The sequence below is a fragment of the Kitasatospora sp. NPDC057904 genome, assembly GCF_042887925.1.
Taxonomy (GTDB): Bacteria; Actinomycetota; Actinomycetes; order Streptomycetales; family Streptomycetaceae; genus Kitasatospora.
This window is the reverse complement of the sequence record NZ_JBHVOL010000003.1, coordinates 172574-229456: the sequence shown is the minus strand read 5'-3', so window position 1 is coordinate 229456 and position 56883 is coordinate 172574. Positions and strand designations below refer to the sequence as shown.

Below are 56883 nucleotides of genomic sequence, written 5' to 3'. Positions count from 1 at the left end.
CGAGGTTCGCGCGGATCGTGCGGTCGAGGTCCAGCCCGCCGCCCGGGCGACGGCTCGGGCGCGGCAGGCTGATGCCGGTCAGCGCCGGGCGCAGCCGGGTCGCCAGCTCGCGGGTGAGCTCCTCCACCAGGCGCCGCACCAGCGGGCGCAGCCCGGCCACCCGCGCCTCCGGCAGACCGCCCGCGTGCTCCAGGACGGTGCGCAGCAGCTCGACGGACGGGCGGGCGGCGCCCGGGTCGATCGCCTCCAGGGCGTCCGTACGGCCCTGGGCGACGGCCGCCGCCAGGACCTCCTCGCGGATCCCGGGCCCGAACAGCGCCGACAGCTCCTCGGCCCACTCGCGGACCCCCGGGTAGGGGGCCTCGCGGCCGCCCCGGCGGCCCTGGCCGTCCAGGCCGGGGCCGGAGCCCTCGCCCCGGCCGGTCCCGTACAACTCGTCGAGGGCGGTGGCGAGTCGGGCGGCGCGGGCGCCCCGGCCGGAGCCGCCGGGGCGGCCGAGGAGCAGACGCCAGCGTTCGGCGGGGGCGAGGCTGTGGCCGGTTTCGGGGAGGGTGGGCAGGGGCTCCGGGGTGCGGTCGGGTGCGGTGGGTGGTGCCGGGAGCAGTCCGAGTTCGCCGAGCACGCCGCGGGCGGCGAGGTCGGCCCTGGCCCACGTCGCCAGGACGGCGGGCGGCACGGCGTCGGGCAGGTCGACGAGCCGCGTGCCGAGGCGCTCCTCGACCAGCGCCAGCAGCCGGTCGCGGGCGGCCGGGCTGAGCGTGTCGAAGCCTCCGCGCAGGGCGGGCAGGCGGTCGAGGAAGGCCTCGTCGGGCAGGGAGACGACTCGTTCCAGGACGGGTTCGAGTGCCTCGGGCGCGGCTGCGAACAGCCCCTCGGCGGCCGTCAACAGCCCGACCAGTGACCGGGCGAGGGCATGGCGCGCCTCCGGCACGGTCGCGCCGTCGACCCACGACGCGGCCCGGCCACCGAGCTCGGCGGCCGGGTCCTGCCCGAGCAGGACGCGGACGGCCCCGGAGGCACCACGCACCAACGGGCTTCCACTGGCAGCGAGTTCGCGCAGCACGTACCCGAGCCGGACCCCGCCGTCGAGATCCGCCCGCCGTGCCAGCTCCACCAGTGCCCGCGCGTCCGCAGGATCGTCGGACCCGCTCAGGCCCTCCAACTGCCGCACGGCAGCGGCGATCAGGAGGTCGCTGACGGCGGCCGGCGAGGCATGGAGGTGGGAGGGGGTGGCCGCCTCCGGGGCGGCGCCGTGCGGCAGCGGGGCGGCGCTTCCGGGGGACGGCGTGAAGGGGTGACGGTCCGACAGCGCAGAACCGCCCTGCGGCAGAAGGACGTCGGGGGCGCCGGTGGGATCGGTGGCGGGGCCGGTGGCGGGGGCGTCGGGAAGCGCCGCTCGGGGGTGGGCCTGGGTGGGGGCGGCCAGGGACGTGGTGTCCGGTGCAGGCCCGGAGCCGACGTGGGCGCCACCCGGCACGGGCACGCCGCACACGACGCCCGGGGCCGACTCCCCCGCCGGCTCCGACTGCGCGCCCGGCGCCGTGACGGTGACCGGGGGCGCAGTGCCCTGCGCGGCGCCGTCTGCCGGCTCCTGTTCGGGCGCGGGTGGGGTCAGGGTCACGGGGAAGTGGCCGGCGGACAGGCGGTCCAGGGTGGTGAGGGCGTCGAGGAGGTCGGGGAGGGTGCCGGCGGCGGGGAGGGTGGTGGCGAGTTGGGTGAGGCGGGTGCGGGTGAGGGCCGGGAGGTCGCAGGCCGCGGCGTCGGCGAGGCCCTGGATGACGTCGCGCGGGGTGGGGCCGTCGGCCTGCTGCTCGCGGCGGAGGCGGTCGCGCAGGGTGCCTTCGGCGGCCTGGGCGGGGGTGACGCCGCGGGTGCCGGCGACGGTGAGCATCGCGGCGGTGGCCGGGGTCCAGTGCAGGCGCCAGCGGGTGCCGAGGGTTTCGGTGCCGCCCGGGCCCGTCGAGTCGACCCGGTCGCCGTAGGGGACGCCGCAGGCGGAGAGGCGGTTCAGCAGGGTCTCGCGGCGGCGGTCGAGGGCGCTGCGCAGCGGGTCGAGGCGCAGTTCGCGCGGGCCCGGTTCGGCGGGGCCGGGCAGGCCGAGCGTCTCGGTGAGGGCTTCGACGGCGGGGCCGAGGCCGCTGCGGGGTGCTGCGGGGGTGGCGCGGCCGGTGCGGCTGCCGACGAGGACGCGTTCGAGGGCGCGGGCGACGGCCCGGCCGCGGCCGAGGGGTTCCCCCTGGGCGAGGACGGTCTGGACGGCTTCGACGAGTTCGCCGCGGCCGGGGGCGGCGAGGCCGCGCAGGCGGGCGAGGTCGCCGGTGAGGCGGACGATCTCGCGGGCGTCGGCGGGGCCCGAGGGGTGGTCCTGGGTGCGCAGGGCCTCGGTGATGCGGACGGCGGTGATGGTGAGGGCGGCGGCGAGGCGGTCCGGGTCGCCGGCCGCGTCGAGGACGGTGTGCTGCCACTCGGGGTCGCGGATGCCGGCCGGGTAGCCGGAGCGGGCGTCCAGGAGCGGGTAGGTGTAGGGGATGAGGGAGACGACGTGGGCGGGCGCCTCCGCGCCCGGCGGTTCGTCGTCGGCGTGGGGCCCGTGGGCGTGCGGCCAGGCGGCGTACGACTGGTCGGCGTGCGTTTCGTCGGTGTGCGGCCCTTCGAGCAGCGCCGGTGCGTGGAAGGCGCCGATCACGGCGGCGACGCGCCGCCCGCCGGCCGAGGCGGCCGCGATCCGGGCGCGCATCCAGGCCTCGCGCCGGAGGTCGTACGGGTCGACGCCGGGACCGGTCTCGGCGTCGCGGCGCATGGCCCAGCCGACCAGCAGCGCGGCCCGGCGGACCGCCTCCGGGGCGGAGCCGGGGGCGGCGGTCTCGACGAGGCGGTCCCAGAGGTCCTCGTCGCCCTCGCGGCCGGTGAGCCGCCGGCGCAGGGCGTCGGTGACGGACGGGCCGGCGGCCGGGCCGCCCGCGGACCGCTGCCCGGCGCCCCGGTGGGCGAGCGGCAGGTCGCAGGCGAGGGCCTCGACGCCGTTGCGCCGGGCCCAGCGCAGGGCGGCGAGCTCCGGGGAGAAGTCGGCGAACGGGTAGAAGGCCGGCCCGTCAGCGCTCTCGGTGGAAAGGTCGGCGGGGGCCGCCACGAGGGCGACCGGGGCCTCGGTGGCCTCGTCCGCCAGGTGGCCGAGCCAGGGCTGGAACTCGGCGGGGAGTTCGACCAGCACCGCCTCGGGCCGGGCGGCGTCGAGCAGCGCGGGGACGACCGCGCTGAGGGACGGCGCGTGGTGGCGCACGCCGATCAGGTACGGCCCGGGCCGTTCGGTGCCGGCGGCGGCCAGGCGGGCCGCCGCCTCCTCGACGGCCTGCCGGGAGCCGTCGAACCCGGCGGCACCGGTCGGGATTTCGGGCATCACCGCGCTGCTCATGACCTCACGCCTCCAGGGCCGGGCGCAGGTCCCACAGGGTGCGCCAGGTGGCGGCGCCCTGTTCGGCGCGGCGCCGGACCGGGCCGTCCCAGTAGCCGAGCAGCCGGCCGGCGTCGGCCGGGTCGTCCTTGCGCACGACGCCGATCAGCTGGCCGGGCAGGCGGCCGAGCAGGTCGCCGCCGTCGGGCAGGTAGGCGGCGGTGACGCCGAGGGCGGTGGCGACCGAGACGGCCTCGGCGGTGCTCATCACCGTGGACGGGCGCTCGACGTCCCAGCCCTCGGTGGAGCGGCCGGTGCGCAGGTCCCGGAAGGCGGTGACCAGCGCTTCGAGGACGGTGTCGTCCACCGCGAACGGCGCGCCCGCGCGGGCGACGGCGGCGGTGGACTGGCGGCGGACCAGGTCGACCTCGGCGGCGAGGCTCGCGATCGGGCCCACCGTCTCGAAGTTGAACCGCCGCTTGAGGGCCGCGGACATCTCGCTGACGCCCTTGTCCCGCAGGTTGGCGGTGGCGATCAGGGTGAAGCCGGGGGCGGCGTGCAGCTGGGCGTCCGGGGTGCCCGCCAGCTCGGGGACGGCGACGCGGCGTTCGGAGAGCAGCGAGACCAGGGCGTCCTGCACCTCCGGCAGGCAGCGGGTGACCTCCTCGACCCGGGCGACGGCGCCGGCCGTCATCGCGGTGAGGACCGGGGACGGCACGAGGGCCTCCCGGCTGGGGCCCTTGGCGAGCAGGAGGGCGTAGTTCCAGCCGTACTTGAGCTGGTCCTCGGTGGTGCCGGCGGTGCCCTGGACGGTGAGCGCGCTGGTGCCGCACACGGCGGCGGCGAGCAGTTCGGAGAGCATCGACTTGGCGGTGCCGGGCTCGCCGACGAGCAGCAGGCCGCGCTCGCCGGCGAGGGTGACGACGCAGCGCTCGACCAGTGCCCGCTCGCCGACGAACTTCCGCTCGATGACGAGGCCCTTGCGGCCCGCCTTGAGCTTCTCGCCGTCGCTGCCGAGGACGAAGGTGACGACGGCGCGCGGGGTCAGCCGCCAGCCGGGCGGGCGCGGACCGGAATCGTGCGCGGCGAGGAACTCGAGTTCGGCGGCGTACTTCTCCTCGGGCGGCGTGATCTGCCGGGCGGGCGCGTCGGCCGGGGTCGTGCCGGGAGGGGTCGTGGTGGGGGCGGTCATCGGCGGACCTTCCTGCGCTTCGCGGTCTGGAGCTGTTCGTATCCGGGGGCGTCGCCGTCGACGGTCCGCTGCCAGGCGCGGGCGAACAGCTCCGGGACGGGCTGGTGCGGCAGCGCGGGACGGTGGGTGGCCAGCTCGTAGAAGTCGGCCTTCCAGGTCTCGGCGGGCAGGGCGGGCGCCTTGGCCTCCTGCCAGCCGCAGGGCAGGAAGAGCGTGCGGCCGGCGCGGGCCCGCTTGGCCTCCATGACGAGGCCGGTGGCGGCGAGTTCGGCGCGGGCGCGCTTGAGCCGGGCGGGCTTCCAGCCCGTCCAGCGGGCGGCGTTGCGGTCGGTGGGGTCGGGCAGGGCGAGGAGCTGGAGGTAGAGCGCGGCGGCGTCCTCGCCGAGGCCGTGGGTGCGGGCCGCCTCGGTGACGAGGGCGGGGACGGAGAACTGCGGGTTGTGCAGCCACCGCGCGTCGCCCTCGGCGGAGCCGGCCGGCTCCGTGGGGGCGGCCAGGTTCTCCGGTTCGCCGCCGAGGACGGCCGCGATGGCGGCGAGCTCGCTCGCGAGCCCGTAGCCCGCGCCCAGTCCCTCCAGCAGTTCGAGCACCTGGTCGTCGGCGCCGGTGAGCCCGGCGGGGCGCAGCAGGACCCGCTCCATGGTGCCGCCGCTGGGGGCGAGGACGAGGGCCCGGCCGCAGCGGACCAGCCCGTCGGGGTCGGCGCCGCCCTCGGGGGGCAGGCCGAAGTGGGAGCGCAGGATCACGGCCAGCGACTGGCCCTTGGCGGTCTGGAAGAGGTTGAAGTCGAACAGGAGCTCCGGGTCCGCGAGGCGTTCACGCAGGGCGGTGGCGGTGCGCGGCAGCAGCGGGCGCAGCGGGCTGTCGGCGGGCAGGTGGTAGACGAGCCAGCGGAGGGCGTCGATGGCCCCGCGCAGCATTCCGAAGCCGGGGACGGCGGAGGCGTCGGCCGCGACCATCTGCTTCGACGACCCGTCGGGGGTGGTGGTGAGGCGGAAGGTGGTGGTGCGGCTCAGCCAGGGCGTCCGGTCGGGGTTGAGGACGGCCTCGACGTGGTCGACGTCGACGCCGGTGACGGTGGCCTGGGCGTCGTCGGGGAGGGTGACGAGCCGTCCGAAGTGCCGGATCCAGGCCTCGGCTCCGGCGGTGAGGTCGGGGCCGTCGCTCGGGAGGGTCTCGGGGTCGGCGGGCAGCAGCGCGGCCCAGACCTCGTCGAGTCCGGTGCGCTCGCGCCGGCGCAGCCAGTCACGGGCGGCGGTGGCCTCGGCGGCCTTGAGGCCGAAGTCCGGGAGCCGGTCGGCGGGCAGCACCGGGCCGTGCCACTGGAAGAGGGCGGGCGCCGCGGCGAGGACCAGGGAGGCCCGGGCCGTGCCGATGCCGGTGAGCTCGCCGAAGGCCGTGGCCCGCGCCCGGTCGGCGGGGACGGGCCCGTGCAGGGCGAGGACCCGCAGGAACGTGGCGATCCAGGCGGCGTCGAGCCGCTCCTCGGTGTTGCGCTCCGCGATGGTGGTGAAGTGGTCGACCGGACCGAACTCGCCGCTCGGGTCGTGGTCGACGGCCAGCCAGTACGCGTGGTCGCCGCGGGTGTTGCGGTGGCCGAGGATGACGACGGTGCGGTCGCCGTGGCGCAGCACCTGGCCCTGGCGGTGGGCGGTGGGCCGGCCGGTGGTGGTGCGCTCGGTGGGCTCGCTGAGGGCGATCTGGCGCACGGTGGCGCCGCGGTCGGCGAGCAGGCCCCGGGTGAGCTCGCCGAGCAGGAGCACGAGGGTGGAGCGGTGGGCGGGCTCGGTGAGCGGGGAGGCCGCGGCCTGGACCAGGAGGTGGAGCCGGCCGAGCAGGGGCAGCCACGCGTGGTGGATGTCGCCGCCCTTGAGGTCGACGGAGGCCGGGCTGCTCCAGCCCTCGGCGGTGGCCGGGGGCGGGTCGGCGAGGACGGCGGTGACGGTGCGCAGGTTGTTCAGCACCTTCCAGGTGCCGGGGGCGCCCCACGAGGAGCCGTAGCGGTCGACGTCGGGCACCCAGCCGCTGACGGCGGCCTGGAGTTCGGCGTCGCGGCCGTGGTCGGGCCGGTGCTCGGGGGGTGCGGCGGCGGTGGCGGTGGCGGCGGTGGGTCGAGCCTCGGCCTCGGGCTGTTCGACGAACCGGCCGACGCCGTTGAGGAGTTCGGCGGCGATCCGGGCGAGTCCGGTGACGCCGGCGAGCAGCCGCGGGTCGGTGATGCCGGGGAGGGCTGCGCCGACGGCCCGGACGGGCAGCCTGCGGCGGGCGCCCCGGCGGTGCGTGAGTTTGCGGCGCACGCCCTGGACGGTGAGCCAGCGCTGCTCGTTCTCGGGCACCGGTTCGACGTCGGCGGGCCAGGCGATGTCGATCAGCGCGGCGGCCTGCTCGGGGGTGACGGCGCGCAGCACCTGCGAGCCGGCCTCGTCGCGGGGGCGCAGCGCGTGCCAGTGGTCGAGCGGCGGGACGAGTCCGGTGCCGACGGCCTGGAGGTCGCCGGGGCGGCAGGGGCTGAGGTCGACGGTGCGGGCGTGGTCGGCGGTGGCGACGTCGGGGCCGAGGTCGGGCAGGGCGAGGGCGAGGTGGTCGCGGATCGACCTGGTGACGACCGGGCCCGTCGGGGTGCTCTCTCCCGGTGCGGCGGCCGTGCCCGGCAGGGTGAGCCGGCCGACGGGGACGATGTCCGGGTGGGCCCCGTTCAGGGGCATGACGATCGTGCGGCCGTCGGCGCTGACGGTGGTGACGGTGCGCCCGGTGTCGACGCGCACCCAGCTGCCCAGCACTGTGCCGTCGGTGCCGAAGGGCGTGTGCTCCAGGCCGGGCTGGAGCGGCAGCAGCCGCGTACGGTCGAGGTCGAGCGTGCCCGCGGCGGCCGAGGCGGCGATCACGGGCGGTTCGGCGGCGCGGCCGAGGGTGCCGGTCGCCGGGTCGAACTCGTGCAGCGCCCGGCCCGTCGGGCCGTGCCGCAGCGTCCAGTGGCCGGTGCCGTCGCCGAGGACGGGGTGCTCGGCGGGCATCCGGGTGTCGCCCGTGTGCAGCGGGCGCTCGCCGGTGGTCCGGCCGCCGCCGGGCAGCGGGAGGGACGGGGCTTCGGGGTGCCGGTCGCCGTAGTAGTACCGGGCGATGGTCTCGCCGCCGAGTTCGAAGGTCTCGGCCGGGCGGCCGGACCAGTAGGCCCGCTGCTTGCCCTTCTCGTGCCAGACGACGAGGAGTTCGCCGTCGACGAAGCGCAGCCGCGGGCGGCTCCACTGTTCGAGCTTGGGCAGGCGCAGGGTGTGTTCCAGCACGATGCCTTGCGGGCCGACGACGACGGCGCGGTCCAGGCGGGCGAGGATCAGGTACGGCCAGGCGTCCTCGACGATCAGGCCCTGCAGGGTGCGGCCGCCGGGCGTCTTCCCCAGGTCGTCGTCCTGGCTGCCGACGGGATCGGAGGTGGTGCCGGGGGACTTGGGCGGGTCGGCGAGCTTGTCGAGCGCCTCCTCCAGGGCGGGCCAGCCGAGTTCGTCCAGGATGCCGGCGCCGAGCGCGCGGGCGAGCAGCCCGGCGACGTCGAGGGCCGCGATCCGCTCGGCGGCGGCGGGGGAGATCGACCGGAGCACCGAGCGGTACGGCGAGAGCGAGCGCACGAGGTCGGCGGCGCCGGCCAGGCCGCGGGCGGCCGCCACCTCGGCGGCGCGTTCGTCCGCCCACTCGGCGAACAGCTCGCGCAGCAGCGGCAGCGCGGGCAGCTTCTGCTGCACGGCCGTCTCCCACGCCGAGGGCGTCGCCGCGCGCAGCACGCCCCGGAAGCGGGGGTCGGCGGCGACGGCGGCCAGGTCGGGGCCGGTGGAGCCGCTGTGGCGGGCCCAGCCGGTGAGGTCGAGGCCGAGGCCGGCCGGCGGGTCGGCGACGGGCACGCCGTCGGCCAGCAGCCGCTCCAGCAGGTCGAGTTGGGTGGTGCTGCGGCGGATCCCGGTGAAGAGGTCGACCGGGGTGCCGTCGGCGCGCAGCCGCTCGGCCATCCGGCCTGCGAGCGCCACCGTGGCGGCGCAGGTGGGCCGGGAGCCCCAGCCGCGGCCGATGTGGTCCGTCCAGCGGCGGAGCCAGGCGGCGGGCGCGGTGTCCTCGGCGCCCTGCGCGCCCTGCGCGCCCGGGGTGTGCTCGGGGCGCGGACCGGTGAGCAGGCCCTCGGCGCCCGTCTCGGCGAGCACGGCAAGCCAGGCGGCGTCGTGCGCGGGGGCGTCGGAGTTGCCGCCCGCGGTGGGCATCAGCTCCAGCAGGCGGACCCGCACCGCCTCGTCGCGCCTGCCGAGGGCGACGAGGGCGCCGTGCCAGGACTTCCAGAACGCGACGGGTGCCCGGTTGGCCGCCGGTGCCGCCAGCAGCTCGGCGAGCAGGGACTGTTCGTGCTCCTCCCGGTCCAGTCCCGCGGCCTTGACGAGGGCGCGGGCGTCCTCGGCCACCCCCGCGTAGGGGGCCATGCCGGCGGCGGCGCGCTCGGTGCACAGCTGGCGGAAGCGCTGCCAGGCCGTCGCCGCGTCGAGCCGGGCGCCGAGCGACTTCACGTACTGCCGCAGGGACTTGACGGTGAGCGCGCCGGCCAGGGCGAACTCCAGGAAGACGGCGCGCAGCCGCTCCTCGTCCACCTCCAGGCCGTGCGTGCGCTCGGCCTCGCGGGCCTTGCCGAACCAGCTCGCGGCGTAGGTCTGGTTGCCGACCCCGAGGAAGATCCGGCCGACCTCCTCGCAGAAGGTGGGCAGGAAGTGCGGCACGGCGCGGCCCAGGCGCGCGGCGAGCGCGTCGAAGCCGTCCTTGGCGGCGCCGGGCTTGGACTTGGCCTGGCGGGCCAGCCGCTCCAGCTCCTTGACCAGGGCCAGCGCGTGGTGCCCGTTGGCCGGGTCGTGGACCAGCGCCCACGCCGGGAAGCCGAGCGCCTCCTGGCGCACCTGGCCGACCTCGGCGGGCTCGGCCTGCGGCGCGAGGCCGAGGAAGTCGACGGCCAGGTCCTCGGCGGGGCCGAGCGCGCCGGGCACCAGCCGGACGATCCGGCGGCCGTCGAGCGCGGGGTGGGCGTAGGTGCGGGCGGTCAGCACGTCCGCGGCGCTGTCGGAGCGGCCGGCACCGGGCACGGTGCCGGCCGGGAGGACGGCGCCGGCGTCGAGCAGCCGCTCGTGCCGGCCGGTATCCGGCAGGGCGCTCTGGCCGGTGCCGTCCGGGCCGGTGCCGTTGACGGTGATGCCGTTGGCGGTGGTGCCGTTCAGGCTGGTGGCGGTCATGCCGCTTCCTCCCCTTCGATCGTGCGGCCGGCGTACAGCGCGGCGGCCATCCGCATGCCCTCGGACCACGCCACCGGACCGACCTGCGCCAGCGGCAGCGCCCGGCCGTCCGGCCCCGCCCAGCTCAGCGGGCCCGTCTCGCACTCGTCGTAGTCGTAGTAGTCGCCGACCCACAGCCGGGCCTCGACCGTGCGGCCGTCCTCGACCACCGGCACGACGGCGCTGCCGCCGCGCACCCGGTAGCCGAGCCGGGCGCAGCGCCCGACGAGCTCGCGCAGCTCCTTGTAGCGCCCGCCCGCGTACGTGGTGACCTCGGTGCCCGCCGGCACCTCCGCCGGCCGGTGCCAGACCTCGCGGTAGAGCTGCTGGACCCGCTGCGAGACGCCGAGTTCGACGGCGAACTCGCGCAGGTCGTCGAGGTCCGCGAGGAGGACGGGGTGGGGTATCCGGATCTCGCCGTCGGCCAGGCGCACGGTGTCGCCGTCCGGGTCGACCAGCCCGAGCCCGCGCTCGGCGTCGGCGTCGCGCAGGAACCCGGCGACCTCGCCGTCGCGCCCCGGCGGCGACCAGGTCCCGCAGGACGCCGCGCCAGGCCTCGTCCGCCCACACCGCGGTGACCACGGCCGCGGGCACGGGCAGCGAGCGCACCATCCACCGCTCGACGTCCTCCAGGCAGCGCCGCTCGTGCGCCCCCAGCCACTCGGCGAGCTGCCTCAGCTGGGTGACCACCGGATCGTCGCCGAGCTTCGGCGGCACGGCCTTCAGTTGCCGCCCCGCCGCGTTCCGGCACAGCACCGTGCCGTCCCCGTCGAGCGCGACGCGGTACCCGCCCGCACTCGTCTCCACCCATGCCACAGCCGTTCTCCTCCCACCTGTCGGTCAGCGATGGGAGGAACGTAGCGAGGCCCACTGACAACGCGACGCCCAGGGTCCCGGCTCCACGACCTGCGGAAACCAAACCCCTCGAACGAGTGAACGATCCTGGCCGGCACCCCCGGAGAAATCGCGGCGGTCCGTCAGCGGGTGCGCGGGCGCGGGCGGGGGACGATGACCGGGGCGCCGTCGGCCGGGGCGGGGAGGACGTCGGTGTCGACGTCGTACAGGGCGCGCACGAGGTCCGGGTCGACCACCTCTCGGGGCGGGCCGCTGGCGACGACGGCGCCGTCGCGCAGGGCGACGAGCAGGTCGGCGTAGCGGGCCGCCGCCGCGAGGTCGTGCAGGACCATGACGACGGTGCGCCCGCCGGCCGCGACCTCGCGGACGAGTTCCAGCACCTCGACGGCGTGGCCGAGGTCGAGGGCGCTGGTCGGCTCGTCGAGCAGGACGACGGGGGCGTCCTGGGCCAGCACCATGGCGAGCCAGCAGCGCTGGCGCTGGCCGCCGGAGAGGCGGTCGAGGCGGCGGTCGGCGAGCGCCTCGACGCCGGTGGCGCGCAGGGCGTGGGCGGTGCGCCGCTCGTCCTCGGCGGACCACTGGCGGAACAGGCCCTGGTGCGGGTGGCGGCCGTAGCGCACCAGGCCGGCGACGGTGACCGCCTCGGGCGCCTGCGGGCTCTGCGGGAGCAGCGCGACGCGGTGCGCCGCCCGGCGCGGGCGCAGCCGCCACACGTCCTCGCCGCCGACCAGGACCCGCCCGGCGTCGGGCCGGTGCAGCCGGGCGACCGCCCGCAGCAGCGTGGACTTGCCGCAGCCGTTGGGGCCGACGACGGCGACGACCCGGCCGGCCGGCACGGCGAGGTCGACGCCGTCGAGCACGGGGCGCCCGGGGCCGTAGCCGGCGGTGAGGCCCTGGACGGTCAACTCCACGGTGTCTCCAGAGGGTTGATGGGCGTGCGGTTCAGGAGGCGGTCAGGGCCTTGGTGATGTCCTCGATGACGACGCCGGCCGCGAGCGGGCCGCCGCGGGTGGACCAGACCGAACCGTCCACCGTGACGGCGTGGTTGTTCTTCACGGCGCCCAACTCCCGGTAGGCGGGCTTGGACTGGACGTCCTTGAGGGCGGACTTGCCGTCGTCGGTGAGGGTGGAGAGGAACAGCCAGTCGCCGTCGATCTCGTCGAGCTTCTCCAGGCTGAGCGCCGGGCCGTGCGCGTTGCCGTCCTTGTCCTGGGACTTGGGGCGGGTGAGGCCCATGTCGAGGGCGACGCCGCTCGCGAACTGCTTCTTCTCCATCCAGCTGGGCCCGGTGGGGTTCCAGCGGACGATCGAGACGGCCGCGCCCTTGCCGGGGCCGAGGCCCTCGCCCGCCTGCTTGGCCTTGGCGTCATAGTCGCCGATGACCCTGTCGGCCTGGTCGAGCTTGTTGACGGCGTTTCCGATGCCGCGCAGGGCGAGCTTCCAGTCGTCGGTGGGCGCCATGGTGACGAGCGTGGCCGGGGTGATCTCGCGCAGCTGCTTGAGCACCTGCTCGTCCTGCATGTCGCCGGCCAGGATGAGGTCGGGCTTGGCGGCGATCACCTTGTCCATGACGGGCTGGAGCAGGTTGCCGACCACCGGGACGCCCTCGACCTTGCCCTTGAGGTAGGCGGGCGGCGCGTCCAGGCCCTGGCCGTTGGTGATGCCGACCGGCCGCACCCCGAGGGCGAGCACCGCGTCGAGGTCCTCCTGGGTGAGGGTGACGATCCGCTGGGGGGCGGCGGGGACCTCAACGGCCTTGCCCGTGGCGTCCTTGACGGTCCGCTTGTCCCCGGACGACTGCGGCGCGTCGGCCGCCTTGGCAGAGGAGCCCGACGAGCCCGACGAACCGCACCCGGCGAGGAGGAGGGCGGCGGCCCCGGTGACGGCCAGCACCCGGGCCGCGCGGTGGCGGGCGGGACGGAGCGGGCTCTGGGCGTACGGCATGGGTGCCTCCGGGCAGCGGTGGTACGGGAGTTCGGCGGGCTCCGCCGGATCGGCGCGACGGGGGCGCCAGGACGGACCGCTTTCGACGTTAGGTTAGCCTTACCTTATGACATTGTCGCAAGTGGGCGTCCACGAAGCACCCCGGACCGGCCCGCGCAGCTCCCCCGCATCCCCCGAGCCCTCCGGGCCCGCCGGGGCGCCGGCGCGCGAGGGCCACCGCCGGACCTGGCCGGTCGCCGCCGGGGTGCTCGCGGCGCTGCTGGCGCTCGCCGCCCTCTCGCTGTCCGTCGGCGCGGGCGAGGTCGGCCCGGGGCGCGTGCTCGCCTACCTGCTGGACCGTGACGGCGCCCGCACGGACGGCCGACTCGCCCTCGTCGTCGGCGATCTGCGCCTGCCGCGCACGCTCGCCGCGCTGCTGGTCGGCGCCGCCCTCGGGGTCGCGGGCGCGCAGCTGCAGTCCGTCACGCGCAACCCGCTCGCCGAGACCGGCCTGCTCGGCGTCAACGCGGGCGCCTCCCTCGGGGTCGTGCTCGGCATCGCCGTGCTCGGCGTCCAGAGCTCGTACGGCTACCTCGCGTTCGCGTTCGGCGGGGCCCTGGTGTCCGGCGTGCTGGTGCTGCTGATCGCGGGCGCCCGGGGCGGCGGTTCGCCGATGCGGCTGGTCCTCGGCGGATCGGCGGTCGGCGCGACCTTCGGCGGGCTCACCGGTATCCTGATCGTCAACTCGCCGGAGGCCTACGACCGTTACCGCGTGTGGGTGCTCGGCTCGCTGGCCGGGACGGAGGGCTGGTCGACGCTCGGCCGGATCGCTCCGGTGCTCGCCCTCGGCTTCGCGGTCGCCGCGCTCGCCACCCGCCCGCTCACCGCGCTCGCCCTCGGCGACGACCTCGCCCGCGGCCTCGGCCACCGGCCCGGCGCCACCCGGGCGGCGGTCGCGCTCGCCGTCACGCTGCTCACCGCCTCGGCGGTCGCGCTCGCCGGTCCGGTCTCCTTCCTCGGCCTCCTCGCCGGGTTCCTGGCCCGCGCCACCGCCGGGCCGAAGGTCGGCCAACTGACCATGCTCGCAGGCTTGTTCGGCGCCGCCGTGCTGACCGGCGCGGACATCCTCGCCCGCGTGGCGGCCCGGCCGTTCGAGGCGCCCGTGTCGGTGATCGTCGCCCTGATCGGCGCGCCGGCCCTGATCGCCATCGTCCGCTCGCGCCGCACGGCCGCGCTCGCCGTCACCGAGACCGCCACGTCCTCCCCACCCGGCCGGGAACTGCCGCCCGGGAAACCGGATTTGGTCCTGCGTCGCGGCGCGTGGTCGCTGCTCCTCCCCCGCCGCGCGCTGCTCGCCGCGCTCGGGCTCGGCGCCGCCCTGCTCGCCGCCGTCGTCGTCTCCGCGCACGCCGGACAGGGCGGACTCGGCCTCGGCCGGACGTTCCAGGCCGTGTTCGGCTACGGCGACCGGCTCGACGTCCTGCTCGTGCAGCGCTTCCGGCTCGGCCGGATCGTCGCCGGGCTCGCCGCCGGCGCCGCCCTCGGCCTGGCCGGCTGCCTCACCCAGACCCTCGCCCGCAACCGCCTCGCCACCCCCGAACTGCTCGGCGTCAACGACGGCGCCACGGCCGCCGTGCTCGTCAGCGCGACCGTCTCCGGCACCTTCGGCGCCTGGTGGGCCGGACCGCTCGGCGCGCTCGCCGCCGTCCTCGCCGTCACCCTCGTCTCCGGCGGGCTGGGCGCGCGCGGCTACCGGGTCCTGGTCGTCGGCCTCGCGATGTCGGCGCTGGCCTCGGCCGTCGTCCAGGTCGCGCTCGCCCGCCGCTCGCTCAACTCGGCGGGCTCGCTGTACGTATGGACCTCCGGCAGCCTCAACGGGCGCGACTACGACGTCGCCGCGCCCGTCCTCGCCGGGCTCGCGGTCCTGGTGCCGGTCGCGCTCGCGATGGCCCGGCGGCTGGCCGTACTGCGCTTCGACGACGACGTCGCCGCCTCGCTCGGGGTCGAGCCGGGGCGCGTCCGGCTGGTGTGCCTGCTGCTGGCCGTCGCGCTGGCCGGCCTCGCGGTCGGGGTGTGCGGGCCGGTCGGCTTCGTCGCCCTCGCCGCGCCCGTGCTGGCCGGACGGCTCGCCGGGCCGGCCCGGGTCCCGGTGGTGGGCTCGGCGCTCGCGGGCGCCCTGCTCGTCGTGCTCGCGGACACGCTCGGGCGGGTGCTGATCGGCGGTGTGGAGATCCCGGTCGGCATCGTCACGACGGTGCTCGGCGGGCCGTTCCTGCTCTGGGTGCTGCTCGGGCGCAGGGGTGGCCCGGTGTGACGGCGAGCACGGTGCGGGAGCGAGCGCCGCGTGAAAGCAAGCGCGGCGTGACGACTGATTCGCTTGAACGAAAGGGGAGTTGGACCATGGAGCAGCAGACGGGCCCGCGCATCGAGCCCGATCCGGACGATCCGACCTACCGGCAGGTGACGTTCACGTACGACGGCCCGGACTGCGACGGCGTGCTCGCGCTCGTCCACACCGTCACGGACCGGGACCGGCACGCCGGCGACCTCACCCCGCACCTCATGAAACCGACGGGGAGAGGGCGTTGGGAGATCACCTACCGCCTGCGGGCCGACCATCGCGCGTCCTACCAGGTGTACCCGTTCCACGGCGCGCCCCCCGGCACCGCGCGCGCCGACTGGATGCGCGTCCTCGACGACGCCCGGCCCGACCCGCACGGCGGCCCCCTGCTCCCCGCCCGGGACGGCCGGCGGCCCGCCACCGTCCTCAGCCTCCCCGAGGCGCCCGCCCAGCCGTACGCGGCCCGGCGCGACGGCGTGCCGCGCGGGCGGACGACGGCCCGTGCGCTCGACGGGCGCCGGGTGGACGTCCACCTCCCGGCCGGCTGGAGCGCCGACGGGCCCGCCGCGCCGTACGCGGTGGCGGTGCTGCTCGACGGCGAGATGTGGGGCGAGGTGCTGTCCGTCGGCGACACCCTCGACAACCTGGCGGCCGACGGCGCCCTCCCCCCGACGGTCGCGCTGCTCGTGCACACCATGGGCCCCGAGCGCGCGGCCGACCTCAGCTGCAACCCGGCCTTCGTCGACTTCCTCGCCGACCGGCTCCTCCCCTGGGCCGCCCGCGAGTTCGGCGCCACCACGGACCCGGCGGCCACCGTCGTCGCCGGCCAGAGCGCGGGCGGCCTCACCGCCGCCTTCGCCGCCTACCGGCGCCCGGAGCGCTTCGGCAACGCGCTCGCCCAGTCCGGCTCGTTCTGGTGGCCGGACGAGACCGAGTTCGACGCCGGCAGCGAGTGGCTCACCCGCCGCTTCGCCACCGAGGAGCGCCGCGCGGCGCGCTTCTACGTCGAGGTGGGGCTCCAGGAGTGGCTGCTCCTCGCCCAGAGCCGCCACCTGCGCGACGTCCTCACGGCGCGCGGCTACGACCTCGAATACCGGGAGTTCAACGGCGGGCACGACTACGCCTGTTGGCGCGGCGGCCTCGCCGACGGGCTCGCGCACCTGCTGCGCGACCGCCGCCGACCCGGGCCCCTCACCCCTCCGGGGGACCGCCCTCCGCGGGCCCCAGCCCCGTGCGGGCCAGCCAGCGGGCGGGGGAGGTGAGCTCGCGGCGGGTCGGCACCAGGGAGCGGTCCGTCCAGATCCGGTTCACCGTCTCCGTCCCGCCCGCCTCGACCAGCGTGCGCACGAACCGCACCGCCTTCTCGTGGGTGTCCGACTCGGCGCGCACGCCCGGCAGGCGGGACAGCAGCCGGGCGGCCCGGGCCGTCTTCCGCTCCCCCGCCTGGTCCCGGGCCAGCAGCCGGCGCGTCGCCCAGCGCGCGTGCCCCTCCCACAGCGCGCCGAGGACCGGGTCGTCCTCCCGCGTGCCGCCGGAGGTCCGGTGGAGCAGCAGCGCCTCGACCGCGTCCGCCCCCGGCCGGGGGCCGCCCGCGCGGATCTGGGCCTGGTGGGTCAGCAGGTGCGCCAGCACCGCGCGCAGCGGGGCCCGCTGCGGCGCGCCCGCCAGCAGCGCCGGAGCCAGCAGGAGGACCCACCGGCCCTCCTCGTCCTGCACCACCCGGCCGGACGGCACGCAGCTGATCCTGCGGTCGGAGTCCGCCGACGCCGGTCCCTTGCGCAGCGCCGCCTCGGCCTTCTCGCGCTTCGCCGGGTCCGCGACGGCCGCCAGCGCCTCGCCCGCGAGGACGGTCTCGCAGACCCGGCGCACGTAGGCCTCGCGGCGCTGCGCGAACGCGTCCGGGTCCACCAGCGCGAGGCGCACCCCGGGGCCGAGGTCGAGGCCCGTGGTCTCCTCGACGGGACCGGCCAGTTCCCCGGTCAGGGCGCGGGCCGCCTCCGCCAGGGCGTCCCACGCACCGCCCGCCTGCTGTTCGACGACGATCTCGATCTCGATCACGAAGCGGAACTGTACGTCGCCTGGAAAACTCTTCCCACTCGGTGCGCCGGACCGGCCGGAAACCGGCGTCCGGGAAGCGGTCCCCGGAGCGTCATGAGGGCGGCCCGGCACCGTGCTAGCGTCCCGGTGGCGGCGCACCGGCGCGCCCGCCCCGGACGAGACGTGCGCCGTACCCGGCCCGACAAGACGACGCACCGGAGGAGGCGTCATGCCCGACTTCACCCGGGCCGTCCCGGTGCCGCGGCCGCTGGACGTGCGGTGGATCCACGGCTCGCCGTCGGCCAAGCACGACACCGGGCCGGAGATCCAGGTCCACGCGTACGACGAGCACACGGTCGTACTGCGGCAGAACAAGGCCGTCCACTACGAGGCGCCGTTCCTGTACCTCCTGTTCGGGGCCGAGCGGGCGGTGCTGCTCGACACCGGGGCGACCGCCGACGCCGCGCACTTCCCGCTGCGCGCGGTGGTCGACGAACAGATCGAGGCGTGGCTCGCCCGCCACCCGCAGGACGGGTACGGACTGCTCGTGCTGCACACCCACCCGCACGGCGACCACGTCGCGGGCGACGGCCAGTTCGCCGACCGCCCCGACACGACCGTGGTCGCCGCCGACCCGGCCGTCGCATGGCCCTTCTTCGGCTTCGACACCGACCCGGACGCCGTGGCCCTCGTCGACCTGGGCGGCGGCCGGGTGCTGGAGTGCCTCGCCACCCCGGGCCACCACCCGGCGGCGGTCACGTACTACGACCCCTGGACGGGCGTCCTCCTCACCGGCGACACCGTCTACCCCGGGCGGCTCTACATCGACGACTGGCCCGCGTTCACGCGCAGCATCGACCGCCTGATCGCCCTCGCCGACCGCCGCCCGGTCACCCACGTGCTCGGCTGCCACATCGAGATGACCACCACCCCGGGCGTGGACTACCCGATCCGCACCACCTACCAGCCCGACGAACCCCCGCTCCAGCTCACGGTCGAGGACCTCCACGACATCCGCACAGCCCTCACATCGTCGGGCGGCACCCCGACCCGCCACGCCCTCCCGAACCTGATCCTCTGGCCGAGCGAGTAGTCAGTCCCGGTAGGGGACCAGCCCGGACAGGTCCAGCTCGAAGCCGAACGGTTCGGGGACGCGGATCGACTCTCCGCGTGATCAGTCTTCCGGTGGCGGGGGCGCGAGGGCCTTCGGGAGGCGGGTGGCGGGGAGGACAGCGGCGGCGATCGGGAGGGCGGTGGCGAGGAGGGCGATGCGGTAGGGGGTGGGGTTGTCGCCGTCGGCCAGGAGGGCGACGAGGGCGGCGGTCGTCGCGATGCCCAGGGCTCCGCCGAGGGTGCGGACGATCGTGAACAGGGCCATCGCCCGGCCCGTCGCGGGCGGCGGGACGTCGGCGAAGCCGGCGATCTGCAGGGTGAGCACGGCGGTGCCCAGGACCAGGCCCACGGCGAACATCAACGCCCTTACCGCCCACGGGTCTTCGGTGAACGCCAGCGCGGCCAGGACCGCCGCCGCCAGCAGCAGGGCGGGCACGGCCAGGCGGCGCGGGCCGAGGCGGGGCAGGAGGCGGTCCACCGCCTGGGAGGCGGCCATCAGGCCCACCGCCTCGGGGAAGACGCTCAGGCCCGCGTCCAGCGCCGAGGCGCCGAGGGCCACTTGGTAGAGCAGCGGGAGGACGAACAGCGCGCCCATCAGCCCGGCCGACGTCAGCAGCGCGAGCCGGGCGGCGGCGCCGAAGGTGCGGTCGGCGAGCAGCCGCAGGTCCACCAGTGGTTCGGCGGACCGGAGTTGGTGACGCACGGCGGCCACGAGGAGCGCCGTCCCGGTCACCCCGCTCACCAGCACCTCCGGCGACGACCAGCCCTGCGCCGGGCCGAAGCCGAGCGCGTACGTGAGCAGGCCGAGGCCCGGGGTGGCGAGCAGGAAGCCGGTGGTGTCGAAGCGTCCGGCCGGTGGCTCCTCCCCCGCCCGCAGGCCGACGAGTCCGACGGCCACGGTGGCCGCGCCGATCGGCACGTTCACGAGGAACAGCCAGTGCCAGGAGAGGTGTTCGGTGAGGAACCCGCCGAGCGGCGGGCCGAGGGCGGGCATCAGTGCCGTCGGCACGATCAGCACCTTGCCGAGGCCCGCCCGCTCGTGCGGGGCGAAGGCCCGGAACAGCAGCGTCATCCCGACCGGCGTCAGCAGGCCGCCCGCGACGCCCTGGACGGCCCGGGCGGCGGCCAGTGCGCCCAGCCCGGACGCGGCGGCGCACAGCGCGGAGGCGAGCGTGAACGCGGCCAGCGCCCCGAGGAACACCCGCTTCACCCCGTACCGGTCGCCGAGCCAGCCGGCCACGGGCAGGCCGGCGGCGAGGCCGACGAGGAACGCGGTCTCGACCGCGTTGGCCGCCTCGACCGGCCGGCCGAAGTCCCCCGCGATCGTGTACAGCGCGGGGTTGACGATCGTCGAGTCCAGGCCGCTCATGCACATCGCGGCCGTGTAGGCGACGACCACCGCGGCCCGGCCGGCCGGGAGGGGCCGGGCCTCGGCGGGTGCGGTCACAGGTCGGTCCAGTGCGCGGAGATCCAGTCCAGGGCGGCGGTGCGGGCGCACGGGCCGTGGGCGACGTCCCAGCCGGCCGGGACGGCGGCGAAGGCGGGCCAGAGGGAGTGCTGGCCCTGGCCGTTGACAAGGGCGAGGAAGTCGCCGTCGGCGTCGAAGGGGTTGGCGGGTGCGTCACTCATGGGTGGCGTTCTCCAGGTGGTCGGCGATCACGCGGGCGATGTGCGCGATGGGCGCGGGCAGGGTCATGTCCTTGTGCGAGCAGGCGACGTCGGTGTCGGCGATCCGGCCGGACACGTACGGCGTCCACAGCTCGGGCACGAGCGTCTCGTCGATGGTGTCGACGGTCGCGCGGAAGAACAGCACGTCGCCGTCGAAGCGCCGGTGGTCGTAGCCGCGCACGAGGTGGTTGGTGTTGAGGTAGATCCGGTTCAGGGCCTCGACGGTGGCGTCGCCGAGCCCGGCGAGCGGGCTGCCCTCGCGGCGCAACAGCGCGGTGACGGAGGCGAGTTCGAGCGGCCGGCCGGCGAGGTCGGCCGGGCCGAAGCCGCCCATGGTGAGCAGGGCCTCCAGCGCCTCGGCCTGGTCGGGGACGGGCAGCTCGCGGAAGCCCTCTGCCGGGTAGGCGTCCAGGATGGCGAGCAGCTCGACGGCGTGGCCCAGCTCCTGGAGCCGGACGGCGACGGCGTGCGCGATGATGCCGCCGGTGGACCAGCCGAGCAGCCGGTACGGGCCGTCGGGCTGCACCTCGCGCAGCCGGTCCGCGTAGTGCGCCGCCAGCTCCTCCAGGCTCCGCGGCAGCGGCTCCTCCGCGGTGGCGGCGCCGACGCCCTGCGCCTGGAGGCCGTAGATCGGCACGTCGGCGGGCAGGTGGCGGATCAGCCCGGTGTAGCACCAGCTCAGGCCGCCCGCCGGATGGATCGCGAACAGCGGGGCCTGCCGTCCGGGTGCGGCGGGCCGCAGCGGGAGCAGGACGTCGAGCGCGTCGGCGTCCTCGTCCCCGGCGGCCAGGGCTGTGTCCAGGGCGGCGACCGTCGGGGCGCGGAACAGGGTGCCGATGCCCACGTCGACGCCGAGGACGTCGCGGATCCGGCCGGCGAGGCGGACGACCAGCAGCGAGTGGCCGCCGAGGGCGAAGAAGTCGTCCTCGACGCCGACCGCGGGGGCGCCCAGGACCTCGGCGAACAGTTCGCACAGCTGCTGCTCGCGCGGAGTGCGCGGCGGACGGCCGGCGCCGGCGGCGGGCGCCTCGGGGGCGGGCAGCGCGCGGCGGTCCAGCTTGCCGTTGGCAGTGAGCGGGAGGCGGTCGAGGAGCACGACCGCGGACGGCACCATGTGGGCGGGCAGTCCGGCGGCGGCGTGGGCGCGGAGCTCGTCCGGCGTGGCCGTGGCGACGGCGTAGCCGACGAGCCGCTTGTCGCCGGGTGCGTCCTCCCGGACGACCACGGCGGCGTCGGCGACGCCCGGGTGGGCGGCCAGGACGGCCTCGATCTCGCCGGGTTCGATCCGGAAGCCGCGGATCTTCACCTGCTGGTCGGCCCGCCCGAGGTACTCCAGTTCCCCGTCGGCGCGGCGGCGGGCGAGGTCGCCGGAGCGGTACATCCGGGTGCCGCGCTCGCCGAACAGCTCGGCGTACGGGTCGGCGACGAAGCGCCCGGCGCTCAGCGCGGGACGGCCGAGGTAGCCGCGGGCGAGGCCGGCCCCGGCGACGTACATCTCGCCGGTGACGCCGGGCGGCACGGGCTGGAGGTGCTCGTCGAGGACGTAGACGCGCAGGTCGGGGATGTTGACGCCGATGGTGCTGCCGGTTCCGGCGGCGGCGCTCGCCCGGTCGAGGGCGCGGTGGGTGACGTGCACGGTGGTCTCGGTGATGCCGTACATGTTGACCAGGACGGGCGCGTCCTCGGGGTGCCGCGCGTACCAGTCGTCGAGGCGGCCGGGTTCGAGCGCCTCGCCGCCGAACACGACGTACCGCAGGGCGAGTTCGCGCCCGGGGTGGTCCCGGTCGGCGGCGCTGAGCTGGTAGAACGCGGACGGGGTCTGGTTGAGGACGGTGACGCGCTCGCGGGCGAGCAGGTCGAGGAAGGCCGCCGGGTCGCGGCTGACCAGGTGCGGGACGACGACCAGCCGGCCGCCGTGCAGCAGGGCGCCCCACAGCTCCCAGACGGAGAAGTCGAAGGCGTAGGAGTGGAAGAGCGTCCAGACGTCCTCGGGACCGAAGCCGAACCAGTGGTCGGTGGCGCCGAACAGCCGGACGACGTTGCGGTGGGTGACGGGCACGCCCTTGGGCCGGCCGGTGGAGCCGGACGTGTAGATGACGTAGGCGGTGTCGTCGGCCCGCAGTGGACGGGTGCGTTCGTGCTGGGCGAGCGGGACGGCGGGGAACGCCTCTTCTTCGTCGTCGACGAGGAGTCGGGGCACGTCGTTGCCGGGCAGCCGGGGTGCGGTGGCGCGATCGGTGAGGAGGGCGGCGGGGGCGGCGTCGGCCAGCATGTAGGCGAGGCGGTCGGCCGGGTAGTCGGGGTCGAGCGGCAGGTAGGCCGCGCCGGACTTGGTCACCGCGAGGAGGGCGACGACGAGTTCGAGCGAGCGGGGCAGGGCGAGCGCGACGATCGTACCGGGACCGATGCCGCGCGCGGCGAGGGCGCGGGCCAAGCGGTCGGCGCGGGCGCCGAGTTCGGCGTAGTCGAGCCGATCGTCCCCGTAACCGACGGCCACGGCCCCGGGATTGGCCTTTGCGGCCGCCTCGAAGAGCTCGGGCAGCGTCGCGCCGGGCACGCCAGGGCCAGGCAGCCCAGGACCGGGCACCGAGGGGACGGGCGTGCCGTTCCAGTCGACGAGTGCGCGCCGGCGCTCCTCCTCGCCGAGCAACGGGAGTCGGCCGATGGCGGTGTCGGGGTCGGCCGCGGCAGCGGTCAGGAGCCGGGCGAGCCGGGTGGCCAGGGCCTCGGCGGTGGACGCGTCGAACAGGTCGGTGCGGTACTCCAGGAAGCCGCCGATGCCGCCGCCGGGGAGCTCGCCCGCGTTGAGGGTGAGGTCGAACTTGGCGGTGCCGGTGGGCACGGCGGCCATGCGGGCGGTGAGGCCCCCGGCCAGCGCGAAGTCCTCGTCCGGGCGGCTCTGCCAGGCCAGCATCACCTGGAAGAGCGGGTGCCGGGCCAGCGACCGGGGCGGGTTGAGCTCCTCGACGAGCCGGTCGAACGGCAGGTCGGCGTGCTCGTGCGCGGCCAGGACGGTGCCGCGGACGCGCCCGAGGAGCTCACGAAAGCCCGGGTCGCCCGAGGTGTCCGTGCGCAGGACCACCGAGTTGACGAAGTAGCCGACCAGCGCGGCGGTCTCCGGCTCGTCGCGGCCCGCCACCGGGGTGCCGACCGGGATGTCGGTACCGCAGCCGTGCCGGGTGAGCACGGCGGCGAGACCCGCCTGGACGGCCATGAAGACTGTGGTGCCGGTGGCCCGGGCGAGCGCCGCGAGGGCGGCGTGGGCCTCGGCGCCGAGCGCGAACGGCACGGTGGCGCCGTCGTGTCCGGCGACGGCCGGGCGCGGGCGGTCGGTGGGGAGTTCGAGCTGGTCGGGCAGGCCGTCGAGCGCGGTCCGCCAGTGGTCGAGCTGCCGGGCGGCGAGCGGGGTCGGCGCCTCGGGCGTACCGAGGAGCTGCCGCTGGCGGGCGGCGTGGTCGGCGAACTGGACGGTGAGTTCGCCGAATTCGGGACCGGACCCGGCTGCCCGGGCGCGGTAGGCCGTGGCGAGGTCGCGGGCCAGCGGGGTGGTGGACGCGCCGTCGCCGGCGATGTGGTGGAGCAAGAGGAGGAGCGTGTGCTCCTGCTCGCCGTCCCTGAACAGGCTTGCCCGCAGCGGCGGTTCGGCCGTCAGGTCGAAGGCGTGGCGGACCGCCCCGGCAAGGCTGTCGCCATGGTGCAGCGCAACGGGCATGGCCGGCAGTACCCGCTGGTACGGCGTCCCGTCGGGCTCCTCGCCGTAGACCGTGCGGAGGATCTCGTGCCGGGCCGCGAGGTCGGCGACGGCGAGCGCGAGCGCGTCCCGGTCGAGCGGACCGGTGAGGGTGAGCGCGAGCGGGATGTTGTAGGTGGGGCTGGGGCCTTCGAGCCGGTGCAGGAACCAGAGTCCGCGCTGGGCGGGCGACAGCGGCATGCGCTCGGCGCGCGGGACGGGCACGAGGGCGGGGCGCGGCTCGGGGGCGGAACGCTCGCGCAGCAGGGTGGCGAGCCCGGCCGGGGTGGGGTGGCGGAAGACGTCGGCGAACCCGACGGTGGCGCCCAGGGTCTCGCGGACGCGCGCGGCGAGGCGGCCCGCGAGCAGGGAGTGGCCGCCGAGGTCGAAGAAGGACGCGTCCCGGCCGGGCGTCTCGGCGAGGGCGAGGACGTCGGCGAAGAGGCCGCACAGGACCTCCTCCTGCGGGGTGGCCGCGGGCTCCGATCCGCCCGCGGTGGCGACGGGTTCGGGCAGGGCGCGGTGGTCGAGCTTGTCGTGGGCGGTGCGCGGCAGGTCGTCGAGGACGAGGACGGCGGCCGGCACCATGTGCGCGGGCAGGCGGGCGGCGAGTCCGGCCCGCAGCGCGGCCGGCGAGGGCGTCGCACCGGGCGCGGGGACCGCGTAGCCGAGCAGCCGCTTGCCCTGCGGGCCCGGTCGCGCGATCACCACGGCCCGCTCGACGTCGGGGAGTTGCGCCAGGACGGCGGCGATCTCGCCGGGCTCGACGCGGAAGCCGCGGATCTTCACCTGGTCGTCGGCGCGGCCGAGGAACTCCAGCGTCCCGTCGGGGCGGCGCCGGGCGAGGTCCCCGGTGCGGTACATCCGGGAGCCGGGCGGGCCGTAGGGGTCGGCGACGAAGCGTTCGGCGGTGAGGTCCGGACGGCCGAGGTAGCCGCGCGCCAAACAGGCCCCGGCGATGTGGAGTTCGCCGGTGGCTCCGTCGGGCACCGGGCGCAGGGAGCCGTCCAGGACGTAGGCCCGGGAGCCGCGCACCACCCGGCCGACGGGGGTGCCGTCGGGGCCCGGGGTCCACGCGTAGGCGTCGACGGTGGTCTCGGTCGGACCGTACAGGTCGACGGAGCACACGCCGGGGACCGCGGCGAGGCGCTGCCACAGCGCGGGCGGGGTGGCCTCGCCGCCGACGGCGATGACGGCCGGGCGGTGCCGGCCGTCGTCCAGGAGGCCTTCGGCGAGCAGGACTTCGAGGTAGGACGGGGTGACGTCGAGGTAGTCGACGCGCTCGCGGTCGACGTGGGCGACGAGGGCGGCCGGGTCGCGGTAGGTGGCGTCGTCGAGGAGGTGCAGTTCGTGACCGTGGACCATCCACAGCAGTGGGTCCCACGAGGCGTCGAAGGCGAAGGAGGCGCTGTGGGCGACGCGCAGGCGGGTGCGGCCGGTGCGCCGGACGGCCGGGGCGATGTGGTCCTCGCCGTGTCCGGCGTGGAGGTTGGCCAGCGCGGCGTGGGTGACGACGACGCCCTTGGGCCGGCCGGTGGAACCCGAGGTGTGCAGGATGTAGGCGGGGTCGGCGAGTTGGGGCGCCGGAAGAACGGTGACCGGCGGTTCGGGGAGCGGCGGTTCGGGGAACTGTGGTTCGGGGAGCGACGGTTCGGGGAACTGTGGTTCGGGGAGCGACGCGTCGAGGACGATCGTGGGCACGTGGCCCGGCAGGTCGAGCCCGGCGAGGGCGGCGGCGGTACCGACGGCGCAGGCCGGGCGGGCGTCGGCCAGGACGGCGGCGAGGCGCTGCCGGGGGTGGGCGAGGTCGAGCGACACGCAGGCACCGCCGGCCTTGAGCACGGCGAGCATCGCGACCACGGTGTCGGCGCTGCGGGGCAGGGCCAGGGCGACGGGTGCCCCCGCGCGGACGCCGAGCGCGGCGAGGCGGTGGGCGAGGCGCGTCGACTCCTCGTCCAACTCCTGGAAGGTGAGCGCGACTTCGCCGCAGCAGACGGCAGCGGCGGCCGGGGTCCGGGCGGCCTGCTCGGCGAACAGCTCGGGCAGCGTCCGGTCGGCCGGCGGCTCGTCGCGGCCGGTGGTGGCGCGGCGGAGGGCGTCGGCGTCGAGCAGGTCGATGCGGGCGATCGGCGTGCCGGGGTCGGCGAGGAGCAGCCGGGCGAGGCCGTCGAGGTAGCGCAGCAGGCCGTCCCGGTGGGCGGCGAGCGCGTCGGCGTCGTAGCGGACGGGGTCGGCCTCCAGGACCAGCCGCAGGGCGCCGTCGGGGCCGGGCGAGACGGCGAGCGCGAGGTCGTCGACCGGGCCGGCGGCGAGGTTGCGCACGGTGCCGGGCAGGCCGGCGAGGTCGAGGTCGCCCTCGAAGGCCTTGATGTTGACCACCGGGCCGAACAGCGCGCGGCGGTCCCCGGTCAGGGCGAGGTCGCGGCGCAGGTCCTCCAGGGGGTAGCGCTGGTGGCGGCGGACGGCGCGCAGTTCGCGGACCACCCGGCGCAGGAGCCCGTCCGCGGTGTCGGCGGGGTGGACGGCGACGCGCAGCGGGAGGACGTTGGCGGTGGCGACGGGGGTGCGCAGGGCGGCGGGGCCGCGCCGGTTGGCGAGCGGGAGGCCGAGGACGACGTCCTCGGTGGCGGCCAGGCGGTGCAGGTAGCCGGCGGTGGCGGCGAGGACGAGTTCGGCCCAGGTGGCGCGGGCGGCGGTGGCGGCGCGCTCCAGGCGGTCGCGGGTGCCGGCGGGGAGATCGGCGGCGAGGCGCAGGGGCGGGGTGGTGGTGGCGGGGGTGGCGTTGGCGTTCGCGTTCGCGTCGGGATCGGCGGTGCGGCCGGGGAACGTGGCCGGTGCGGCGGTCGCGTCGGTGGTGGCGGCGGCGCTGCCGGTGTCCGCGAGGCGGGCGGTCCAGAAGCCGCGGTCGGCGGCGTACTCGCCGGAGTGGCGGTAGGCCTGCTCCTCGGCGACGAGTTCGGCGAGCGGGGCGAACGGGCTCTGGGCGGGACGGGTGCCGCCGGCGCCTGCCGTGTACAGCTCCGCGACGCGCTCGCCCAGGAGGGTCAACGCATAGGCGTCGACGGCGAGATGGTGGATCCGCCGGTACCACAGGTGCCGGTCGGCGGCGAGGCGGATCAGGGCGTGGGTGAACAGCGGGCCGGCGGTGAGGTCGGCCGGGCGGGCGAGGTCGGCGCGCATCCAGGCGTCGGCCTCGGCGTCGGGGTCGGCGGCGGCGCTCACGTCGAGGCGGTGCAGCGGCCAGGGGCGGCCGGGGCTCAGCCGCTGGCGCGGCGTGCCGTCCGGGCCGGTGACGACAACGGCGCTCAACGCCTCGGCCTCGCCGACCGCCCGCCGGAGGCTGCGTTCGAACAGGGTCTCGTCGAGCGGGCCGGTGATCTCGACGGCGTCGCCGGTGTTGTACGCCGGGCTGCCGGGGTCGAGCGACTGGGCGAACCAGATGGCCGCCTGGGTGGCGAGCAGCGGGAGGTCGGCGACCGCTCCTCGGAGGGGGGCGGCTGGGCCGGACGCGGCCTGGTGGCGGGGCATGGTGCGGGGAGCTCCTCGGGGTCCGGTCGGGTCCGGTCGGGTCCGGCAGGCGGAACGGGAAGGCGGTTCGGCAAGGGAAACAGCAAGGGAAACGGCAGGGGGAACAGCAAGGGACGAGCGACTTAGGTTAGCCTAACCTAATGTCATACGATCTGGTCAACGGCCTGCTGGAGCGCGGGCCCTGACCGATCGGAGACACCCGCCGTGCCGCTCACCACGACCAAGCAGGCCGTCCGCGAGCACGTCCACGCTCACCGCGCGGACCTGCTCGCGCTCAGCCACCGCATCCACGCCCACCCCGAGACCGCGTTCGCGGAACACCGGGCGGCGGCCTGGTGCGCGGAACTGCTGGACGCCCACGGGTACGCGGTCACCGCACCGGCGGGCGGCCTCGACACCGCGTTCACCGCGACCCTCGGCAGCGGGCCCACGACCGTCGCGCTCGTCTGCGAGTACGACGCACTACCCGGGCTCGGCCACGCCTGCGGACACAACCTGATCGCCGCCGCCGGCGTCGGGGCGGCGCTCGGACTCGCCCCGCACGCGGACCGGCTCGGGCTGACGGTGCGCGTGATCGGCGCACCGGCGGAGGAACGCGGAGTCGGGAAGGCCCTGCTGCTCGACGCGGGCGTGTTCGACGGGGTGGACGCCGCGATGATGGTGCATCCGTGCCCGGTGGAGGTCGCGGACTTCCGGTCGTTCGCGCTCGGCACCCTGTCCGTCCGCTACACCGGGCGCACCGCCCACCCGAGCCTCAACCCGCACGAGGGCCGCAACGCCGCCGACGCGCTGACCGTCGCCCAGGTCGCCCTCGGACTGCTGCGCCAGCACCTCCCGCCGCAGTGGCGCGTCCACGGCATCACGACGGCCGCCGGGACGGCGCCCAACCTCGTCCCGGACAGCGCGAGCGCCGAGTACGAGCTGCGGGCGACGGCGGCCGAGGACCTGACGGAGTTGCGCGAGCGCGTCGAGTCCTGCTTCCGCGCCGGGGCGCTCGCGACCGGCTGCGGGGTGGCGCTGACGCGGCCCGAGCCGGACTACCTCGACATGCGCGGCGACGCCGGGCTGCTCGCCCTGTGGCGGGCGAACGCGGCGGCGCTGGGGCGCCCGGAACCGGTCGAGAGCGGACCGTTCGCCTGCACCGACATGGGCAACGTGTCGCACGCGGTGCCGGCGATCCACCCGGTCCTGGACATCACCGGCGGCACGTGCGCCCCGCACGAACCCGCCTTCGCGCAGGCGGCGGTGTCGACGGAGGGCGACCGCGCCGTGCTCGACGGCGCGGTCGCCATGGCGTGGACGGCGGCGGACTTCGCGGCGGGCCGGGCGGCGGTGGCGGAGGGCTGACGGGGGACCGAGGGCGGGTAACAGATGACAACTTTCAGATAACAGATTTTGAAATCTGTTATCTGAAAGTTGTTCGCTGTCTTCTGTCGGCCGTCGCCCGTCAGGCGTCAGCCGTCAGCCGTCAGCCGTCAGCCGTCAGCGAGCCCGATCGCCGCACCCGTCCGCAGTGGCCAGAAGTACGCCCACGTCGGCAGCCCCGTCTGAAGCACCCGGTCGTCCGGGCCCAGCCGGTACGCCGCCTGGAGCTCGCGCACCCGGCGGTCCGCTTCCCCGTGCGTCAGCCGGGCGGCCGACGGGCGGGAGCCCGGGCCGGGGGCGACGCACAACGGGTGCTGCGGCGTCAGTGCCCTGGGCGGGTCGGTGGCGAGCCCGCCGCCGACCGCCAGGTCGTCCTCCTCCAGCACCAGCAGCGGAGTCGCCGCGGCCGGGACGCCAGCGTCTCCCGGCTCCCCCAAATCCCCAAGCTCCCCCAGCTCCGGGACCAGGAACGCCGCCCCCGACTTGGCCACCGCCAACAGCGCGGTCAGCTGGTCCACCGGTCTCAGCCGGCCCAGCCCGACGACCGTGCCCGGCCGGGCACCCCGGGCGGCCAGGGCGCGCGCCAGCCTGTTGGCCGCCGCGTTCAGCTCCCCGTACGTCATCACCGCCCCGCCCGCGAGCACCAGCGCGGGTGCGGCGGGCGTCCGGGCGGCCTGCGCCTCGACCGGGCCGATCACGGTGGTCGGCGGGTGCTCAGCCGCCCGCTCCGGCCGCGCGCCACCGATCACGGTGACCGCCACCGCAGGCGCGACGGCGGGTGCGACGGCGCGCGCCCCAGCCGGCGCAACCACGGTCAGCGCAACCACGGTCAGCGCAGCCACGGCCGTCACGCCGCCGCGCCCAGCAGCGCGGCCCAGGCCCCGACCTCCGGGCGCTCGGCCAGCCGCACGAACGCGACGTCCGCGCCCTCGGCCCGCCAGCGCTCGGCGAGCGACATCAGCCGCACCGAGTCCAGCCCCCAGTCCGCCAGGTCCTCGTCCAGCGGGATGTCCGCCGGGTCCTCGCCGAGCAGGTCGGCGACCTCGGCCCGGATCCGCTCCACGGTGAAGGCCATGGCGCTCACTTCCCTTCCAGCATGCTCAGGACGGCGTCGGTGGTGGTGACCTGCCCGCAGCGGCCGGCCACCCAGGCGAGCGCGGCGCGGTGCTCGTCCGGCCCGAAGTCGGCGACGGCGTCGGCCACCACGAAGGCCGGCAGGTCGCGCATCCACGCGTCGCAGGCCGTGGCCTGGACGCCGATGTGGGCGTAGACGCCGGTGATCACCAGCTGGTCCCGGCCCTGTTCGCGCAGCAGGCCCGCCAGCTCGGTGCGGACGAAGGCGCTGTACTTCCACTTGGTCAGGACGGTGTCCCCGGGGGCCGGTGCCACGGCGTCGGCGATCGCCACCGCGTGCGGGTCGTCCGGGATCCCGGGGCCCCAGAAGTCCTGCTGGAGACCGCGTTCGATCGCGCTCTGCCCGCCGGGCTGGGCCGAGTACACGACCGGGATTCCCCGGGCGCGGGCCGCCTCGGCCAACCGCCGGACGTTGCCGAAGAGTTCGGGCACCGGGGCGGCGGACGTGTCGAAGGCGGAGAGGTAGTGGTTCTGCAGGTCGTGCACCAGGAGGACGGCGCGCGACGGGTCGACCGTCCAGGCCACCCGGTTTGCGGGCAGCTCGGCGGCGCCGGGCATGGGGTACGAGGGGATGCGGGGCAGGCCCACGGCGTCACTACTTTCGGTTCGGGCCGACGTTCGGGCCGACGTTCGGCCCGACGTTCGGGCCAATATTCAGGGCGGCGTTCGGGCCGGCGTTCGAGCCAGGGGCCGTACGGAGGGAGGCGGCGATGGCGGCTCGCAGGTCCTTCTTGCTCACCTTGCCGATGCCGGTGGCGGGGAAGGCGTCGACGAACTCGACCCGGTCCGGCACCTTGTAGTCGGCGAGCCCGCGCCCGCGCACGAATCGCTTCAACTCGACAGCCTTCGGCGAGTGTTCGCGTTCGGCCCGCCGCAAGACGACGTACGCGCAGGTGCGTTCGCCGAGGTAGGGGTCGGGCATCGACACCACGGCCGCGTCGTGCACGGCCGGGTGGGCGAGCAGGTGGTTCTCGATCTCCTCGGCGGCCACCTTCTCGCCGCCTCGGTTGATCTGGTCCTTGGCACGGCCCTCGACCACGAGATGGCCGGTGGAGGTGCGCCGGACGAGGTCCCCGGTGCGGTAGAAGCCGTCCGCCGTGAAGGAGTCGGCGTTGTGTCCGGGTGCGTTCCAGTAGCCACGGATCGTGTACGGGCCGCGGGTGAGCAGGTGGCCGGTGGTCCCGTCCGGCACGTCCCGGTCGTGGTCGTCGACGACCCGGACCTCGTCGTCCGGGGAGATCGGGCGGCCCTGGGTCGTGGTGATGACGTCGTCGGGGTCGTCCAGGCGGGTGTAGTTGACGAGCCCCTCGGCCATGCCGAACACCTGCTGCAGCGTGCAGCCGAGGAGCGGGCCGACCCGGCGGGCGGCCTCCTCGCTGAACTTGGCGCCGCCGACCAGCAGGACCTCCAGACTCTCGAAGCCGCACGCGCCGCGCTCGGCGGCGTCCAGCCACAGCAGGGCGAGCGGCGGTACCAGGCCGGTGATCGTCACGCCCTCGCGCCCGATCAGCGGGAACGCCGTTTCGGGGCCCGGCCGCGGGCAGAGCACCACCCGGCCGCCCGCGTACAGCGTGCCGAGCGAACCGGGCGAGCTGAGTGGGAAGTTGTGCGCGACGGGCAGGGCACTCAGGTAGACGCTGTCCTGGTCCAGCGCGCACAGCTCGACGGAGCCGCGCAGGGAGTAGATGTAGTCGTCGTGGGTGCGCGGGATCAGTTTCGGTACGCCGGTGCTGCCGCCGGAGAGCTGGAGGAACGCGACCTCCCCGGGCTGCGGCTCGCCGAACTCCCCTCCGAGGGGCATGTCGCAGGGCAGCACATCGCAGGGCACGTCGGCCAGCCGCACGTGCCCCCCGGGGTCCTCCCCCGCCACCAGCACCAGCCGCAGCCTGGGACTCTCCGCCTGTACCCGGTCCGCCAGTTCGCGGTAGTCGAAGCCCCCGTCGACGTCCGGGATCACGTACGCGACCGCGCCCGTGAAGGAGCAGAAGTGCCCGATCTCGGTGTACCGGTGGGCGGGCAGCGCGAAGACCGGCAGCGCGCCGATCCGGAACAGCCCGAAGACCACCTCGAAGAACTCGGCGACATTGGGCAGTTGGACCACGACGCGATCCCCGCGCCGGATCCCCCGGGCCAGCAGTCCGGCGGCCATCCGGTCGGCCCGGCGGTCGAGTTCGGCGTACGTCCAGCGCCGTCCCTCCCCCGCCGGATCGACGATCGCGACGCGCTCGCCGTGCGCGGCGGCGCGTTCGCGCAGCATCCGGCCGAAGGTCTCGCCGCGCCAGTGCCCGGCGGCCCGGTAGCGCTCGGTGAACTCGGCCGGATACGGGGTGAATCCGGCCAGCACCTCGTCCATGGGCGTCACCTCGCTCGACCCCGTCGCCTCCTCCGACCCCGTCGCCTCCTCCGACCCCGTCGCCTCCTCCGACCCCGTCGCCTCGTCCAGCCGACTCATCGCGGCACCCCCGCCGCGTCCAGGAAGGTGCGGAACTTGGCCTCGGTCTCGGCGAGTTCGGCCTCCGGCCGGGACTGCGCGACGACGCCCGCGCCCGCGAAGACGCGCAGGGTGCGCTCGTGCGCCTCGGCGCAGCGGATGGTGACCACCCACTCGCCGTCGCCGTCCGCGTCGCCCCAGCCGACCATGCCGGCGTACAGGCCGCGGTCGAACGGTTCGGTCTCGCCGATGACTCTGCGGGCGACGGGGGTCGGGGTGCCGCACACCGCCGGGGTGGGGTGCAGCGCGGCGGCCAGTTCCAGCGCGGAGGCGGCCGGGTCGGCCAGTTCGCCGGTGATCGTCGTCGCGAGGTGCCACATGGCGGCCGTGCGCACGAGGGTCGGCCGCGCCGGGATGTCGAGGGTGCGGCAGTACGGTGCCAGCGCGGTGCGGATGGCGTCGACCACGACGGCGTGTTCGTGCAGGTCCTTGGGCGATTCCAGGAGGGCGGCCGCCCGGCGGACGTCCTCGCCGAGGTCGGCGCTGCGCGGCACCGAGCCGGCCAGCGGGTTGGCGAGGACGGCCGTTCCCCGGCGGGAGAGCAGGAGTTCGGGGCTGGCGCCGATCAGCGTACGGCCGCCGCCGGCGGGGACGGCGAAGGTGTAGCCGCCCGGGTCGCGGCGGGCGAGGCGCTGGAGGACGGCGGGCAGGTCGAGCGGGGCGCCGGAGGTCAGTTCGAGCGTGCGGGCCAGGACGACCTTGCTCAACTCCCCTGCGCGCAGCCGTTCGACGGCCGCCGCGACGCCGGCGCCGTACCCGGCGGGCTCGGGTACCGGGCGCACCTGCCAGTCCACCTGTTCGGCCGGCGGTGCGGGGAGGGCTATCAGCGGGTCGTCGCGCAGTGCGCCGGTGGCGCGGACCCGGACGGGCACGGTGAGTTCGGCCCGCGCGTCGTGGTCGAACGCCACCGCGCCCACCACGAACGGTCGTTCGACTCCAGCCCGGCGGGCGTCGGCGAGCGTGGCGGCCACGCGGGCGGGCAGCGGGCGCCCGTCCTGCGGCGCCCGGGCAAGGACGCCGGAGGTGAGCAGGGTGCGGGTCGGCGAGGCAAAGAAGGCCTCGTCGGGGGCGGCCCGGTACTGGCCGAGCAGGCCGCTGGCCGCGCCGATGACGGTGTGGTCCGGGGCGGTGGTGGCCGCGGGGGGATACGGCGGGTCCCCGACGGGGGCGTGGTGGACCGTGGTCACCTGGAGTCTCCAGTCTGCGTGGGGTGGACGTCCGGGAGCTGCCCGGGAGTTGACGGCCGACGGGGGCCTGGGGAGGCGTCGGCCGGGAAGGACCGGAAAGGACCGGAAAAGGACCAGAACGGGCCTGAGAAAGAGCCTGGGGAACGGAACGGCGGCCCGAGGGCCCGATCCGCCCGTCAGGCGCGCAGGGTGGCGCCGCCGTCGACGTACAGGTCGTGCATGGTGATGTGCCGGGCCCGGTCGGAGACCAGGAACAGCACCGCCTCGGCGACGTCGGCGGGTGCGGCGATCCGACCGAGCGGGATGCCGATCCGCCAGGCGGCCAAGTCGCCGTCGATCACGCGTTGTTGGGCGGCCTCCGCGTCGTCGCCCCAGAGAGAGCGCTGCATCGCGGTGTCGGTCGAGCCGGGTGAGACGATGTTGCAGCGCACGCCCGAGCGGGCGAGTTCGAGCCCGAGGCAGCGGGTGAACATGGTGGCCGCCGCCTTGGAGGCCGCGTAGGCGGCCATCCCGGCGCGGGGCACGCTGGCGGCATTGGAGCCGACGGTCACGATGGCACCGCCCCCGCGCTCGGCCATCCGCCGGCCGGCCGCGCGGCACGCGTGGAACACCCCGTTGGAGTTGACGGCGAAGATGTCCGCCCAGTCCCGGTCGGAGAGTTCGACGGCGGGTGCGGCACGAAGGATCCCTGCGACGTTCACCATGGCGCCCAGCGGCCCGAGTCGGGCCTCGACGGACGCCACGACGGCCTCGACGGCGGCCGGGTCCGTCACGTCCAGGACGTACGGGCGGATGGCGGGCGACTCCTCGGCGAGCGCGGCGAGCGCGCCGGCGTCACGGTCCGCCGCCGCGACGACGGCCCCCTCGGCGACCAGCGCCCGGACGACGGCCGCGCCGATGCCCCGGGCGGCCCCGGTGACCAGGGCGACCGTACCGGCGAGTTCGGACTGCAGCACGGACTTCCCCTCCGACCAGCTCTCTTAGGTAAGGCTAACCTAACACAGCTGTTCGCCTGCGCCCAGACGCCGGGAGGCACGGCGCTCCCGCGACCGAACCACCCCGGGCGCCCGGCCTCCTGAAGCCCCGACAGCCCGAAGCACGGCAGTCCCAAGCAGGGCAGTCCGAAGCGCTGCAGCCCGAAGAGCAGCAGCCCGCCCATCGGAACCCCGCCGGCCCACAGCTCACCGCCCCGTCCGGCCCCCACCCCCCGCACCGCGCCGGGCCGCCACCGCGTCCGTGTAGAGCTCTGGGGTGAAGTCGCCGTCCTCGATGCCGAGTTCGGCCATCAGCCCGCGCACCACGGCCAGCGCCGGAGCCAGCTCGCCCGAGCCCTCGGCGGCCGTCTCCACCTCCAGGTACACCCCGTCGAGCCCGGGGGCCCGGACGAGGGTCGCGAGGAGGCGGCGGCCGTCGCGTTCCACCGCGTAGTTGCGGCAGCGCTTCTCGAAGGCGAGCCGGGGCAGGTACCCGAGGCCCCGGGCTATGCCGTGGGCGGCTCCGGCGTCCGCCACCGCCGTCTCGTGCTCGGGCGTCGAGCCGGACGGTCCGTCCACCCGGGGCCCTTGTAGGTGAGCAGCGCGCGCCGGGATCCGTCCGCGCCCTCGATCTCGCGGATCCGCAGCTCCCGGTCGCCGTCGAGCAGTTCGCCGCCCGGCGTGTCGTAGGAGGTGTCCCGGTACACCTCCGCCCGGCCCCGGACCGTACCCGCCCTCCAGGTGGCGCAGGACCGCCCCCGGTCGGCGCACGAGCGCTTTCAGTTCCGCCTCGATCATCCGTCCGCCTTCCGGGCCGCACGACGGCAATACTCGGACGGCGCCAATCGGACGGTGCCAATCGGACGGTGCCACTCGACGGTCCGCCCCGGAGGCCGATCCTGCCGTCGTCCGCACGTGCCGAAAACCGGGTGCCGCCGCGCGCCGGCTCTCCTAGCCTGGCGTGCATGTGCACGCGATCTCAGACCTCCCGGCGCCACTACGTCTGCGTGTCCTGCCGGGTGTCGATGAAGCGCCACGGCGCACCGGGGCGGGACGGGTGCCCGCGCTGCGGCGGGCAGTTGACGGACGCCGGGCACGACCTGGAGGTGCCGGGGAAGCGGGACGACGCCGGCTGGCGGGCGCTCACGGCGCTGCTGCGCGCGGGCGTGACATTCCACTCCTCGTGCTGCGACGGGCCCGGCTGGCGCCCGCGCACGCCGCGCGAGGTCCGCGAGCGGCTGGCCGCGTCGCGCGGCACCGGGCTGTCCGCCGCCGCGGCGCTGACCACCCGGGACGTCGGCGAGCTCAGTGCGCGGCGGCGGGAGCGGGGGCGAGTCCCGCGCAGCCGCGCAGGCCGTCGCGCCGCTTGAGCGCGGCCTCGGCGGCGGCGCCGGTGACGGGCACCGGAACGCCCCGGTCGTCGACCGTCGCCGGGGCGAACGCCTCGCCGGTCACCCGGCCGTCGCCGGTGACGGTCAGCGTGGTGACGCCGGTCTCGTTCGAGAACGGGTAGTTGGAGGTGCCGTACCAGAGGAAGTTGCCGAAGCCGTACCCGATGTAGGTGTTCCCGAGCATGCCGGAGCCGACCATCGTGTGGGCGTGGGTGCCGACCACGGCGGTGGCGCCGGCGGCGGCGAGCTTCTTCGCGATGGACGTCTGGTCTGCGGTCGGGCAGGCCTTGCCCTCCTCGCCCCAGTGCAGGTAGACGAGGACGACGGAGGCCTGGCGCTTCGCGTCCTCCACCGCCTTGACGACGGCGGGGACGTCGAGGGCGGAGGCGATGCCCGGCTTGGCGGCGCCGGCGCGCCACTTCTGGTTGGTGAGGTCCTCGATCTGGCTGGCCGCGACGACGGCGACCTTCACGCCGCGCACCGTGGAGACGTACGGCGCGTACGCCTCCTTGGCGGTGCGGCCGACGCCGATGACCGGGATCGGCGCGGAGTCCTTGGCCGCGAGGGTGTCGGCGAGGCCGTCGGCGCCGAAGTCGACGGCGTGGTTGTTCGCCATGGAGACGACGTCGACGCCGGAGGCCTTGAGGGCGTCGAGCGCCTTGGGCGTAGTGCGGAAGGTGTAGAGCTTGGGCTCCGGGGCGCCGCGGCCGGTGATCGCGGTCTCCAGGTTGAGCACGGACAGGTCGGCGTCCGCGAGGGTCGCGGAGATCGGGCCGAGCGGCGGCTCGGGCGGCTGCACGGCGAGCCGGGCCTCGGTGCGGCCCTCGAAGTGGACGTCCCCGGCGAAGGCCACCCGGATGGTCCCGTCGGGCCGCGGCGCCGTCGGCTTGGCCGTCGCGGGGGCGGGAGCTGCCGCGGAGACGGTCGGCGCGGAGGAGCCCTTCCCCGAAGCCGCGGCCGACGGGGCGGCGGCGGACGCGGAAGCCCCGGATGCAGAGGCTCCGGCCCCGGACGCCGCGTCGTCGGGCCCGCACGCGGCGACACCCGTCAGCCCGAGCAGGAGCGCGGTGCAGGCGGCAGCGGACGAGACGGCGCGGCGCATGAGTGGTTCCCCCCGAGATCAACACCAGCAGCAAGACGAAGCGGCAACGCAGAGCAGCACGACGGAGCGGCCGCGCGGAGCATCGGCACAAGAGCGGTCAGCCTACGTCACGCACCCGCGCGGTTTCGGCACCGTTCGGACACAGTGCGGACAAGACCGGAGCCGGAACCCACCCGCCCGAAGCCAGGGCCCACCCGGCCAACGGGGGGTGAACCCGCCCGAGGACGGGCCACGCCCCGGCCCGGTGCGCCATGCTGAACCCCGACACGCTGCACCCCGACACGCTGCACCCCGACACCCGCCGTCCAGGACCCCGGAGCCGCACCCCTCCCATGGACACCACGACCACGGACGACTTCACCCCCGCCGAACGCGCCCGCGGCCGGGCCCTGCGCCGCGCCCAGCTCCCGTGGGCGCTGGGCGGGCGGCTGACCGGTCTCGCGCTCACCCTCGTCCTTGGCCTCACCCCCGCCGGGGCGGGCCTGGTGAGCGCCGTCGGCGGCTGGTTCGGCGGCTCCCGCACGGCCGAGGTCCTGGCGGGCGCGGCGGCGCTGGTCGTGCTCGGCCAGGCGGCGCAGCTGCCGTTCGGCGCCAGCGCGCGGACCGTCCGGGCCCGGTACGGGCTGGTGACACAGGGCTGGGCGGGCTGGGCGCTGGACGCGGTGCGCGGCCTGGCGCTGGCGCTCGTGCTGGTCCTGCCGCTCGCGCTCGGGCTGTTCGCGCTGACGGCGTGGTCGCCGGAGCGCTGGTGGGTGCCGGGGGCGGGCGCGGCGGCGGTGCTCGTCGGCGCGCTGTCGTTCCTGCACCCGCTCGTGGTCGAGCCGGTGTTCAACCGCTTCACCCCGATGCCGGAGGGGCCGCTGCGGACGGCGCTGCTCGCGCTGGCGCAGCGGGACGGCGTCGGGATCCGCGACGTCCTGGTGGCGGACGCCTCCCGGCGGACGACCGCGCTGAACGCGTACGTGTCGGGGCTGGGCGCGACCCGCCGGATCGTCGCGTACGACACGCTGCTGTCGACGGCCGAGCCGCGCGAGGTGGAGCTGGTGGTCGCGCACGAGCTGGGGCACGTGAAGCACCGGGACGTCCTGACCGGCACCGTGCTGGGCGCGGCGGGCGCGGCCGTGGCGGTGGTGGTGCTGGGTCTGCTGGGCACGTGGCGGCCGCTCCTGGAGGCGGCCGGGGCGGCGGACGCGGCGGATCCGCGGGCGCTGCCGCTGCTGGCGGCGATCGGGGCGCTGCTGGGCGCGCTGTCGGGGCCGGCGCAGTGCGCGGCGAGCCGCCGGATCGAGGCCAGGGCGGACCGGCACGCCCTCGAACTGACCTCGGACGCCGAGCAGTTCATCGCGATGCAGCGCAGACTGGCACTGGCCAACGTGTCCGATGTCGACCCGCCCCGGGTGCTTGAGCTACTGTTCGCCACTCACCCCAGCGCGACCCGCCGGATCGCCGCCGCCCGCGCGTGGCGGGCCGAGGGCACGAGCGCCGACGGGACACCGGGCGGACCGGCGGGCGAGTCGACCGACGGGCCGACGGACCGGTCGACGGACGAGCCCACGGACGGGCCGACCGGCGGACCGGCGGGCATCCCGCCGAAACCCGTTGTATAGTGCAACAAATCCCGAGGAGGTAGGACGCCGTGCCCGGCCGCCAGACGTCGATCGACACCATCCAGCGCGAGCTGACCGCCTTCGCCCGCCGCGCCCGCCACAAGGCCTCGCAGCTGCACCCTGACCTCTCCCTGGTCACCTACAGCATCCTCGACCTGATCACCGAGCGCGGCGGCTGCCGGGCGGCCGACGTCGCGGCGTACTTCATGCTCGACAAGTCCACCGTCAGCCGGCAGGTCACCGCCCTGGAGCGGCTCGGCCTGCTGCGCCGCGAGACCGACCCGGACGACCAGCGCGGCCAGATCCTGCGCGCCACCGACGCCGGGCTCACCCTCCTGCGGGACGCCAACGAGCAGCGCCGGCTGGCCTTCACCGAGCGCTTCACCGACTGGTCAGACGCCGACATCTCGCGCTTCGCCGACTACCTCGCCCGCTACGGCGCCGAGGGCTGACCCTCCCCGGACAGCCACCGGCCCCCACACCGGACACCCACCGGCCCGCGCCACCGCCGCCCGCCACCCACCGGCCCCCGCGGACGCCGCCCGGGGTGCGCCGCACCGCCCCCACGGTGTACAGAGGAGAGGTGCCACTACGGCAGCGAGACCGTGACCCGCGCCCCCGCGACCGCCGCCGACCGTGGCGGCTCGACCGCCGCGCGCTGACGGCGCTGCCGCTCGCGCTGATCGTCGTCATCACGGTCGTCGACATCCTCTCGCCGCCGGACATCCACCTCGGCCCGCTGCTGATCGTGGCCCCGGCGCTCACCGCCTCCCTGGCCGGCGCCCGCGCCACGTTCGGCGTCGCCGTGCTCGCGCTCGCCGCGCTCGCCGTCATCGGCGGCGTCCGGGAGGCGGGCCTCACCACCACGAACATCCAGACCCAGCTCGCCGCTCAGCTCGCCGTCTCGGTGCTGATCGTCACCCTGCGGGTGCTGCGCGACCGGCACGAGCGCGAGCTGGCCCGGGTCCGCTCGGTGTCCGAGGCCGCCCAGCGGGTGCTGCTGCGCCCCCTCCCGGACCGGATCGGGCCGCTGCACCTCGCCTCCGTCTACCTGGCCGCCGAGGCCGAGGCACAGGTCGGCGGGGACCTCTACGCGGCGGCCCGCACCCCGACCGGCACCCGGCTCCTGGTGGGCGACGTGCGCGGCAAGGGCCTGTCCTCGCTCGGCGACGCGGCGCTCCTGCTCGGCGCCTTCCGCGCCGCCGCCCACCTGCACGCCGAGCTGCCCGGGCTCGCCGCCTACCTGGACGGCAGCGTCTGCTGGGACCTCGCCCAGCTCAGCGCCCAGGCGAGCCGCCGGCGGCTGGTCGGCGGGTCCGGCGACGGGCCCGAGGAGGACGCCGGGGCGGACGACAGCGGCGAGTCCTTCATCACCGCCGTCCTGCTCGACATCCCCGACGACGGCACCGAGGTCCGCCTGATCGACTGCGGCCACCCGCCCCCGCTGCTCCTGCGCGCCGACGGCATCACCCCGCTGGCCGCCGACCACCCGGCGCCGCCGCTCGGCCTCGGCGAACTGGCGCCGGGCGAGTACCGGGTCGAGGTGTTCCCGTTCCGGCCCGGCGACCGGCTGCTGATCTACACGGACGGCGTGATCGAGGCCCGGGACGCCCGCAAGCGCTTCTACCCGCTCACCGAACGCGTCACGGCCTGGCAGGCCGACCGCCCGTCCGTCCTCCTGCACCGCCTGCGCCGCGACCTCCTGGCCCACGTCGGCGGCCACCTGGACGACGACGCGGCGATGGTCGTGGTCGAGCGGCTCCCGGACGACTGACGCACCGGACCGGTCAGGGCTTGTACGGCAGCTGGGGCACGTCGTAGCAGGTCGTCGTCATCGACGGCACCTGGGTGACCCAGCCGCCCGCGCCGCCCCCGGCCGAGTCCTGCCAGCGGGCGGCGTTCAGGCAGGCGCGCACGGGGCCCGCGGGCGGCGGCTCGGGGACGAAGGAGGCGGGCAGGATCAGGCCGTGCGCGTCGTACGGCTCGGCGCGGTTCATGAACGCCTCCACGCAGGCCCGGGTGAGCGCCGCGCCGCACGAGTCCATCGCGTCGGTGAGCCACTGGGCGCCCGCCCAGCCCTCCAGCTCCCAGGCGGACAGCTGCGCCGCCCGGTCGGGGTAGTAGCGGGCCATCGCCGCCCGGAAGTCGCGCACCGCCGGGTACTGCCGGTCCTCGTAGTTCAGGCTGGACGAGGTCGCCCAGAGCGCGTTGCGGCAATCGGGTGAGGACTGGTAGTCGGTGCGCACCGACTCCGACCAGTTCTGCACGTTGGTCACCTTCGCCGTCACCCGCGCCCCGGCCTCGTCCAGGGCGCGGCACAGGGCCGCGTTGCCGCGGGTGTCCATGGCGTCGAAGAGGAGCTGCGAGCCGTCGGCGCGGACGGCGGCGGCGACCGCCTGGAAGTCGGGCAGCGCGAAGTCCACCGTCTGGAGCAGCACCCGGTAGCCCTCCGCCTCCAGCCCGGCCTTCAGCTGGGCGGCGTAGCGGGCCGAGTCGGCCTGGTTGTAGGCGACGACGGCGGCGCTGGCCGCACCCAGGCGCTCCTTGAAGAAACGGAACACCTCGGTGCTCTGGTAGAGCGTCCCGTTCCAGCCCACCGACCGCCCGTCGCGCGGGGCCGCGCTGCCGTAGATGCCGTACAGGTGCGGCCAGCGGTCGTAGGCGGTGCCGATCGGCTGCCCGCCGACGTCCGGCACGGCCTTGCCGCTGACGTACGGCGCGCCCGCGTAGTCGAGGACGCTGCCGCTCGCGAAGGCGAAGACGTGGGCCTGGTCGACCAGGCGGTGGACGCAGTCCTGGTTGCCGATGCCGCTGCCGGCGTCGTCGCACGTGACGAGGCGGACGGTGCGCCCGTGCAGGCCGCCGCGGTCGTTGAGGGCCTGGAAGAAGGCCTGGGCGCCGTAGCGCGGGCCGCTGAACACGTCGCTGCCGACCGGGCTGGTCAGCGACGTGACGATGCCGATCCGGATCTCGCCGGCGGTGACACCGGTGTCCGAGGCCGGGTTGGCGCCGGACGCGGAGCCGGGACCGGACCCCGGGCCTGCGGGGGTGGGGCGGCCGGTGAACGCGCCGTCCGGGAGCCGGGTGCCGCAGGCCGTCAGCAGCAGGAGCAGGGCCAGCAGGACGGCGGGCACCCGGCGGGGGGCGGCGGCCGTCAGCCGCATCCGGGGATCGGGGTGCCGCTGGCGCCGGCGGCCTGGGTGAGGAGGCCGCAGAGCGTGGCGCGGCCGACCTTCCAGGTGCCGTTGTCGAGGACGGCCTGGCCGGAGGCGCTCGGCTCGACGACGGTGCCCTGCAGGGAGAGCGCGTAGGTGACGGTGGCGTTCGTGGCGTCCGTGAACGTCACGTCGGACACCTTGGCCTGCACCTGGCCGACCCGCGGGTCCTGGGAGAAGCCCTGGAGGACGGGGAGCAGCACGTCACCGTTCTGGAGCAGCCTGGCCTTGTCGGCGATGGGGGTGGCCGGGTCGAAGAACTTCTCCCAGTTGGCGGTGACCTCGGCCTTCGCGGCGGCCGGGTCGGCGGGCGCGGTGCCGCTCGCGGAGGCGCCGGGCGAAGCGGCGGAACCGGCACCGGCCACCGCCGACGAGATGGCCGCCGACGCCGAGGAAACGGCCGCCGACGCCGCCGACTTCACCGAGGACGCCGCCGACGAACCGGACTTGCTGCTGCTGCACGCGGCCACCGATCCGGCCAGCAGCAGCGCGAGCAGCGCGCTCGCCGCCGTCCGCAGGACCCTGGGCTTGCCGCTCTCCGTCACAGGCATTGCTGTTCCCTTTCGGGTGTTCCCTCGCGGGGCTCGACCTCGCGGGGTTCGATCTCGCGGATTCGATCTCGCGGGTTCGACCTCGGGGGGTCGATCCGGTGGGTTCGATCCGGTGGTCTCCCGGATGCCGTTCCAGGCCGATCCTGGAAACGTCGCAAGTGACACCATGAAGGCGGATCGATGGACGAATCGCAATCCGGCGGACGAACCGCCCGGAACGCCGCGCGGGAGTCCCCCGTCCGGCGCGGCGCCCGTCGGCCGCGGGCCCTGCGGGGCACGCGCGAGTGGGCCGGGTGGCTGCTCGTCGCGGCCGGGGCGGTGCTGTGTGTACTGGGCTGGTACGGGGTGTCCGGCGAGCGCTTCGCCGAGCAGCAGATCCCCTACCTGGCGTCGTCCACGATCCCCGGCGCGGCGCTGATCGTGGCGGGCGCCGTGCTGGTCGCGCTGCGGCAGCCGCCCCCGTCCGGGCGCGGCGATCCGACCGATCTCCGGGTGGAGCGGCTGTACGCGCTCCTGATCGAGCCGGACGGGCCGAACGATCCGGATGAGCCGGATGAGCCGGGTGAACCGGATGAGCCGGACGAGCCGGGGGCTGCCGGGGAACCGTCGTTCTCCCCGGAGTCCGAGAGCTGCGGGTGGCTCGCCGTGCCCGGCGGCACGCACTACCACCGGCCGGACTGTCCGCTCGTCGCCGGGAAGGACACGGCCGTGCGGGTGGGCCCGGAGGCTGTCCGGACCCGGGGCCTGACGGCCTGTCCGGTCTGCGAGCCGCCCACCACGCCGGACGGGGACCCCGGGGCACCCGACGGCCCCGCCGCCACCACCCGTCCGGGCGAGTCCGCCCCGCCCGCCGGCTGAGCCCCGATGGCCGCCTCCGGCTCGCTCGGCCTCACCGTCGACCTCGCCCTCGCCGGGCTCACCGTCGGCAGCGCCGCCGCGCTCAGCGGCATCGGCCTGGTGGTGTGCCACCGCGCCACCGGCGTGCTCAACATCGCGCAGGGCGCGCAGGCGATGGCCGTCGCCTACCTGCTGCGCGACCTGGTCGTGGTGCGGCACTGGCCGGTGTGGCCCGCCGTCGCGTTCTGCCTGCTGCTCGTCGCCCCCGCGCTCGGCGTGCTGCTGGACGTCCTCGTCTACCGCCCCCTGCAACGGCGCGGCGCCGGACCGGCCGACACGATGGTCGCCGGGCTCGGCGTGTTCGTGCTGCTCATCGGCGCCGTCGTGCTGCTGTGGGGCGCCGCGCCGCTGGCCGGGGCACCCTCGCCGTTCGGCGGCGCGCCGATCCGGCTGCCCGGCGGGCACGCGCTGCGGCCCGACACCGTCGCCCAGCTCGCCGCGATCCTCGTGCTCGCGCTCACCGTCGCCGCCACCACCCGCTGGACCCGCTTCGGCCTGCACCTGCGCGCCGTCGTCGACGACCGCCGCCTCGCCGGCCTCGCCGGGGTGGACGCCGACCGGGTCTCGGCCGCCGGGTGGGCGTTCGGCTCGTTCACCGCCGGACTGGTCGGCATCGCCCTCGCGCCGTACCTGCTGCTCGACCCGTACGGGCTGCCGCTGCTGGTCATGGAGACCATGGCGGTCGCCGTCGCGGCCCGGCTGCGCAGCATCCCGGTCGCCGTCGCCACCGGGCTCGGCCTCGGCGTCGCCCAGGCCGAGCTCACCCGGCTGCGCCCGGCGGGGCAGTTGCTGCCGCTGGTGGAGGCGGTGCAGTCGAACCTGTTCGTGATCGCCCTGCTCGCCACCGCGCTGCTCGCCGGACCGCGCATCTCCGGCGAACGGGCCGGCTCTCCCGCGTTCTCGGGGCCCGGGGCCGCGGATGGCGGGCGCGGTGCGGCGGCGGTGTGCCTCGTGCTGCTCCTGCTGCCGCTCGGTTTCCGGGGCAACGACCTGCGCAGCGCGCTGCTCGTACCGGCGCTCGCCCTCGTGCTGCTGTCGATCGTCGTGGTCACCGGGTACGGCGGGCAGATCTCGCTCGGCCAGGCGGGGTACGCGGGGATGGGCGCGCTCGGGACGGCGCTGCTGATGTCGGGCCGGGTGCCCGGGCTCCCGCCGCTGCCGGCCGCGCCCGCGCTGCTGCTCGCCGTGCTCGCGACCGCGCCGCTCGGGCTGCTCACCGGCTGGCCGGCGATCCGGCGGCGCGGGCTGGCGCTCGCGCTGGTCACGTTCGCGGTCGGGACGGCGATGAGCCGGTTCGTCTTCCAGCAGCCGTACGCGACCACCGGGCTCACCCTCGACCGGCCGTCCTTCCTGGCCGGGGACCGCGCCTTCTACGTCGCCGAGCTCCTGCTGCTGGGGCTCGGGGCGGCGGTCGTGCGCGGCCTCCACCGGGGGCGCCTCGGGCGGGCGCTGACCGCGATGCGCGACCACGAGGCCGGCGCCGTCGCGGCGGGGGTGGACGTGCCCGGGCTGAAGCTGCTCGCCTTCGTGGCGGGCGCGGCGCTCGCGGCGCTGGGCGGCGGGCTGATGGGGCTCGCGGGGCGGGCCTTCGACGCGGCGTCGTTCGACCCGGTGCGTGGGCTGCTGTGGTTCGCGGCGGTGGTGGTCGCGGGGGCGGACAGCGCGCTGGGGGCCGTCCTGGCCGCCGCCCTGCTGATCGGCCTCGACGCGGGCACGGTCGCGGGTGTATCGGCGGTGGCGGTGGGCGTCCTCGCCGCCGCCATCGGACGGCTCCCCGGCGGGCTCGCCGCCCTGCCCGGCCGCAGGTCCGCTCAGGCGCCGCCACCACTGCCGCCCGGGCGCCTCACCCCGGCGGGCCAGCGGGTGCGGGCGACGATCGCGGGGCGGATCGCGCGGGAGGAGGAGCGGTGAGCGCGGGCACGGCGGGGTGCGGGCGGGCCGCGAGCGAGGCTTCACAGGAGACAGCTGACAACTTTCAGATAACAGATTTTGAAATCTGTCATCTGAAAGTTGTCAGCTGTCACTCCGCCGCGGAGCACCCATGACCGCCCGCCTCACCGCCCGCGGCATCGTGCGCCGCTACGGCGGGATCGAGGCCGTCGGCGGCGTCGACCTCGTCGCGCCCGCCGGGCGGATCACCGCGCTGATCGGGCCGAACGGGGCCGGGAAGAGCACGCTGTTCGACTGCCTGGCCGGGACGGTCCGGCCGGACGCCGGGCGGGTGCTGCTCGGCGGACGGGACGTCACACGGGTCGCGGCGCACGCACGGGTGCGGCTGGGGCTCGCCCGCACCTTCCAGCAGATCGCCGTCTTCCCCACCCTCTCCGTCACCGACAACGTCCGTGTGGGCGCCGAGCAGCGACCCGACCGGGCGGACGTCCCGGGGCGCACGGAGCGGGCACTCGCGCTGTTCGGGCTGCGGGACGTGGCCGGCGAGTCGGCCGGGGCGCAGCCGACCGGGGTACTGCGCCTGGTGGAGCTGGCCCGGGCGCTGGCGGGCGAGCCGCGGGTGCTGCTGCTGGACGAGCCCGCGGCGGGGCTGGATTCGGCCCAGACGGCCAGGCTGGTGGCGGTGTTGCGGGGACTCGCGGGGCACGGGATGGCACTGCTGCTGGTCGAGCACGACGCCGGGCTGGTCGCCGAACTCGCCGACACCGTCTACGCGATGGCGGACGGCCGGGTGGTGGCGGCCGGTCCCGCGGCGGCGGTGCTGGCGGATCCGCGGGTGGCCCGGGCGTGGGGCGGGGTGGCGTGATGCCGGTGGAGATCGCGTTGCGCTCGGCACGGGTCCGGTACGGTCCGCTCGAAGCGCTGCACGGGGTGGACCTGGCGTTCCCGTCCGGGCTGGTGAGCGTCCTGCTGGGGCCCAACGGCGCCGGACGGACGAGCGCGCTGCACGCGCTGGCCGGGCTCGTCCGGCTGTCCGGGGGCCGGGTCGTGTGGCGGGGCCGGGACGTCACCGGACTGTCGGTACGCCGGCGGGTGCGGACGGGGCTCGCGCTGGTGCCGGCGGAGCGGGCGGTGTTCGCGTCGCTGACGGTGGCCGAGCACCTCCAACTCGCTGGTCCGGGCAGCGAGTCGGCCCTCCGCCTGTTTCCCGAGCTGGCCGCGCTGCTACCCCGCCGGGCGGGCACGCTCTCCGGCGGGCAGCAGCAACTCGTGGCCCTCGCCCGGGCTTTGGCCACCGAGCCCGAGGTGCTGCTGCTCGACGAGCCCGAGCGCGGCCTGGCCCCGGCCGTCGTCGCCCGCCTGCACGCCCACCTGCTCGCCGCCGACACCACGGTGATCCTGAGCGCGCGGGAACTCCCCCGCACCCTGGCGGGCGCGGCCGTCGTGCACGTGCTGCACCGCGGCGAGGTCGTGTTCTCCGGCGAGCCGGGCGAACTCGCCGCCACCGGGCCGACCGCTACTGCGCCAAGTACCCGCCGTCCACCGGCAGGACGGCTCCCGTGATGAACGACGCCTCGTCGGAGGCCAGGAACAGCACGGCCGACGCGACCTCCGCCGGGGAGCCGAGCCGGCCCATCGGGTGGAGCTTCTCGATCGCGGCGAGGTACTCGGGCCCGCCGGGCTCGTCGCGCAGCCGGACGACGCGTTCGGTGGTGATGGTGCCGGGGGCGACGGCGTTGACGCGGATGCCGCGGTCGGCCCACTCGACGGCGAGGTGCTTGGTGAGGCCGGAGGCGACGAACTTGGCCGGGCCGTAGACCGCCTGGCCGCGCTGGCCGGCCTCGCCGGAGATGGAGGAGATGCAGACGACCGAGCCGCCGGGCCGCTCCTGGGCGGTCATCGCGGCGATCGCGTACTTGCAGGTGAGGAACATGCCGCGGCCGTCGATGGCCATGACGTGGTCCCAGTCCTCGGCGGTGGCCTCGGTGATCTCCATGAGCGGGAGCACACCGGCGTTGGCGACCAGGACGTCGAGCCGGCCGTTGCGCTCGACGGCGGCGTCGATCATCCGGCGCGCGTCCTCGTCGCTGGCGACGTCGCCGACCACCGTGCCGATGTCGTACGGGAGTTGGTCGGCGAGGCGGGCCAGACCGACGGCGTCGACGTCGGTCGCGATCACCGCCGCACCCTCGCGGGCGAAGCGTTCGGCGACGGCCCGGCCGATGCCGCTCGCCGCGCCCGTCACCACGCAGGACCTGCCCGCGAGCCGTCCGACCCCGCCACCTGTTGCATTCGCAGTCACCATGACGCCGGACTCTATCGACGAACGGTCAGGACGGCGTGGATGGCGCCGGATTGGCCTGCTCCGCGAACAGCGAACGGCTCGCGGCGGCGTCGGCGGTCAGCGGACGGCAACAGCGAACGGCGAACGGCGAACGGCGAACAACTTTCAGATAACAGATTTCAAAATCTGTTATCTGAAAGTTGTCAGCTGTCATCCGTTCGCCCCTCACACCGTGAGCACGATCTTCCCCCGCAGGTGCCCGTGCTCGCTCACCCGGTGCGCCTCCGCCGCCTCGGCGAGCGGGAGCACCCGGTGCAGCGGCAGCCGCAGGTCCCCCGCCGCGTGCAGCGCGAGCGCGGCCTCGAACGCGCGGCCGTAGTAGGGCTCGACGCCCTCGGCACCGCCGGTGAAGCGCACCCCGTGCTCCGCGGCGCCCACGAAGTCGGCGATCGTCAGCACCCAGTCGGCGCCGCCCGCCAGTTCGATCGAGAGCGGCAAAACCCCGCCGACCCCGGCCGCGTCCAGCACCTTGTCCACGCCGCCCGGTGCAACGGCCCGCACGCGCTCGGCCAGCCCGTCGCCGTACGCCACCGGGATGGCGCCCAGCTCGCGCAGGTGGGCGTGGTTGGCCTCGCTCGCGGTGCCGACGACCGTGATCCCGCGCGCCCGGGCGAACTGCAGCAGCACGGTGCCGACCCCGCCGGCCGCGCCGTGCACCAGCAGCGTCTCGCCGGGCCGGACGTCGAGGATGGCCAGCGCCCGCTCGGCGGTCTCCGCCGCGACCGGGATCGCCGCGGCCTCCTCCCAGCCCAGCGTGGCGGGCTTGCGGGCCAGCTGGGCGGCGGGCACGATCACGTGCTCGGCGTGCGCGCCGCCCATCACCGCGCCGAACACCTCGTCACCGGTCGCCCACGCGGTGACGTCCGCACCGACGGCCCGGACCACGCCGGACAGTTCGAAGCCGGCGACGAAGGGATGGGCGACGGGGAAGACGTCCGCCATCAGGCCGGCCCGGATCTTGTGGTCCAGCGGGTTGACGCCCGCCGCGCGGACCTCGACCAGGACCTCGCCGGCACCCGGGGCGGGCAGGTCGAGGTCGATGGGGCGCAGCACGTCCGCGCCGCCGTACTCGGAGAAAGCGATCGCCTTGGTCATGGGAAAGTCCTTGCCGTGTCGAGGAGTTCGTGGACCCCGTGTTCTGGTACGGCTCCATCCTCGGCGCCCGGCCGGCTTCTCCCGGCCGTCCTTTCGGACGGTTCCACCCCTCCCAATGGCCAGGTCGGCCGGCCGCCCCCGGGGCTAGGCTGGACGGCATGACCGGACTGAGCGCGGACGTGGACTGGCAGAGCATGTGGGGACGTCCGGAGGACGCGCTCGCGCGGGCCGTCGAGGTGCTGCGCGCGCCCCGGCCGACGTTGCTGGTCCGCCTCTCCGAGGTGCTCGGCACGCTCGTGCCGCACGTGGCGGTCGCCCAGCTCAGCGGCATCTGCACGTACTCCCCCGCGAACGCGCTCGGCCTGCCGGAGGTCGCCGGGGAGGTCGTCAGCCTGGAGCTGGCCCGGCTCGCCGAGGCCACCGCCGACGCGACCGCGCAGGGCCGGCCGTGGCAGGGCGAGGCCCTGCTCGCGGGCCGCACCCGGCCCGTCGTGGTGGCCTCGGCGACGCCGGGCACCGGGAGCGCACCGGAAACAGGCAGCACGCCGGACACCGGCAACGCGCCCGGCACCGGCAAGGCGCCCGACGCCGGCGGCGCCGCCCTGCTGGTGCTGGTCCGCGCGAGCGCCGAGCCGGTGCCCGACGGCGCGCTGGCCGTCCTCCAGCAGCTGTGGGAGCTGCTCGTGACGCACTCGCACCACCGCGCCACCGACGCGGGCCCCAAGCACGCGGCGACGTCCCGGGCCTCGGCGAACGCCCGGGCCCGCGCGATCGCCGAGTTCACCGGCATGCACAGCGCCGCGCTCACCGCGATCCTCGGGCCGCTGCGCTCGCCCGCCCTGGACGACGCGACCGCGCGCCGCAGCGCCGCCGAACTGGCCGTGACGGCGCTGCTGGACCTGCGCGCGGGCGCCGAACTCGACCGGACGCTCAGCGAGGAGCCGGCCGACACCGCGTTCGCCCGGCTGGCGGAGGAGCTCCGCCCGCTGCTGCGGCACGGCCGGGTCCGGCTGGACCTGGTGCCCCCGGCGGAGTCCGCCCGGTCCGTCCCGGCGGACACCGCGCACACCGCCCGCGACGCCGTCCGGGCGACCGTCCTCACCATGCTCGACCAGGACGGGGTGACGCGGCTGCACGTGAGCTGGACGTTCACCGGTGACGTGCTGCGGGCGGTGGTGCGGGACGACGGGCCCGGCCTGCTCGCCGCCGACGCCCTCGCCGTGCACCGCACCGCCGACCGGATCGCCGCCCTCGGCGGCCGGGCCGCCGTGGAGGCCGTGCCCGGCTGGGGCAGCACGGTGACGGTGGACCTGCCGCTCGTGGCGCCCGGACCGGCTCTCGCCGGGGATCCGCTGGACGGCCTTCAGCCGCGCGAGCTGGAGGTCCTGGACCAGGTGGCGCGCGGCCGGCGCAACCGCGAGATCGCCCGGGAGCTGCACATCAGCGAGTCGACGGTGAAGTTCCACGTCGCCAACATCCTGGCGAAGCTGGGCGTCGCCTCGCGCGGCGAGGCCGCCGCCCTCGCCCACCGCGCCGGGATGCCGGCGGCGGCGGGGCTGTACGTCGCGTCGTGACCGACGCTCAGGAGTCGTTCAGCGGTTCAGCGGGCCGCGCCCGGGACGGCGTTCCAGCCCGTGTCATTGGAGCCGGAGTCGGAGCCGGCCCCGGAACCGGAGCGGACGGCGGAGGCGGTGGCGACGGCGGTGGCGGCGGAGACCGGACAAGGGACGTACGCAATCATGGACATCTCCCTCGATAAGGGGCCGGACAGCGACCCTGCCGACGATTAAAATCGCCAGCCTCACTCCAGCACAAGCGAAAATCCGAAGGGATGACGTGCCCGAGACAACGTGGGACCCGACCGCCCCCGGCATCCTGCGGCTCCCGTCCGGCCGCCTCCTGCGCGGCCGGGGCCTCAGCCGCCCGCTGCCGCCCGGCCCCGCCCCCGACTTCGCGCTCTACCTCCTCGGCCACCGCCCCGCCCCCGTGCCGTGGGAGGCCCGCTGGGTGCGCTGGCCCGACTTCCGCCTGCCCGCCGACCGCGCCGACGCCCGCGCCGCCTTCGGCGAGGCGTGGCGGCGCTGCGCCGCCCAACGCGTCGAGGTCGCCTGCCTCGGCGGCCGCGGCCGCACCGGCACGGCGCTCGCCCGCATCGCCGTCCTGGACGGCGTGCCGCCCGCCGAGGCCGTCGCCTACGTGCGGGCGCACTACAGCCCGCACGCCGTCGAGACGCCCTGGCAGAAGGGGTACGTCCGGCGGGCTCTGGAAGACTTGCCCGCATGTGGCACGAACTGATCCTCGAACTGGCCCCGGGCGCCGAGCTCGGCGCCCCGGCCGCCGACGACACGCTGGCGGAGGTCGAGCGGGCACTCGGGCAGCGGGTGCCGCCCGACCTCGCCGACCTGCTGCGGGAGTGCGACGGGGTCGTCCACCGCGGGCTGGACGTCGTGTGGGACGCCGCGCGGATCGCGCGCGAGAACGGCGAATTCCGGACGACCTTGGACTTCCGGCAGCTCTACATGCCGTTCGAGCCGCTGATGTTCTTCGGGGACAACGGCGGCGGCGACCAGTTCGCGTTCGTCCGCACACCCGAGCGCGATCACGACGTGTTCGTCTGGGACCACGAGACCGACAGCCGCTCGATGGTCGCCGGCAGGCTCCGCCACTACCTCGAACGGAGCCTCACCGAAGACGGGGACTGGTACCTGTAACCACTGAACGGTCAGGTCTTGCGCAGGTCCGGGGCCGGGGCGCCGATCAGGAGGCGGCGCACGGCGTCCCACGCGGTGCGCATCGCGGCGGCACAGGCACGGGTGTCGTCGCCGAGCAGGCGCAGCCAGGCGCCGGCGTCGTGCGGCAGGACGCTGACGCCGTACAGCAGGCCGCGGTCGGCGAGGGCCTCGTGCAGGGTGTCGGCGACCCGGGCGGCCGGGGCGAGCGGCGTGATCGCGTACAGGCTGGCCATGACGTCGTGTCCGGCGAGCACCGCCGGGCCCGAGACGCCCCCGCCGCCCGGCTCCAGGCGGACGGTGTCCAGGGCGACCAGCGGGCCGTCCGGGCGCCGCACTTCGAGGTCGGAGGCGAACACCCGGTAGGCGTTGCGCTCGCCGCGGGCCAGGCGCCCGGCGAGGACGGTCTCGCCGGCGAGGACGGTGGCGGTGGGGTCGACGGTGAGGACGGTGCGCTGGTAGAGGCGGGAGTCGACGAAGGGGATGACGGGCTCGGGCAGGTACTCGACGTAGGCGCGGGGGCCGGCGTGCAGGTTGACGAGCTGCGTCGCGTAGTCGAACTCCATCCGGTAGACCTTGGTGGCCGCCTGGGTGGTGAGGTGCACGGCCGTGTCGGCGCCGCAGTGGAGGTCGGTGCGCAGCCGGTCGGCCTGGAGGATGCCGCCGCCGGTGGACATCAGGAGGGTGACGGCGAGGTCCGGGCGGGCGGGGTCGAAGTAGAGCGGGCGCATGATCTGCAGCGGCGACTTCTGGTAGTGGCCGGTGAGTTCGGTGCGGGCGCCGATCTTCTCGAAGGAGAGTTCCAGCAGGCCGACCTTGCCGGGGCGCCCGACCCCGAGGGTGTCGGGCGTCCCGGCGTGCCGGCGGACCTCGGCCGGGACGCGGACCGGCTCGTAGTGCCGGGGGTCGAGCCGAGGTGGCGCCACGTCCGCGGCCACGTCCGGCGCGACGTTCGGCGCCGCATCCGTGGCCGCATCCGGCGCGACATCCGCGGCCACGTCCGGCGAGATGTCCGGGGCGGCCGTCATGCGGAGACCTTGCGGAAGGTCTCCAGGAAGGCGGCGATCTCCTCCAGTCCCTCGCCGGTCAGGCAGTTGGTGAGCACGACCGGTCCGCCCTCGCGGACGCGGTGGGCGTCGGACTCCATGACACCGAGGTCCGCGCGGACGTACTGGGCGATGTCGATCTTGTTGATGACCAGGAGGTCGGACTCGGTGATGCCCGGTCCGCGCTTGCGGGGCATCTTCTCGCCCTCGGCGGTGTCCAGGACGAAGAGGAAGAGGTCGACGAGGACGGGGCTGAAGGTCAGGGTCAGGTTGTCGCCGCCGGACTCGTAGAGCAGGGTGTCGACGTCGGGGAAGCGTTCCAGGAGCTCGGCGCCGGCGGCGAGGTTCATCGTCGGGTCGTCCCGGACGGCGGTGTGCGGGCAGGCGCCGGTCTCGACGCCCACGACCCGCTCGGGGTCGAGCACGCCGGCCAGGGTGCGGCGCACGTGCTGGGCGTCCTCCTGGGTGTAGATGTCGTTGGTGACGACGGCCGGGCGGTGGCCGCGGGCGATCAGGACCGGGACGAGGGCCTCGATCAGCGCCGTCTTGCCGGAGCCGACGGGGCCGCCGATGCCTACGCGGAGCACGTTCTCGGTCAAGTTTCCTCCTCTGGTGCGGTGTTGCTCGTGTTTCGCGTTTCGGTGCCGCGCGAGGCGCCGTTCCCGCGGCGGGTCAGCTCATGAACAGCCGGGCCTCGGCCCGCTCGTGCCGTCCGGACATCGCGTCGGCGACCGGCACGCAGCCGCCGAGGTCGGCCAACTCCCGCGCCAGGGCGGCCCGGATGACGTCCTGGAGCACCGGCGCGACCGACCGCAGCACGACCTGCGCCTTGCGGTGGTCGGTCAGCCGCAGCCGCAGCGCGGCGCCGACGAAGCTGGTGCAGAACGCGAACAGGTCGCCGGCGAGGGCCTGTTCGGCCGGGACGCCGGCGGCGGCGTACGCGACCCCGGCGGCGACCGCCTGCGAGCCGGGGGCGCGCTTGTCGGCGACCAGTTCGGCGTACCGCTCCAGGGGTTCGCCGCCGAGCGACTCCCGGGCGATGTCCAGGAGTTGGCGTCCGGTCCGGGTGGAGGCCAGCCGCAGCTCGCGGTTGAGCTTGGTCGCGTGCAGCCGCTCGTCGACCTCGGCGAGCAGTTCCCAGTCCCCGGCCGTCGCGGCGCGGTGGGCGAGGGCGAGCGCGGTGGCGTCGCCCGGGCCCACCGAGTGGCGCAGCAGGTCGGTGAGCAGGTCCGGCATGGTGTCCGGGGTGACGGCCTTGGCCTGGGCGTAGCCCTCCAGCCCGTGGGAGAGGGTGTAGAACCCGCTGGGGAAGGCGGAGTCGGTGAGCTGGAGGCAGACGAGCAGGGCGTCCAGGCCGCCCGGGCCACCACTGCTCGGGCCACTGCCGCCCGCATCACCGCCGCCCGTCTCCCCACCGACCTGGTCACCGCCGACCGGGCCGCTCATGCGAGGTAGAACAGGTGGTTGAGCGGGAGTTCGCGCGCGGGCTCGATGGTGGCGGGCTCGCCGTCCAGGGTGACCTTGTAGGTCTCCGGGTCGACCGCGATCTTCGGCAGGGCGTCGTTGCGGACCATGTGCTGCTTGCCGACCGAGCGGCACCGCTGCACCGGCAGGACGCGGCTGTCGAGGCCGAGCCGGGCCGGGACGCCGAGGTCGACGGCGGCCTGGGACATGAAGGAGACCCGGGTGGCCTGCTTGGCGCGGCCGAGCGCGCCGTACATCGGGCGGTAGTAGACCGGCTGCGGAGTGGGCAGGGAGGCGTTGGGGTCGCCCATGAGGGCCCAGTTGATGACACCGCCCTTGATGACCATCTTGGGCTTGGCGCCGAAGGAGTTGATCGGCCAGAGCACGATGTCGGCGAGCTTGCCAGGCTCCAAGGAGCCGATGTGGTCGGCGGTGCCGGAGGCGATGGCCGGGTTGATGGTGAGCTTGGCGAGGTAGCGCAGGACGCGGAAGTTGTCGTTGCGGTCGGTGTCGCCGGCGAGCTTGCCGCGCTGGTCCTTGCAGTGATGGGCGGTCTGGAAGGCGCGGGTGAAGGACTCCCCGATGCGGCCCATGGCCTGCGAGTCGGAGGAGAAGATCGAGATGACGCCCTCGTCGTGCAGGACGGTCTCGGCGGCGATGGTCTCGGCGCGCACCCGGGAGTCGGCGAAGGAGACGTCCTCGGGGATGTCGTGGCTGAGGTGGTGGCAGACCATCACCATGTCGAGGAGCTCGTCGACGGAGTTGACGGTGTAGGGCAGGGTCGGGTTCGTCGAGGACGGCAGGACGTTGGCCTCGCCGGCGATCCGCATGATGTCGGGGGCGTGGCCGCCGCCGGCGCCCTCGGTGTGGAAGGTGTGGATGGTGCGGCCGTCGATCGCGGAGAGGGTGTCCTCGAAGTAGCCGCCCTCGTTGAGGGTGTCCGTGTGGATGGCGACCTGGACGTCGTACTCGTCGGCGACGCGCAGCGCCGTGTCGATCGCGGCCGGGGTGCTGCCCCAGTCCTCGTGCACCTTGAGGCCGCACACGCCCGCCTCGACCTGTTCGCGCAGGGCTCCGGGCAGCGAGCCGTTGCCCTTGCCGAGGAGGCCGACGTTGACCGGGAGGTCCTCGACGGCCTGGTACATCCGGCCGATGTTCCACGGGCCGGGCGTACAGGTGGTGCCGTTGGTGCCGTCGGAGGGGCCGGTGCCGCCGCCGATGAGGGTGGTGATGCCGTTGCTCAGCGCCTCCTGGGCCTGCTGGGGGGCGATGAAGTGGATGTGGGTGTCGATGCCGCCGGCGGTGGCGATCAGGTGCTCGCCGGAGATGACCTCCGTACCGGGGCCGATCACGAGCTTGGGGTGCACGCCGCTCTGGGTGTGCGGGTTGCCGGCCTTGCCGACGGCGGTGATGAAGCCGTCCTTGACGCCGATGTCGCCCTTGACGACGCCGAGGACCGGGTCCAGGACGACGACGTTGGTGATGACCAGGTCGAGCGCGCCCTGGACGGAGGTGGCGGCCGGGTCCTGGGCCATGCCGTCGCGGATGCCCTTGCCGCCGCCGTAGACGGCCTCGTCGCCGTAGTGGCCCTGGTTGAAGTCCTTCTCGACCTCGACCACGAGGTTGGTGTCGGCGAGGTGGAAGCGGTCGCCGACGGTGGGTCCGAACAGGTCGGTGTACTGCTTGCGGGAGAGCATGGCCATCAGAGGGTGCCTTCCTTGCGGTCGTCCTTGCGGTCGTCCTTGTGGTCGAGTTCGGTGCCCTTGAAGCCGAGCGCGATCGCCCGGCAGATGGCGCGGGCGCGCGTGTCGGCGGACTTGATGCCGCCGTCGACGAGGTTGGCGAAGCCGACCAGGCGGCCGTGCCCGCCGAACTCGGCGAGCGTGACGTCCTGGGTGACGCCGGGCTCGAAGCGCACGGCGGTGCCGGCCGCGATGTCCAGGTGCTTGCCGTAGGCGGCGTTGCGGTCGAAGTCGAGGGCGCGGTTGGCCTCGAAGAAGTGGTAGTGGGAACCGACCTGGATCGCCCGGTCGCCCGTGTTGCTGACCGTGACGGTGACCGTGGCGCGGCCGGCGTTGATCTCCACCGGGTCGTCGCCGTACAGGTACGTGGCGCCACCAGACATGGCTGGCCCTTCCTCTCCCTCGGTTCAGTGGGTTCGTTCAGTGATGCGTGTGGACGTGCGTGTGGCTGTGCGCGGAAGCGTGGCTGTGCCCAGGACCTTGACCCTGCCCAGGACCGTGACCGTGGCCCGCGCCCGGCCCGTGGCTGTGGGCGTAGCCGTGCCCGTGCTCCGCGTCGAGTCCGGCCGCGACGCCGTCCTCGCCGTGGCCGAGCAGGTGCAGGGCCGCCGCCGTGCGGGCCGCGACCACCCCCGCGATCGCGGCGGGGCGCAGCAGCGGTCCGCCGTCGCGGACGCCGGCCGGTGCCGGCGGCGCGACCGCCCGCCCGAAGGAGGCCGGGACGGCGGTGACCGTGCGGGCGCCGAGGAGGCGGCAGCGTTCGGCGCCGTCGGCGGGGTCGGGGTCGCCGCCCGCGAGGGCCACCTCGACCAGGCGGTGGTGCCCGTACTGGCGGACGAGCCGGGCGATCCGGAAGAGCTCGGCGTCCTCGAACGGTCCGGCCGCCGGCGCGGTGACCAGGATCGCGCCGTCCGGGTCGGGATCGGTGCCGGCCGCGGCGCGCAGCCAGCCGACGAGGTGTTCGGCGGCGCCGAACGGCGCGGTGAGGGCGAGCCGGCCGCGGGCCTCGCCGGCGGCGAGCCAGTGCAGGGCGCGGGCGCTGTCGGCGACGAGCTTCGGGTCGCGGCCGAGCGTCATGGGGACGACGCACACCGGTCCGCCGGTGGCGGCGAGCGCCGAGCGGACGGCCGCGGCGAGGTCGCGTCCCGGGGCGGCCGCCGCGTGGATCGCGGGCCCGCGCTCCACCAGGGGGGCGAGGTCGCGGGCGTGGCCGCTCTCGTGGCCGCCGGCCAGCACCACGGTGGCGGCCCGGCGGTCGGCGGTCACTCAGGCACCGACCGGGTCGTGGCAGGAGACGAGCTTGGTGCCGTCGAGGAAGGCGGCCTCGACCTGGAGCAGCGGGAGCATCTCGCGCACGCCGGGCATGACGTCGGCGCTGCCGATGACCTGCTTGCCGATCTCCATGCACTCGGCGACGGTGCGTCCGTCCCGGGCGCCCTCCATGATGGCCTCGCTGATCAGTGCGCAGGCCTCGCTGTAATTCAGCTTCACGCCGCGGTCGCGGCGTTTGCGGGCCAGATCGGCCACGACGTAGATGTACAGCTTGTCCATCTCGCGCGGGGACAGGTTCACGGGGATCACGCTTCCTTT

The 56883-nt window shown here is 75.7% G+C and carries 46 protein-coding genes, 1 pseudogene and 1 riboswitch (1 of these 48 running past the window's edge); of the genes and pseudogenes, 15 read left to right on the top strand and 32 right to left on the bottom strand.

Translation table 11 applies throughout. From position 1 onward, the window contains the following. From ACFVSN_RS09795 to ACFVSN_RS09770, 6 genes and pseudogenes are all read right to left on the bottom strand, one after another. A protein-coding gene (locus ACFVSN_RS09795; RefSeq protein ID WP_387954371.1) for a DUF5682 family protein crosses the window boundary here: on the bottom strand, positions 1-3412 show its 5' portion. It extends 578 nt beyond the left edge of the window; the window shows 3412 of its 3990 coding nt (coding positions 1-3412); the start codon lies at positions 3410-3412; its stop codon lies beyond the left edge, outside the window. 4 nt (positions 3413-3416) lie between these two features. Then, positions 3417-4583, bottom strand: coding sequence for an AAA family ATPase (locus tag ACFVSN_RS09790; protein ID WP_387954369.1), 1167 nt, complete (start codon positions 4581-4583; stop codon positions 3417-3419). After that, the gene (locus ACFVSN_RS09785) at positions 4580-9835 is read right to left on the bottom strand and encodes a hypothetical protein (protein ID WP_387954368.1); all 5256 of its coding nucleotides are present in this window, start codon (positions 9833-9835) and stop codon (positions 4580-4582) included. Before ACFVSN_RS09785 ends, ACFVSN_RS09790 begins: the two co-directional genes overlap by 4 nt. Further along, a pseudogene (locus tag ACFVSN_RS09780) lies at positions 9832-10690 on the bottom strand (DUF4132 domain-containing protein). Before ACFVSN_RS09780 ends, ACFVSN_RS09785 begins: the two are co-directional and overlap by 4 nt. A gap of 161 nt (positions 10691-10851) precedes the next feature. After that, complete coding sequence (locus ACFVSN_RS09775; RefSeq protein ID WP_387954367.1) at positions 10852-11640, bottom strand: ABC transporter ATP-binding protein; 789 nt, start codon at positions 11638-11640, stop codon at positions 10852-10854. A gap of 31 nt (positions 11641-11671) precedes the next feature. Beyond that, positions 11672-12673, bottom strand: coding sequence for an ABC transporter substrate-binding protein (locus ACFVSN_RS09770; protein ID WP_387954365.1), 1002 nt, complete (start codon positions 12671-12673; stop codon positions 11672-11674). A gap of 106 nt (positions 12674-12779) precedes the next feature. On the opposite strand from ACFVSN_RS09770, the gene fhuB reads away from it, so the two are divergent. Beyond that, positions 12780-14966, top strand: coding sequence for a Fe(3+)-hydroxamate ABC transporter permease FhuB (gene fhuB, locus ACFVSN_RS09765; protein WP_387954364.1), 2187 nt, complete (start codon positions 12780-12782; stop codon positions 14964-14966). An 86-nt stretch (positions 14967-15052) separates the two neighbouring features. Beyond that, positions 15053-16255, top strand: a complete 1203-nt coding sequence (locus ACFVSN_RS09760; protein ID WP_387954362.1) for an alpha/beta hydrolase-fold protein — start codon at positions 15053-15055, stop codon at positions 16253-16255. Here ACFVSN_RS09760 and ACFVSN_RS09755 read toward each other — a convergent pair. Next, on the bottom strand, positions 16185-17051 hold the full coding sequence (locus ACFVSN_RS09755) for a zinc-dependent metalloprotease (protein WP_380496120.1): 867 nt from the start codon (positions 17049-17051) through the stop codon (positions 16185-16187). The two genes, ACFVSN_RS09760 and ACFVSN_RS09755, sit on opposite strands and share 71 nt — an antisense overlap. A 126-nt stretch (positions 17052-17177) precedes the next feature. Then, a riboswitch (guanidine-III (ykkC-III) riboswitch) is annotated at positions 17178-17247 on the top strand. A 12-nt stretch (positions 17248-17259) separates the two neighbouring features. Here ACFVSN_RS09755 and ACFVSN_RS09750 point away from each other — a divergent pair. Continuing rightward, positions 17260-18123 carry an MBL fold metallo-hydrolase gene (locus tag ACFVSN_RS09750; RefSeq protein ID WP_387954361.1) on the top strand — a complete coding sequence of 288 codons (864 nt, stop codon included), beginning with the start codon at positions 17260-17262 and terminating at the stop codon, positions 18121-18123. An 81-nt stretch (positions 18124-18204) separates the two neighbouring features. On the opposite strand, the gene ACFVSN_RS09745 is transcribed toward ACFVSN_RS09750, so the two are convergent. The 3 genes from ACFVSN_RS09745 to ACFVSN_RS09735 are packed head-to-tail and all read right to left on the bottom strand — an operon-like array spanning position 18205 to position 27069. Further along, positions 18205-19590 carry a DHA2 family efflux MFS transporter permease subunit gene (locus ACFVSN_RS09745; protein WP_387954359.1) on the bottom strand — a complete coding sequence of 462 codons (1386 nt, stop codon included), beginning with the start codon at positions 19588-19590 and terminating at the stop codon, positions 18205-18207. Continuing rightward, a complete protein-coding gene (locus ACFVSN_RS09740; protein ID WP_380436147.1) occupies positions 19587-19772 on the bottom strand; it encodes an MbtH family protein in 186 nt (61 codons plus the stop codon). Before ACFVSN_RS09740 ends, ACFVSN_RS09745 begins: the two co-directional genes overlap by 4 nt. Then, on the bottom strand, positions 19765-27069 hold the full coding sequence (locus ACFVSN_RS09735) for an amino acid adenylation domain-containing protein (RefSeq protein ID WP_387954357.1): 7305 nt from the start codon (positions 27067-27069) through the stop codon (positions 19765-19767). The genes ACFVSN_RS09740 and ACFVSN_RS09735 overlap by 8 nt, the downstream gene beginning before the upstream one ends. Before the next feature lie 204 nt (positions 27070-27273). Between ACFVSN_RS09735 and ACFVSN_RS09730 the strand changes: the two genes are divergently transcribed. Then, complete coding sequence (locus tag ACFVSN_RS09730; RefSeq protein ID WP_387954356.1) at positions 27274-28416, top strand: amidohydrolase; 1143 nt, start codon at positions 27274-27276, stop codon at positions 28414-28416. A gap of 128 nt (positions 28417-28544) precedes the next feature. On the opposite strand, the gene ACFVSN_RS09725 is transcribed toward ACFVSN_RS09730, so the two are convergent. The 8 genes from ACFVSN_RS09725 to ACFVSN_RS09690 all read right to left on the bottom strand — a co-directional run bounded on the left by ACFVSN_RS09725 (position 28545) and on the right by ACFVSN_RS09690 (position 34927). Then, positions 28545-29246, bottom strand: a complete 702-nt coding sequence (locus ACFVSN_RS09725) for an AMP-binding protein (protein ID WP_387954354.1) — start codon at positions 29244-29246, stop codon at positions 28545-28547. Positions 29247-29281: 35 nt separating this feature from the next. After that, complete coding sequence (locus ACFVSN_RS09720) at positions 29282-29509, bottom strand: phosphopantetheine-binding protein (protein WP_380436139.1); 228 nt, start codon at positions 29507-29509, stop codon at positions 29282-29284. Between the two features lie 5 nt (positions 29510-29514). Then, positions 29515-30156 (bottom strand): isochorismatase family protein, encoded by a 642-nt coding sequence (locus tag ACFVSN_RS09715; RefSeq protein WP_380436137.1) that lies wholly within the window; start codon positions 30154-30156, stop codon positions 29515-29517. Between the two features lie 7 nt (positions 30157-30163). Beyond that, a complete protein-coding gene (locus tag ACFVSN_RS09710; protein WP_387954685.1) occupies positions 30164-31921 on the bottom strand; it encodes a (2,3-dihydroxybenzoyl)adenylate synthase in 1758 nt (585 codons plus the stop codon). A 95-nt stretch (positions 31922-32016) separates the two neighbouring features. Continuing rightward, entirely contained in the window at positions 32017-33246 is a 1230-nt protein-coding gene (gene dhbC, locus ACFVSN_RS09705; protein ID WP_387954353.1) for an isochorismate synthase DhbC, read from the bottom strand. Positions 33247-33422: 176 nt separating this feature from the next. Further along, complete coding sequence (locus tag ACFVSN_RS09700) at positions 33423-34202, bottom strand: 2,3-dihydro-2,3-dihydroxybenzoate dehydrogenase (RefSeq protein WP_380436133.1); 780 nt, start codon at positions 34200-34202, stop codon at positions 33423-33425. 225 nt (positions 34203-34427) lie between these two features. Next, a complete protein-coding gene (locus ACFVSN_RS09695) occupies positions 34428-34799 on the bottom strand; it encodes an adenylyl cyclase (protein ID WP_387954706.1) in 372 nt (123 codons plus the stop codon). Beyond that, positions 34727-34927 (bottom strand): CYTH domain-containing protein, encoded by a 201-nt coding sequence (locus ACFVSN_RS09690; RefSeq protein WP_387954350.1) that lies wholly within the window; start codon positions 34925-34927, stop codon positions 34727-34729. Before ACFVSN_RS09690 ends, ACFVSN_RS09695 begins: the two co-directional genes overlap by 73 nt. 258 nt (positions 34928-35185) lie before the next feature. On the opposite strand from ACFVSN_RS09690, the gene ACFVSN_RS09685 reads away from it, so the two are divergent. Next, complete coding sequence (locus tag ACFVSN_RS09685; RefSeq protein ID WP_387954349.1) at positions 35186-35590, top strand: hypothetical protein; 405 nt, start codon at positions 35186-35188, stop codon at positions 35588-35590. Here the strand turns inward: ACFVSN_RS09685 and ACFVSN_RS09680 are convergent. Next, positions 35526-36713: a CapA family protein gene (locus ACFVSN_RS09680; protein ID WP_387954347.1), complete on the bottom strand. Its 1188-nt coding sequence runs from the start codon at positions 36711-36713 to the stop codon at positions 35526-35528. The two genes, ACFVSN_RS09685 and ACFVSN_RS09680, sit on opposite strands and share 65 nt — an antisense overlap. A gap of 332 nt (positions 36714-37045) precedes the next feature. Here ACFVSN_RS09680 and ACFVSN_RS09675 point away from each other — a divergent pair, with 332 nt between their 5' ends. The 3 genes from ACFVSN_RS09675 (at position 37046) to ACFVSN_RS09665 (ending at position 40094) form a co-directional block, all read left to right on the top strand. Further along, on the top strand, positions 37046-38320 hold the full coding sequence (locus ACFVSN_RS09675) for a M48 family metalloprotease (RefSeq protein ID WP_387954345.1): 1275 nt from the start codon (positions 37046-37048) through the stop codon (positions 38318-38320). A gap of 29 nt (positions 38321-38349) precedes the next feature. Beyond that, positions 38350-38772 (top strand): MarR family winged helix-turn-helix transcriptional regulator, encoded by a 423-nt coding sequence (locus tag ACFVSN_RS09670; protein WP_380500475.1) that lies wholly within the window; start codon positions 38350-38352, stop codon positions 38770-38772. Positions 38773-38903: 131 nt separating this feature from the next. Continuing rightward, positions 38904-40094, top strand: coding sequence for a PP2C family protein-serine/threonine phosphatase (locus tag ACFVSN_RS09665; protein ID WP_387954343.1), 1191 nt, complete (start codon positions 38904-38906; stop codon positions 40092-40094). A gap of 13 nt (positions 40095-40107) precedes the next feature. Here ACFVSN_RS09665 and ACFVSN_RS09660 read toward each other — a convergent pair whose 3' ends face one another. Together ACFVSN_RS09660 and ACFVSN_RS09655 are read right to left on the bottom strand one after the other, a co-directional pair. Beyond that, complete coding sequence (locus ACFVSN_RS09660) at positions 40108-41484, bottom strand: ABC transporter substrate-binding protein (RefSeq protein WP_387954342.1); 1377 nt, start codon at positions 41482-41484, stop codon at positions 40108-40110. Continuing rightward, positions 41475-42086, bottom strand: a complete 612-nt coding sequence (locus ACFVSN_RS09655; protein ID WP_387954341.1) for a hypothetical protein — start codon at positions 42084-42086, stop codon at positions 41475-41477. The genes ACFVSN_RS09660 and ACFVSN_RS09655 overlap by 10 nt, the downstream gene beginning before the upstream one ends. A 180-nt stretch (positions 42087-42266) precedes the next feature. On the opposite strand from ACFVSN_RS09655, the gene ACFVSN_RS09650 reads away from it, so the two are divergent. The 4 genes from ACFVSN_RS09650 to ACFVSN_RS09635 all read left to right on the top strand — a co-directional run bounded on the left by ACFVSN_RS09650 (position 42267) and on the right by ACFVSN_RS09635 (position 46436). Beyond that, entirely contained in the window at positions 42267-42944 is a 678-nt protein-coding gene (locus ACFVSN_RS09650) for a hypothetical protein (RefSeq protein ID WP_387954340.1), read from the top strand. Positions 42945-42950: 6 nt separating this feature from the next. Next, on the top strand, positions 42951-44894 hold the full coding sequence (locus ACFVSN_RS09645; protein ID WP_387954339.1) for an ABC transporter permease: 1944 nt from the start codon (positions 42951-42953) through the stop codon (positions 44892-44894). Positions 44895-45024: 130 nt separating this feature from the next. Continuing rightward, positions 45025-45738 carry an ABC transporter ATP-binding protein gene (locus ACFVSN_RS09640; protein ID WP_387954337.1) on the top strand — a complete coding sequence of 238 codons (714 nt, stop codon included), beginning with the start codon at positions 45025-45027 and terminating at the stop codon, positions 45736-45738. Then, a complete protein-coding gene (locus ACFVSN_RS09635; RefSeq protein ID WP_387954335.1) occupies positions 45738-46436 on the top strand; it encodes an ABC transporter ATP-binding protein in 699 nt (232 codons plus the stop codon). The genes ACFVSN_RS09640 and ACFVSN_RS09635 overlap by 1 nt, the downstream gene beginning before the upstream one ends. Here ACFVSN_RS09635 and ACFVSN_RS09630 read toward each other — a convergent pair. The 3 genes from ACFVSN_RS09630 to ACFVSN_RS09620 are packed head-to-tail and all read right to left on the bottom strand — an operon-like array spanning position 46390 to position 48312. After that, positions 46390-47178: an SDR family NAD(P)-dependent oxidoreductase gene (locus ACFVSN_RS09630; RefSeq protein WP_387954333.1), complete on the bottom strand. Its 789-nt coding sequence runs from the start codon at positions 47176-47178 to the stop codon at positions 46390-46392. The two genes, ACFVSN_RS09635 and ACFVSN_RS09630, sit on opposite strands and share 47 nt — an antisense overlap. A 25-nt stretch (positions 47179-47203) precedes the next feature. Then, positions 47204-47371, bottom strand: a complete 168-nt coding sequence (locus ACFVSN_RS09625) for a hypothetical protein (RefSeq protein WP_387954332.1) — start codon at positions 47369-47371, stop codon at positions 47204-47206. A gap of 11 nt (positions 47372-47382) precedes the next feature. Then, on the bottom strand, positions 47383-48312 hold the full coding sequence (locus ACFVSN_RS09620; protein ID WP_387954330.1) for an NADP-dependent oxidoreductase: 930 nt from the start codon (positions 48310-48312) through the stop codon (positions 47383-47385). Positions 48313-48470: 158 nt separating this feature from the next. Here ACFVSN_RS09620 and ACFVSN_RS09615 point away from each other — a divergent pair, with 158 nt between their 5' ends. Further along, positions 48471-49886, top strand: coding sequence for a LuxR C-terminal-related transcriptional regulator (locus ACFVSN_RS09615; RefSeq protein WP_387954329.1), 1416 nt, complete (start codon positions 48471-48473; stop codon positions 49884-49886). A gap of 26 nt (positions 49887-49912) precedes the next feature. Here ACFVSN_RS09615 and ACFVSN_RS09610 read toward each other — a convergent pair whose 3' ends face one another. After that, positions 49913-50053 carry a hypothetical protein gene (locus ACFVSN_RS09610; RefSeq protein ID WP_387954327.1) on the bottom strand — a complete coding sequence of 47 codons (141 nt, stop codon included), beginning with the start codon at positions 50051-50053 and terminating at the stop codon, positions 49913-49915. A gap of 95 nt (positions 50054-50148) precedes the next feature. Here ACFVSN_RS09610 and ACFVSN_RS09605 point away from each other — a divergent pair, with 95 nt between their 5' ends. Both ACFVSN_RS09605 and ACFVSN_RS09600 read left to right on the top strand, forming a co-directional pair. After that, complete coding sequence (locus ACFVSN_RS09605) at positions 50149-50607, top strand: protein phosphatase (protein WP_387954325.1); 459 nt, start codon at positions 50149-50151, stop codon at positions 50605-50607. Then, positions 50592-51023, top strand: a complete 432-nt coding sequence (locus ACFVSN_RS09600; protein ID WP_387954323.1) for an SMI1/KNR4 family protein — start codon at positions 50592-50594, stop codon at positions 51021-51023. The genes ACFVSN_RS09605 and ACFVSN_RS09600 overlap by 16 nt, the downstream gene beginning before the upstream one ends. Before the next feature lie 11 nt (positions 51024-51034). Here the strand turns inward: ACFVSN_RS09600 and ACFVSN_RS09595 are convergent, their stop codons facing one another. The 7 genes from ACFVSN_RS09595 to ACFVSN_RS09565 form a co-directional block, all read right to left on the bottom strand. Then, positions 51035-52069 carry an urease accessory protein UreD gene (locus ACFVSN_RS09595; protein WP_387954322.1) on the bottom strand — a complete coding sequence of 345 codons (1035 nt, stop codon included), beginning with the start codon at positions 52067-52069 and terminating at the stop codon, positions 51035-51037. Then, positions 52066-52686 carry an urease accessory protein UreG gene (gene ureG / locus ACFVSN_RS09590; protein WP_380436091.1) on the bottom strand — a complete coding sequence of 207 codons (621 nt, stop codon included), beginning with the start codon at positions 52684-52686 and terminating at the stop codon, positions 52066-52068. Before ureG ends, ACFVSN_RS09595 begins: the two co-directional genes overlap by 4 nt. Positions 52687-52759: 73 nt before the next feature. Next, a complete protein-coding gene (locus ACFVSN_RS09585; RefSeq protein WP_380436089.1) occupies positions 52760-53533 on the bottom strand; it encodes an urease accessory protein UreF in 774 nt (257 codons plus the stop codon). Beyond that, complete coding sequence (ureC, locus tag ACFVSN_RS09580) at positions 53530-55254, bottom strand: urease subunit alpha (protein WP_380496177.1); 1725 nt, start codon at positions 55252-55254, stop codon at positions 53530-53532. Before ureC ends, ACFVSN_RS09585 begins: the two co-directional genes overlap by 4 nt. Further along, the gene (locus ACFVSN_RS09575; protein ID WP_387954320.1) at positions 55254-55676 is read right to left on the bottom strand and encodes an urease subunit beta; all 423 of its coding nucleotides are present in this window, start codon (positions 55674-55676) and stop codon (positions 55254-55256) included. Before ACFVSN_RS09575 ends, ureC begins: the two co-directional genes overlap by 1 nt. Positions 55677-55713: 37 nt before the next feature. Beyond that, complete coding sequence (locus ACFVSN_RS09570) at positions 55714-56559, bottom strand: cobalamin biosynthesis protein CbiX (protein WP_387954318.1); 846 nt, start codon at positions 56557-56559, stop codon at positions 55714-55716. Then, positions 56560-56865: an urease subunit gamma gene (locus ACFVSN_RS09565; RefSeq protein ID WP_380436081.1), complete on the bottom strand. Its 306-nt coding sequence runs from the start codon at positions 56863-56865 to the stop codon at positions 56560-56562. Positions 56866-56883: the final 18 nt, after the last annotated feature.

What these genes read in the sequence shown, in the direction of transcription:
- ACFVSN_RS09625 (WP_387954332.1), bottom strand. Translation starts at nt 47,371, where the DNA reads ATGACAGCTGACAACTTTCAGATAACAGATTTTGAAATCTGTTATCTG.
- fhuB (WP_387954364.1), top strand. Translation starts at nt 12,780, where the DNA reads ATGACATTGTCGCAAGTGGGCGTCCACGAAGCACCCCGGACCGGCCCG.
- ACFVSN_RS09675 (WP_387954345.1), top strand. Translation starts at nt 37,046, where the DNA reads ATGGACACCACGACCACGGACGACTTCACCCCCGCCGAACGCGCCCGC.
- ureC (WP_380496177.1), bottom strand. Translation starts at nt 55,254, where the DNA reads ATGGCCATGCTCTCCCGCAAGCAGTACACCGACCTGTTCGGACCCACC.
- ACFVSN_RS09790 (WP_387954369.1), bottom strand. Translation starts at nt 4,583, where the DNA reads ATGACCGCCCCCACCACGACCCCTCCCGGCACGACCCCGGCCGACGCG.
- ACFVSN_RS09645 (WP_387954339.1), top strand. Translation starts at nt 42,951, where the DNA reads ATGGCCGCCTCCGGCTCGCTCGGCCTCACCGTCGACCTCGCCCTCGCC.
- ACFVSN_RS09595 (WP_387954322.1), bottom strand. Translation starts at nt 52,069, where the DNA reads ATGACGGCCGCCCCGGACATCTCGCCGGACGTGGCCGCGGATGTCGCG.
- ACFVSN_RS09600 (WP_387954323.1), top strand. Translation starts at nt 50,592, where the DNA reads ATGTGGCACGAACTGATCCTCGAACTGGCCCCGGGCGCCGAGCTCGGC.
- ACFVSN_RS09680 (WP_387954347.1), bottom strand. Translation starts at nt 36,713, where the DNA reads ATGCGCCGCGCCGTCTCGTCCGCTGCCGCCTGCACCGCGCTCCTGCTC.
- ACFVSN_RS09720 (WP_380436139.1), bottom strand. Translation starts at nt 29,509, where the DNA reads ATGGCCTTCACCGTGGAGCGGATCCGGGCCGAGGTCGCCGACCTGCTC.
- ACFVSN_RS09655 (WP_387954341.1), bottom strand. Translation starts at nt 42,086, where the DNA reads ATGCCTGTGACGGAGAGCGGCAAGCCCAGGGTCCTGCGGACGGCGGCG.
- ACFVSN_RS09640 (WP_387954337.1), top strand. Translation starts at nt 45,025, where the DNA reads ATGACCGCCCGCCTCACCGCCCGCGGCATCGTGCGCCGCTACGGCGGG.
- ACFVSN_RS09615 (WP_387954329.1), top strand. Translation starts at nt 48,471, where the DNA reads ATGACCGGACTGAGCGCGGACGTGGACTGGCAGAGCATGTGGGGACGT.
- ACFVSN_RS09635 (WP_387954335.1), top strand. Translation starts at nt 45,738, where the DNA reads ATGCCGGTGGAGATCGCGTTGCGCTCGGCACGGGTCCGGTACGGTCCG.
- ACFVSN_RS09650 (WP_387954340.1), top strand. Translation starts at nt 42,267, where the DNA reads ATGGACGAATCGCAATCCGGCGGACGAACCGCCCGGAACGCCGCGCGG.
- ACFVSN_RS09685 (WP_387954349.1), top strand. Translation starts at nt 35,186, where the DNA reads ATGTGCACGCGATCTCAGACCTCCCGGCGCCACTACGTCTGCGTGTCC.
- ACFVSN_RS09660 (WP_387954342.1), bottom strand. Translation starts at nt 41,484, where the DNA reads ATGCGGCTGACGGCCGCCGCCCCCCGCCGGGTGCCCGCCGTCCTGCTG.
- ACFVSN_RS09735 (WP_387954357.1), bottom strand. Translation starts at nt 27,069, where the DNA reads ATGCCCCGCCACCAGGCCGCGTCCGGCCCAGCCGCCCCCCTCCGAGGA.
- ACFVSN_RS09575 (WP_387954320.1), bottom strand. Translation starts at nt 55,676, where the DNA reads ATGTCTGGTGGCGCCACGTACCTGTACGGCGACGACCCGGTGGAGATC.
- ACFVSN_RS09710 (WP_387954685.1), bottom strand. Translation starts at nt 31,921, where the DNA reads ATGGACGAGGTGCTGGCCGGATTCACCCCGTATCCGGCCGAGTTCACC.
- ACFVSN_RS09610 (WP_387954327.1), bottom strand. Translation starts at nt 50,053, where the DNA reads ATGATTGCGTACGTCCCTTGTCCGGTCTCCGCCGCCACCGCCGTCGCC.
- ACFVSN_RS09740 (WP_380436147.1), bottom strand. Translation starts at nt 19,772, where the DNA reads ATGAGTGACGCACCCGCCAACCCCTTCGACGCCGACGGCGACTTCCTC.
- ACFVSN_RS09585 (WP_380436089.1), bottom strand. Translation starts at nt 53,533, where the DNA reads ATGAGCGGCCCGGTCGGCGGTGACCAGGTCGGTGGGGAGACGGGCGGC.
- ACFVSN_RS09630 (WP_387954333.1), bottom strand. Translation starts at nt 47,178, where the DNA reads ATGGTGACTGCGAATGCAACAGGTGGCGGGGTCGGACGGCTCGCGGGC.
- ACFVSN_RS09770 (WP_387954365.1), bottom strand. Translation starts at nt 12,673, where the DNA reads ATGCCGTACGCCCAGAGCCCGCTCCGTCCCGCCCGCCACCGCGCGGCC.
- ACFVSN_RS09750 (WP_387954361.1), top strand. Translation starts at nt 17,260, where the DNA reads ATGCCCGACTTCACCCGGGCCGTCCCGGTGCCGCGGCCGCTGGACGTG.
- ACFVSN_RS09760 (WP_387954362.1), top strand. Translation starts at nt 15,053, where the DNA reads ATGGAGCAGCAGACGGGCCCGCGCATCGAGCCCGATCCGGACGATCCG.
- ACFVSN_RS09785 (WP_387954368.1), bottom strand. Translation starts at nt 9,835, where the DNA reads ATGACCGCCACCAGCCTGAACGGCACCACCGCCAACGGCATCACCGTC.
- ACFVSN_RS09620 (WP_387954330.1), bottom strand. Translation starts at nt 48,312, where the DNA reads ATGACCAAGGCGATCGCTTTCTCCGAGTACGGCGGCGCGGACGTGCTG.